Source organism: Steroidobacter sp. (assembly GCF_036402275.1).
In the GTDB taxonomy this organism is placed as follows: domain Bacteria; phylum Pseudomonadota; class Gammaproteobacteria; order Steroidobacterales; family Steroidobacteraceae; genus Steroidobacter.
Window position 1 is genome coordinate 230,686 of record NZ_DASWTF010000053.1, and the last position, 57,671, is coordinate 288,356.

The 57,671-nt window shown below is 62.8% G+C and carries 52 protein-coding genes (2 of these 52 only partly in view); 23 read left to right on the forward strand and 29 right to left on the reverse strand.

Annotated features, from left to right (window positions below; genetic code table 11):
* The 3 genes in view from VGD45_RS32800 to VGD45_RS32810 are tightly spaced (at most 34 nt apart) and all read right to left on the reverse strand, a layout consistent with a single transcriptional unit that may run on beyond the window.
* Positions 1-651: the 5' portion of a quinoprotein dehydrogenase-associated putative ABC transporter substrate-binding protein gene (locus VGD45_RS32800; protein ID WP_331159637.1), read on the reverse strand. It extends 231 nt beyond the left edge of the window; the window shows 651 of its 882 coding nt (coding positions 1-651); the start codon lies at positions 649-651; its stop codon lies off the left edge, out of view.
* 7 nt (positions 652-658) lie between these two features.
* Positions 659-1,078, reverse strand: coding sequence for a c-type cytochrome (locus VGD45_RS32805; RefSeq protein WP_349263409.1), 420 nt, complete (start codon positions 1,076-1,078; stop codon positions 659-661).
* 34 nt (positions 1,079-1,112) lie between these two features.
* Positions 1,113-2,939, reverse strand: coding sequence for a methanol/ethanol family PQQ-dependent dehydrogenase (locus VGD45_RS32810; RefSeq protein WP_331159639.1), 1,827 nt, complete (start codon positions 2,937-2,939; stop codon positions 1,113-1,115).
* 106 nt (positions 2,940-3,045) lie between these two features.
* Here VGD45_RS32810 and VGD45_RS32815 point away from each other — a divergent pair, with 106 nt between their 5' ends.
* Positions 3,046-3,423, forward strand: coding sequence for a hypothetical protein (locus VGD45_RS32815; protein WP_331159640.1), 378 nt, complete (start codon positions 3,046-3,048; stop codon positions 3,421-3,423).
* Between the two features lie 20 nt (positions 3,424-3,443).
* On the opposite strand, the gene VGD45_RS32820 is transcribed toward VGD45_RS32815, so the two are convergent.
* Complete coding sequence (locus VGD45_RS32820) at positions 3,444-4,514, reverse strand: cytochrome D1 domain-containing protein (RefSeq protein ID WP_331159641.1); 1,071 nt, start codon at positions 4,512-4,514, stop codon at positions 3,444-3,446.
* A 211-nt stretch (positions 4,515-4,725) separates the two neighbouring features.
* Here VGD45_RS32820 and VGD45_RS32825 point away from each other — a divergent pair, with 211 nt between their 5' ends.
* Positions 4,726-6,699, forward strand: a complete 1,974-nt coding sequence (locus VGD45_RS32825) for a sigma-54-dependent Fis family transcriptional regulator (RefSeq protein ID WP_331159642.1) — start codon at positions 4,726-4,728, stop codon at positions 6,697-6,699.
* 2 nt (positions 6,700-6,701) lie between these two features.
* Here the strand turns inward: VGD45_RS32825 and pqqE are convergent, their stop codons facing one another.
* From pqqE to pqqA, 5 genes are read right to left on the reverse strand one after another with little or no spacing between them, the layout of a single operon-like run.
* Positions 6,702-7,859: a pyrroloquinoline quinone biosynthesis protein PqqE gene (gene pqqE / locus VGD45_RS32830; RefSeq protein ID WP_331159643.1), complete on the reverse strand. Its 1,158-nt coding sequence runs from the start codon at positions 7,857-7,859 to the stop codon at positions 6,702-6,704.
* Between the two features lie 18 nt (positions 7,860-7,877).
* Positions 7,878-8,150, reverse strand: coding sequence for a pyrroloquinoline quinone biosynthesis peptide chaperone PqqD (gene pqqD / locus VGD45_RS32835; RefSeq protein WP_331159644.1), 273 nt, complete (start codon positions 8,148-8,150; stop codon positions 7,878-7,880).
* Entirely contained in the window at positions 8,147-8,857 is a 711-nt protein-coding gene (gene pqqC / locus VGD45_RS32840) for a pyrroloquinoline-quinone synthase PqqC (RefSeq protein WP_331159645.1), read from the reverse strand. The genes pqqD and pqqC overlap by 4 nt, the downstream gene beginning before the upstream one ends.
* A complete protein-coding gene (pqqB, locus tag VGD45_RS32845; protein WP_331159646.1) occupies positions 8,854-9,759 on the reverse strand; it encodes a pyrroloquinoline quinone biosynthesis protein PqqB in 906 nt (301 codons plus the stop codon). The genes pqqC and pqqB overlap by 4 nt, the downstream gene beginning before the upstream one ends.
* Positions 9,760-9,808: 49 nt before the next feature.
* Positions 9,809-9,961: a pyrroloquinoline quinone precursor peptide PqqA gene (pqqA, locus tag VGD45_RS32850; RefSeq protein ID WP_331159647.1), complete on the reverse strand. Its 153-nt coding sequence runs from the start codon at positions 9,959-9,961 to the stop codon at positions 9,809-9,811.
* Positions 9,962-10,081: 120 nt separating this feature from the next.
* Here pqqA and VGD45_RS32855 point away from each other — a divergent pair, with 120 nt between their 5' ends.
* The 3 genes from VGD45_RS32855 (at position 10,082) to VGD45_RS32865 (ending at position 13,303) form a co-directional block, all read left to right on the forward strand.
* Positions 10,082-11,431, forward strand: a complete 1,350-nt coding sequence (locus VGD45_RS32855; RefSeq protein ID WP_331159648.1) for an ATP-binding protein — start codon at positions 10,082-10,084, stop codon at positions 11,429-11,431.
* Positions 11,428-12,060, forward strand: a complete 633-nt coding sequence (locus VGD45_RS32860) for a response regulator transcription factor (protein ID WP_331159649.1) — start codon at positions 11,428-11,430, stop codon at positions 12,058-12,060. The genes VGD45_RS32855 and VGD45_RS32860 overlap by 4 nt, the downstream gene beginning before the upstream one ends.
* A 106-nt stretch (positions 12,061-12,166) precedes the next feature.
* Positions 12,167-13,303 (forward strand): threonine synthase, encoded by a 1,137-nt coding sequence (locus VGD45_RS32865; RefSeq protein WP_331159650.1) that lies wholly within the window; start codon positions 12,167-12,169, stop codon positions 13,301-13,303.
* Here VGD45_RS32865 and VGD45_RS32870 read toward each other — a convergent pair.
* The 9 genes from VGD45_RS32870 to VGD45_RS32905 all read right to left on the reverse strand — a co-directional run bounded on the left by VGD45_RS32870 (position 13,300) and on the right by VGD45_RS32905 (position 27,136).
* The gene (locus tag VGD45_RS32870; protein WP_331159651.1) at positions 13,300-13,887 is read right to left on the reverse strand and encodes a peroxiredoxin; all 588 of its coding nucleotides are present in this window, start codon (positions 13,885-13,887) and stop codon (positions 13,300-13,302) included. The genes VGD45_RS32865 and VGD45_RS32870 overlap by 4 nt on opposite strands.
* Positions 13,888-13,936: 49 nt before the next feature.
* On the reverse strand, positions 13,937-15,970 hold the full coding sequence (locus VGD45_RS32875) for a glycoside hydrolase family 97 protein (RefSeq protein ID WP_331159652.1): 2,034 nt from the start codon (positions 15,968-15,970) through the stop codon (positions 13,937-13,939).
* A gap of 13 nt (positions 15,971-15,983) precedes the next feature.
* Complete coding sequence (locus tag VGD45_RS32880; protein WP_331159653.1) at positions 15,984-19,199, reverse strand: TonB-dependent receptor; 3,216 nt, start codon at positions 19,197-19,199, stop codon at positions 15,984-15,986.
* A gap of 70 nt (positions 19,200-19,269) precedes the next feature.
* Complete coding sequence (locus VGD45_RS32885) at positions 19,270-20,256, reverse strand: FecR family protein (protein ID WP_331159654.1); 987 nt, start codon at positions 20,254-20,256, stop codon at positions 19,270-19,272.
* A complete protein-coding gene (locus VGD45_RS32890; protein ID WP_331159655.1) occupies positions 20,253-20,744 on the reverse strand; it encodes an RNA polymerase sigma factor in 492 nt (163 codons plus the stop codon). Before VGD45_RS32890 ends, VGD45_RS32885 begins: the two co-directional genes overlap by 4 nt.
* A 12-nt stretch (positions 20,745-20,756) precedes the next feature.
* Positions 20,757-24,095 carry a TonB-dependent receptor gene (locus VGD45_RS32895; RefSeq protein WP_331159656.1) on the reverse strand — a complete coding sequence of 1,113 codons (3,339 nt, stop codon included), beginning with the start codon at positions 24,093-24,095 and terminating at the stop codon, positions 20,757-20,759.
* An 85-nt stretch (positions 24,096-24,180) separates the two neighbouring features.
* Positions 24,181-25,428, reverse strand: a complete 1,248-nt coding sequence (locus VGD45_RS32900) for an alpha/beta fold hydrolase (RefSeq protein ID WP_331159657.1) — start codon at positions 25,426-25,428, stop codon at positions 24,181-24,183.
* A gap of 2 nt (positions 25,429-25,430) precedes the next feature.
* Complete coding sequence (locus tag VGD45_RS34475; RefSeq protein WP_414717619.1) at positions 25,431-25,892, reverse strand: TonB-dependent receptor plug domain-containing protein; 462 nt, start codon at positions 25,890-25,892, stop codon at positions 25,431-25,433.
* Between the two features lie 161 nt (positions 25,893-26,053).
* Positions 26,054-27,136: an ABC transporter substrate-binding protein gene (locus tag VGD45_RS32905; protein WP_331159658.1), complete on the reverse strand. Its 1,083-nt coding sequence runs from the start codon at positions 27,134-27,136 to the stop codon at positions 26,054-26,056.
* Between the two features lie 125 nt (positions 27,137-27,261).
* Between VGD45_RS32905 and VGD45_RS32910 the strand changes: the two genes are divergently transcribed.
* From VGD45_RS32910 to acnA, 5 genes are read left to right on the forward strand one after another with little or no spacing between them, the layout of a single operon-like run.
* The gene (locus tag VGD45_RS32910) at positions 27,262-27,930 is read left to right on the forward strand and encodes a response regulator transcription factor (protein WP_331159659.1); all 669 of its coding nucleotides are present in this window, start codon (positions 27,262-27,264) and stop codon (positions 27,928-27,930) included.
* Between the two features lie 9 nt (positions 27,931-27,939).
* A complete protein-coding gene (locus VGD45_RS32915) occupies positions 27,940-29,352 on the forward strand; it encodes a sensor histidine kinase (RefSeq protein ID WP_331159660.1) in 1,413 nt (470 codons plus the stop codon).
* Positions 29,353-29,412: 60 nt separating this feature from the next.
* Positions 29,413-29,892: a ribonuclease E activity regulator RraA gene (gene rraA, locus VGD45_RS32920; protein WP_331159661.1), complete on the forward strand. Its 480-nt coding sequence runs from the start codon at positions 29,413-29,415 to the stop codon at positions 29,890-29,892.
* A gap of 14 nt (positions 29,893-29,906) precedes the next feature.
* Entirely contained in the window at positions 29,907-30,698 is a 792-nt protein-coding gene (locus tag VGD45_RS32925) for a hypothetical protein (RefSeq protein WP_331159662.1), read from the forward strand.
* A 9-nt stretch (positions 30,699-30,707) separates the two neighbouring features.
* A complete protein-coding gene (gene acnA / locus VGD45_RS32930) occupies positions 30,708-33,314 on the forward strand; it encodes an aconitate hydratase AcnA (protein WP_331159663.1) in 2,607 nt (868 codons plus the stop codon).
* Positions 33,315-33,342: 28 nt separating this feature from the next.
* Here the strand turns inward: acnA and VGD45_RS32935 are convergent, their stop codons facing one another.
* From VGD45_RS32935 to VGD45_RS32950, 4 genes are all read right to left on the reverse strand, one after another.
* Positions 33,343-33,666: a type II toxin-antitoxin system RelE/ParE family toxin gene (locus VGD45_RS32935; RefSeq protein WP_331159664.1), complete on the reverse strand. Its 324-nt coding sequence runs from the start codon at positions 33,664-33,666 to the stop codon at positions 33,343-33,345.
* A complete protein-coding gene (locus tag VGD45_RS32940) occupies positions 33,641-33,907 on the reverse strand; it encodes a type II toxin-antitoxin system ParD family antitoxin (RefSeq protein ID WP_331159665.1) in 267 nt (88 codons plus the stop codon). Before VGD45_RS32940 ends, VGD45_RS32935 begins: the two co-directional genes overlap by 26 nt.
* Before the next feature lie 207 nt (positions 33,908-34,114).
* Complete coding sequence (locus VGD45_RS32945; RefSeq protein ID WP_331159666.1) at positions 34,115-34,561, reverse strand: cupin domain-containing protein; 447 nt, start codon at positions 34,559-34,561, stop codon at positions 34,115-34,117.
* 10 nt (positions 34,562-34,571) lie between these two features.
* A complete protein-coding gene (locus VGD45_RS32950) occupies positions 34,572-35,636 on the reverse strand; it encodes an isocitrate/isopropylmalate dehydrogenase family protein (RefSeq protein ID WP_331159667.1) in 1,065 nt (354 codons plus the stop codon).
* Between the two features lie 143 nt (positions 35,637-35,779).
* Between VGD45_RS32950 and VGD45_RS32955 the strand changes: the two genes are divergently transcribed.
* Positions 35,780-37,048, forward strand: a complete 1,269-nt coding sequence (locus tag VGD45_RS32955; RefSeq protein ID WP_331159668.1) for a GDSL-type esterase/lipase family protein — start codon at positions 35,780-35,782, stop codon at positions 37,046-37,048.
* A gap of 98 nt (positions 37,049-37,146) precedes the next feature.
* Here the strand turns inward: VGD45_RS32955 and VGD45_RS32960 are convergent, their stop codons facing one another.
* Positions 37,147-38,787: a hypothetical protein gene (locus VGD45_RS32960; protein WP_331159669.1), complete on the reverse strand. Its 1,641-nt coding sequence runs from the start codon at positions 38,785-38,787 to the stop codon at positions 37,147-37,149.
* A 77-nt stretch (positions 38,788-38,864) separates the two neighbouring features.
* Positions 38,865-40,463 (reverse strand): serine hydrolase, encoded by a 1,599-nt coding sequence (locus VGD45_RS32965; RefSeq protein ID WP_331159670.1) that lies wholly within the window; start codon positions 40,461-40,463, stop codon positions 38,865-38,867.
* A 216-nt stretch (positions 40,464-40,679) separates the two neighbouring features.
* Between VGD45_RS32965 and VGD45_RS32970 the strand changes: the two genes are divergently transcribed.
* From VGD45_RS32970 to VGD45_RS32980, 3 genes are read left to right on the forward strand one after another with little or no spacing between them, the layout of a single operon-like run.
* Positions 40,680-42,014 (forward strand): CitMHS family transporter, encoded by a 1,335-nt coding sequence (locus VGD45_RS32970; RefSeq protein WP_331159671.1) that lies wholly within the window; start codon positions 40,680-40,682, stop codon positions 42,012-42,014.
* 53 nt (positions 42,015-42,067) lie between these two features.
* Entirely contained in the window at positions 42,068-43,498 is a 1,431-nt protein-coding gene (locus VGD45_RS32975) for a M20/M25/M40 family metallo-hydrolase (protein ID WP_414717623.1), read from the forward strand.
* Positions 43,499-43,511: 13 nt separating this feature from the next.
* A complete protein-coding gene (locus VGD45_RS32980; RefSeq protein ID WP_331159673.1) occupies positions 43,512-44,429 on the forward strand; it encodes a hypothetical protein in 918 nt (305 codons plus the stop codon).
* 10 nt (positions 44,430-44,439) lie between these two features.
* Here the strand turns inward: VGD45_RS32980 and VGD45_RS32985 are convergent, their stop codons facing one another.
* The 3 genes from VGD45_RS32985 to VGD45_RS32995 all read right to left on the reverse strand — a co-directional run bounded on the left by VGD45_RS32985 (position 44,440) and on the right by VGD45_RS32995 (position 47,324).
* Positions 44,440-45,390 carry a threonine/serine dehydratase gene (locus VGD45_RS32985; protein WP_331159674.1) on the reverse strand — a complete coding sequence of 317 codons (951 nt, stop codon included), beginning with the start codon at positions 45,388-45,390 and terminating at the stop codon, positions 44,440-44,442.
* A 21-nt stretch (positions 45,391-45,411) separates the two neighbouring features.
* Positions 45,412-46,512: an aminotransferase class I/II-fold pyridoxal phosphate-dependent enzyme gene (locus VGD45_RS32990; protein ID WP_331159675.1), complete on the reverse strand. Its 1,101-nt coding sequence runs from the start codon at positions 46,510-46,512 to the stop codon at positions 45,412-45,414.
* Between the two features lie 80 nt (positions 46,513-46,592).
* Positions 46,593-47,324: a helix-turn-helix transcriptional regulator gene (locus VGD45_RS32995; protein WP_331159676.1), complete on the reverse strand. Its 732-nt coding sequence runs from the start codon at positions 47,322-47,324 to the stop codon at positions 46,593-46,595.
* Between the two features lie 113 nt (positions 47,325-47,437).
* On the opposite strand from VGD45_RS32995, the gene VGD45_RS33000 reads away from it, so the two are divergent.
* On the forward strand, positions 47,438-48,040 hold the full coding sequence (locus tag VGD45_RS33000; protein WP_331159677.1) for a type 1 glutamine amidotransferase domain-containing protein: 603 nt from the start codon (positions 47,438-47,440) through the stop codon (positions 48,038-48,040).
* A 66-nt stretch (positions 48,041-48,106) separates the two neighbouring features.
* On the opposite strand, the gene VGD45_RS33005 is transcribed toward VGD45_RS33000, so the two are convergent.
* Both VGD45_RS33005 and VGD45_RS33010 read right to left on the reverse strand, forming a co-directional pair.
* Positions 48,107-48,640 (reverse strand): DMP19 family protein, encoded by a 534-nt coding sequence (locus VGD45_RS33005; protein WP_331159678.1) that lies wholly within the window; start codon positions 48,638-48,640, stop codon positions 48,107-48,109.
* Positions 48,641-48,651: 11 nt separating this feature from the next.
* Positions 48,652-49,617, reverse strand: coding sequence for a DUF4382 domain-containing protein (locus VGD45_RS33010; protein ID WP_331159679.1), 966 nt, complete (start codon positions 49,615-49,617; stop codon positions 48,652-48,654).
* A 128-nt stretch (positions 49,618-49,745) separates the two neighbouring features.
* Here VGD45_RS33010 and VGD45_RS33015 point away from each other — a divergent pair, with 128 nt between their 5' ends.
* The 8 genes from VGD45_RS33015 to VGD45_RS33050 all read left to right on the forward strand — a co-directional run.
* On the forward strand, positions 49,746-50,336 hold the full coding sequence (locus VGD45_RS33015) for an RNA polymerase sigma factor (protein WP_331159680.1): 591 nt from the start codon (positions 49,746-49,748) through the stop codon (positions 50,334-50,336).
* A gap of 43 nt (positions 50,337-50,379) precedes the next feature.
* A complete protein-coding gene (locus VGD45_RS33020) occupies positions 50,380-50,931 on the forward strand; it encodes a hypothetical protein (protein ID WP_331159681.1) in 552 nt (183 codons plus the stop codon).
* A complete protein-coding gene (locus VGD45_RS33025; protein ID WP_331159682.1) occupies positions 50,928-51,416 on the forward strand; it encodes a hypothetical protein in 489 nt (162 codons plus the stop codon). The genes VGD45_RS33020 and VGD45_RS33025 overlap by 4 nt, the downstream gene beginning before the upstream one ends.
* Before the next feature lie 31 nt (positions 51,417-51,447).
* On the forward strand, positions 51,448-52,683 hold the full coding sequence (locus VGD45_RS33030; RefSeq protein WP_331159683.1) for a tetratricopeptide repeat protein: 1,236 nt from the start codon (positions 51,448-51,450) through the stop codon (positions 52,681-52,683).
* Positions 52,684-52,889: 206 nt separating this feature from the next.
* The gene (locus VGD45_RS33035) at positions 52,890-54,473 is read left to right on the forward strand and encodes a B12-binding domain-containing radical SAM protein (protein WP_331159695.1); all 1,584 of its coding nucleotides are present in this window, start codon (positions 52,890-52,892) and stop codon (positions 54,471-54,473) included.
* Positions 54,470-55,912 carry a glycosyltransferase family 2 protein gene (locus tag VGD45_RS33040; protein WP_331159684.1) on the forward strand — a complete coding sequence of 481 codons (1,443 nt, stop codon included), beginning with the start codon at positions 54,470-54,472 and terminating at the stop codon, positions 55,910-55,912. The genes VGD45_RS33035 and VGD45_RS33040 overlap by 4 nt, the downstream gene beginning before the upstream one ends.
* Positions 55,909-56,730: a class I SAM-dependent methyltransferase gene (locus tag VGD45_RS33045; RefSeq protein ID WP_331159685.1), complete on the forward strand. Its 822-nt coding sequence runs from the start codon at positions 55,909-55,911 to the stop codon at positions 56,728-56,730. The genes VGD45_RS33040 and VGD45_RS33045 overlap by 4 nt, the downstream gene beginning before the upstream one ends.
* Positions 56,720-57,671, forward strand: the 5' portion of a protein-coding gene (locus VGD45_RS33050; protein WP_331159686.1) for a right-handed parallel beta-helix repeat-containing protein. Its footprint extends 305 nt past the window's final position; 952 of the gene's 1,257 nt are visible here — the first part of the coding sequence; it begins with the start codon at positions 56,720-56,722; its stop codon lies off the right edge, out of view. The genes VGD45_RS33045 and VGD45_RS33050 overlap by 11 nt, the downstream gene beginning before the upstream one ends.

Consider the following 57,671-nt stretch of genomic DNA (forward strand, 5'->3'; position numbering starts at 1 on the left):
CTCGGACCGCGCGGAGTGTCGTTGCACCAGGAACCCTGCGATCGGCCCCCAGACGATGGCGAGGTCGATTTTTTTCGACGCCAGGTCCTGCTCGATGGTGTGCGCCGGATTCTCGGCGGGGTCGCCGCTCTGCTGCGCGTACAACACCGCGCGCTCCATCAACCCGTTCCGTAATAGCCAGTCGGCGCCCGGCGAGCGCGCGAACACGCCGATGCGCAATGCCGATAATTTCTCGCGAGGCAGCTTCAGCAAATCCTCTGCCGTCTGCAGCTCACGAAATTCCGCGCGCTGCGCGAACACCAATCCGTAAGTGGAGTGCATGTACGGCCGCGTGGTCGCCGTCAGCTCATATCCCTTGGGCACCCCTATGATCACGTCACATTTGAATTGCTTGGTCGTTTCGTCACGCTGTCGCAGCGTGTTGCGCACGAAACCCATGCGTTGAGGAAAAAAGGTGTACTCGACACGACGGCCGAGATCGCGCGCCAGCGCCTCGGCAATCTTGTTTTCGTACCCCTCCCCGCTCCGGTTCGACAATGGCAGGTTGTCCGGATCGGCGCAGACGCGCAGGACCGATTCCACATCGTCCGCACGCGCCGCGCCAGTCGACAACAAGATGCAGACCAGCGCGGTGCCCAGGCGCGATCCCATAGCTGAGCTATGGGATCGGCTGCAGGCGGCCAGGCTGGATCTTGCCATCGGAGCGACCTTTCAAATAAGCGTACAGGCCTTCCCAGTTCTCATTCACCATGGCGCTGGTGTTGAACGGCGGCATGCCCTTTTCCGGCCGGCCGTTCATCATGATGTTGTGGAAGTCCTCTTTGCTCAGTTTCTTCAACGACTCCACCAGGGACGGTCCGACCATGCCTTCCTGCTCGGCGCCGTGGCAGCGCTCGCACGCGAGCGCTCGCCACGTCTTCCAACCTTTCAAGGTTTTTTCATCGACCTTGTTGCCTTCCTGCACTTGGTAGAGGGCTTCGCCCGCACGACTGTCGTTCGCACCGGCCGCGGGGGCGTCGCTAGCGCTGACGCACACCGCGGCGATGCTGAGACTTAAAACGACCGTTGACCACTTCATGACCCGCTGAGTGCTGTGCTTCATGAAGTCGGGCTCACTGCAGCGCTGTCGTCGCGGTGGAGGTCGTATCCGGCAGTCCGAAGACGAACAGCGAACCGCCCAGCGTCGTGTACTTGGCCAGATCCTTGTAGCCGCCCACCGCGCCGAGGCCTTCGGTGGCTTCGGTCAACCCGGCCGCCATGCCGATGCCGGCCCAGCCGCCGATGCCCGAATACGTGCCGACGTACTGTTTGCCGCCGTACTCGTAGGTGAACACGTTGCCGATGATTCCGGACGGGGTCTTGAACTTCCACAGCTCCTTGCCGTCCTTGGTCGAGACCGCTTTGATATAACCTTCCAGCGTGCCGTAGAACACGATGTCGCCCGCCGTGGTGAGCGCGCCCGACCAGACCGAGAAGCGCTCCGGTTTCGACCAGGCGATCTTGCCTGTCGCCGCATCCCACGCGATGAAGTTGCCCATGCCGCCATGGCTGCCCGGCGTCGGATACATGGTCAAGGTCGCGCCGACATACGGCTGACCCGCGGTGTACTCGACTTGGAACGGCTCATACGTCATGCAGACGTGGTTGGTCGGCACCATGATCAGACCGCTCTTGCGATCGTAGCTGGCGGGCTGCTGGTCCTTGCTACCGAGCGCGGCCGGACAGATGTCTTTCACATTCACGTCCGGACCGGTAGTCCCTGGCGAATATTTCTTATCGACCACGGGCCGGCCGGTCTTCATGTCGACCTTGGTGGCCCAGTTGACGGTCGGATCGTATTTCTCGGCCACCAGCAGCTCGCCGGTCTCGCGATTCAACGTATAGCCGAAGCCGTTGCGATCGAAGTGCACCACCGCCGGCACCTTCTTGCCCTTGATGGTCAGATCCACCAGCAGGTTCTCGTTGACGCCGTCGTAGTCCCACTCGTCGTGCGGCGTCATCTGGTAGGCCCACTTCGCCATGCCCGTGTTCAAATCGCGGGCGAACAGGGTCATGGACCATTTGTTGTCACCGGGCCGCTGCGCCGGATTCCACGTGCCCGGGTTGCCGGTGCCGTAATACACCAGGTTCAACTTCGGATCGTAGGCATACCAGCCCCAGGTGGTGCCGCCACCCAGTTTCCATTGGTCGCCCTTCCAGCTCTTGATGCCCGTGTCGGCGCCGATCGGCGCCATCTTGCCGTTGGTCCAGGTCATGGTCTTGGCCGGATCCACCAGCATTTCCTTGTCGGGGCCGGTGCTGTACGCCTGCCACAGTTTCTTGCCGCTCTTGATGTCATAGGCGATCAGGCGACCGCGCACGCCGAACTCGCCGCCGGAAATACCGGTGACCACCACGTCCTTGAACACGTGTGGCGCGTTGGTGTTGGTCTCGCCGATCTTCGGATTGCCGTTCTTGGCGCTCCACAACACCTTGCCGCTGTTCATGTCCAGGGCGACCAGCGTGGTGTCCGCCTGTTGCAGCAGGATCTTGCCGTCGCCATAGGCGAGGCCGCGGTTCACAGTGTCACAGCACATGACCGGGACAACTGACGCATCCTGTTTCGGCTCATACTTCCATTTGTAGGATTGGTCCTTCAGATTGATGGCGTACACGTTGTTCGGGAACGGCGTGTGGATATACATCGTGTCGCCGATGACCAGTGGCGACCCTTCGTGGCCGCGCAGGACGCCGGTCGACATGGTCCACGCTACTTGTATCTTGCCGACGTTGCCGGCGTTGATCTGTTTGAGCTCGCTATAGCGGTGATTGGCATAGTCACCGGCTTGGGCGGCCCAATTCGACGACTTGCTCATGGCCATTTCCAAGTCCGTGGCCGACGCCACGGTGACGGTGGACGTGGCAGCCACCAGCAGGACCCAGCAATGCTGACGTTTCATGTTCAATCCCCCGAGACTGACCGAGAAATTTTTTGTTGATGGCCGCTGGCGCGCTGCATGCACAATGATGGTTAGCGCCAACACACTCCACCTCAACGAGGCGAACATGACGATGCAACGCCTGTGCCACCTGAGCTCGATTTGCGCGGCTGTCGGCTTGATGACATTCAGCATTCCAGTGAGCAGCGCACCGCCGGTGAACGACTATCCGACGCAAGCGCGCGTCGAATACGTGAATGAATGCATCGGCAAGCACGACGACAGCCTGGCGAACGTATATCAGTGCTCCTGCACGATCGATCGCATCGCCGACCAGCTGACTTACGACGATTTCGTCGAGGCCATTACGTACGCGCGCTATTCCGGCTTGCCTGGAGAAGGCGGCGGATTGTTTCGCGACTCCGACAAGGCGCGCGCCATCGCCAAACGCTTCCGCCTCCTGGAATCCGAGGCGGAGCGCGAGTGCGGCTTGATCAAGAACTGATGTTTATCGAGGCGCCATCTTTATCGCGGCGCCGGCCCGATCACGATGCCCCACGGCGAACCGCCGACCGGAATGCGCTTTACCGTGGTCAGCGTCGTGGTATCCACGACGCTGACATCGTTCGAGGGTCCGTTGGCGGTATAGAGAAAGCGGCCATCCGCCGAAAGCGCGATGCCCCACGGCCGCGTGCCGACCGGAATTTCCTTGATCAGCTTGAGCGTCTTCGGCGCCTCTTTCATATCGACCACGGCCACCGTGCCACCGCGCCCGGTGCTCAAATACAAGCGATTGCGTGGGGAATCGAGCAGCACCGCCATGGGCTTCGCGGCCTCTCGGAGCTGTAACACCCGCTGCACGGGCTCACCCGCCGGCACAGCGATCCGATAAAGAGAAGCATCGAGCTCGCCTGACACATACGCCGCTGACCCATCCGCCGTAAAAGCCATGTCGCGCGGTCGCTTGCCCACCGGCACGTGCTTCTCGACCTTGAGTGTCTTTGTATCTATTACAGACACCGAACTGTCGGATTCATTGGTCACCAGCACCCAGCGACCGTTGGGGCTCAGCGCCACGCCTTCGGGCTCGAGCCCGACCTTGATGCGCGCGATCACTTTCGCGGCCTCGACATCGACCACCGACAGCAAGCCCACGTCTTCATTGGCGACGTACAAACGTTTGCCGTCGGCGCTCATGGCGAACTGCTCGGGATCGGAGCCCGCCGCCAATACCTTGATAACTTTGCGTAAACTCGTATCGACGATGGCAATGCCGTCGGCTTTCAGATCGCGCTCGCGCTTGGCGCATTCCTCATCCGGCACGTTAGGCGGACATTTCGGCAAACCGCTCACGGCCACGAACAGGCGCGAGCCATCCCGCGACAATTTCATTCCCCGTGGGCGCTTGCCTACTTCGATGGTCGCGATGTTCGTGGCGCTCGCCACGTCCAGCACCGAAACGCTGTGGCCATCTTCGTTGGAAACGTAGACGCGGCCGCTCGATGACTGGGCGTCGGCTGCGGCAACTTCGAATATGTATCCGCATACACCGAAAAAAATCAGCAGCCAGAGTGGTCGCCGCGCTACATAGCTCATAATTTGCCCTCGAAGTGAGCCCCGGATCGAGCAAGCGATATGCCACAGATTAACTAAGACGGTTAAACTCGTGCAGCCGGCGGTAACGATCACTGCAAGGGACGCAGTGGATAATCAATCCGCGGCAAGTGTGTCAGGGGCGATACAGGCCGTGACAGTGTCACGGCACAGTTGACACACTGCCGCATGGGGATGAACCGAAGGAGAACCCATGGACGTAACAGCAGTGCATGCGGGGAATGTGCTGGAGCTCGTGCGCGAGCATAAAGCGCCTGGCCTCGGTCCTCCTCTGACTCTGCATCCCGCGATCGCGGGTTCCTGGCGACGCTGCGCGCTGGATTACTCGATCGATCCGGGCCGACGCACTTATGCGCCCACCGTCATCGATGCAGCCCAGCTCGCCGAGCGCCTGGTCCAGCACGCCGACCTGCTGCAGATCGCCTCCGCCGAAATCGATTGGCTGTACGAGCACATCGCGGGCTCCGGCTACGCGCTGGTGCTCACCGACGCCAGCGGCATCGTTCTATATGAGAAGACCGATGCGACGCTGGTCGACGTGTTCCGCTCTGCCGGGCTCATGATCGGCGCCGATTGGAGCGAGCGTCAGGAAGGCACCAACGGCATCGGCACCTGCATCGCCGAGAACCGGCCGGTGATCGTGTATCGCGAAGAGCACTTCCGTTCCTGCCACATCGGCCTGTCGTGCTCGGGTGCGCCGATTCGCGATCATTCGGGCAAGCTGGTCGCGGTTCTCGACGCGTCGACGCTGAACGCCCGCGACACCCGTGCGAGCCTGGCGCACACCATGGCGCTGGTGAGCCTGTCGGCGCAGCTGATCGAAAAGTGTCTGTTCCTGCACCAGTTCCAGGGCGAGACGGTGTTTCGATTCCACGCGCGTCCCGAGTTCGTCAACTTGCAGCACAGCGGCGCCATCGCGGTGGCCCGCGACGGCCGGGTGGTCGCCGTCGATGAGACCGCGCTCTGGTTACTGCGCGCAAAGAACCGAGCCGCGATCGTGGGGCGTGGCATCGACGAGATTTTCGATGTTCCCGCCGCGGAGCTCACCGAACCTTCGCGCCGTGCCGAAACCTCCTTGCGCCCGGTGCGCGATATCATGTTCGGCCGTCACTTCTTTATTAGCCTGGATCAGGAAGCCGCCTCGCCCCGCAGCCTGGCCGCTCCCTCCTCGGCCCGAGAAATCCTGCAACTTCCGGCGGCGCCTACGCGCAAGGCCGTACTCACGCTGGAAGACTTGGCCGGCGAAGATGCGCAGATGGCCCGCAACATCCGCAGCGCGCGGCGGGTCGCGACTTCACGCGTGCCAGTCATGATTCAAGGACCGACGGGCGCAGGCAAGGAGATGTTTGCGCGCGCCTTGCACGCTGCCAGCGATCGAGCGACGCGCCCGTTCGTCGCCTTGAACTGCGCGGCCATTCCCGAAACGCTCATCGAAAGCGAGCTGTTCGGTTACACCGCCGGCGCGTTCACCGGGGCCCGCAAAGGTGGCATGAAAGGCAAGATCCTGCAGTCCTCCGGAGGCACGCTGTTCCTCGACGAAATCGGCGACATGCAGCTGAGCTTGCAGACGCGCCTGTTACGCGTGCTCGAAGAACAGGAAGTCATGCCGCTCGGAACGGACACGCCGATTCAGGTCGATCTGCGCGTGATGTGCGCTTCACATCAGAACCTGCGGGGCATGATCGCGCGCGGCGCGTTCCGCGAGGATCTGTTCTATCGGCTCAACGGCATCACCATCGAGTTGCCCTCGCTCGCCCAACGCAGCGACAAGGAACGTCTGATCCGCGAATTCTTCGCGACCGAAAGCGGCGACGGACGGCCGGTCGCCATCGAGATGGACGCCTTCCAGCGGCTGCTGGATTACAGCTGGCCCGGCAACATCCGCGAGCTGCGCAACGTGATCCGCACCATCCTCGCGATCTGCGATAGCGATGTGATTCGCCTCGTCGATCTGCCCAGCGAAGTGCGGCTGTGTCAGGCTCGCGCCGAAGAGAACTGCGAAGCGCCGAGCTCCATCGAACGCGATGCGCTCATTCAATGCATTCGCGAGTGCGATGGCAACATGTCACGCGCCGCCGAGCGGCTGGGCGTGAGCCGCAATACGTTATATCGGCGCTGCAAGCGGCTCGACATTCCGCTGCAGCACTCGCGCGGTTCTATCGTGTGAGCTCAAGGTAAGCGCTGACTTTCGATCAGCGACAGCGAGCTGTCCTTCCTGCGGAATATCAGCGGGGCTTCGGGCGCTCGCTGTTGTTGTGCCCGCTCGACCGCCGCGACCACGACATGATGATGTGGGCTCTTGGAGCAGACCGGATCGGCGGCTCCGGCATCATGAGCTAACAAATACGCCTGGCAGCGACAGCCGCCGAGATCTTTATCCCGCTCCTCGCAACTGGCGCAGGGTTCCTTCATCCAGCCCTTGCCACGGAAGCGGTTGAATCCTTCGGACTCGAACCAGATGTCCCGCATGCTGTGCTCGCGCACGTTCGGGAAGCTGAGTCCCGGGAGCATCTTCGCGGTATGACACGGCAGCGCGGTTCCGTCCGGCGCCACTGTCATGAGCGTGGTTCCCCAGCCGTTCGCACAGCGTTTCGGGCGCTGCTCGTAGTAGTCCGGCACCACGAAGAAGATGCGCATCTTCCCTTTCAATCGCTCACGCCATTCGCGCATGGTCTGTTCGGCGCGCTGCAGTTGCTCGCGCGAAGGCAGCAGGTGCTCGCGATTCAAATGCGCCCACGAGTAATATTGCGTGTTCGCAAGCTCCAGATAATCGGCGCCCATGCGCGCGGCCATGTCGATGATGGTGTCGAGGTGATCGATGTTGAGCCGGTGGATCACGCAGTTGAGCACCATCTGATAGCCGTGCGACTTGATCCACTCCGCGCAGCGCCGCTTCAACTCGAAAGTCCGCGTATGCGACAGGAAATCGTTCATCTCGCGCGTGGAGTCCTGAAACGAGAGTTGAATGTGATCCAGCCCTGCCCGCTTCAGCTCGGCCAGGCGCTCGCGGCTCAGACCGACGCCGGAAGTAATCAGATTGGTGTAGTAGCCCAGGCGATGCGCCTCGGCGGTGATCTCTTCCACGTCATCGCGAACCAGCGGCTCGCCGCCGGATAGCCCAAGTTGCACTGATCCGAGCGCACGCGACTCTTGCAGCACGCGCAGCCATTCCTGAGTGGTCAGCTCGTTTTCAACGGCCGCGAAATCGACCGGGTTGTAACAAAACACACACTGCAGGGGACAGCGATAGGTCAGCTCGAGCAGCAGCCACAACGGCGGCCCGACGCTCGTCGATGCATTCGGCAGATAGGGATGGGCCGTGCTCATGTCATGCTCACGCCATGTCTATGACTGGGGCGCGTCGATCCAGCCCTGTGCAGTGGCGAGCTCCAGGAAGCGCAGGACGTCGTCCTGCAATCCACCGCGTTTGAACGTGGCTTCCAGGTCCGCCACGATGTCGTCGACGCTGCGGATTCCGTCGCAACGGCGCAGAATCTCCGCCGCGCTGGTGTTCAACTTCACCATGCCCTCGGGATACAGCAGCACATATCCATTCTGCACGGCCTCCCACTGCAGCCGAACGCCGCTGCGAATGCTGGGTCGCTCGGCGGGCGTCATGTCTGCACTCCGTAATGCTGGGCCATGGCGTCGTTCATCGCCCACAGGATGTCGAGCTTGAACTTCAGCACTTCGAGCGCGCGATGCTGTTGTTCGCGCGTCTTGAAGTAAGCCAGAGTGACCGCCAGCCCGTGGTTCACGTCCCGCTGGGCCAGGGACATGCGGCTGCGGAAGTAATGCAGTCCCTTCTGATCGATCCACGGGTAATGTTCGGGCCAGGAGGACAGTCGCTGCTTATGAATGTCCGGCGCGAACAGTTCGGTGAGCGAAGAACACACCGCTTCCTGCCACGGCTGCTGACGCGCGAAGTTCACATAGGCATCGACGGCGAAGCGCACGCCCGGAATCAATCGGCTCAAGCTTTCGACTTCCGCGCGCTCCAGTCCGACGGCTTCGGCCAAGCGCAGCCACGCCTCGATGCCCCCTGGATCGTCACCATGCCCGTCATGATCGAGAATGCGTTCGATCCACTTCCGCCGCACTTCGCGGTCCGGGCAGTTGGCCAGGATGGCTGCGTCTTTGCGCGGAATGTTGATCTGATAGTAGTAGCGATTGGCGACCCAGCCCCGGATCTGTTCGCGCGTGGCCCCGCCGGAATTCAGCATCACGTTGAACGGATGATAGATGTGATAAGCGCGGCCCTGCTCTCGCAGCTTCTGCTCGAACACCTCAGCATTCCAGGCGGACTCGAGCTCGGCGGTACTCACAGATCGATCTCCATGCCGTCGTACGCCACTTCGATGTTGTGGGCGTTCAGGACTTCGCGCTCCGGCGAGTCCTCGACGAGAATCGGGTTGGTGTTGTTGATGTGGATCAGCACGCGGCGCGTCGTCTGCGGCAGCCGGTCCAGCCAACGGATCATGCCGCCGGTTTGCGTGAGATGGCCCATATCGGCGGCGCGCTTGCGCGACACACCGAGAGCGATCAGCTCGTCATCGGTCCAGAACGTGCCATCCACCAGCACGCAGTGAGAACCGGCCATCAGCTCGAACAGCCATGAATCGATGTTTGCAACGCCGGGCGCGTAACATAGCCGGCGCTTGGCCCGCACATCCTCGACCAACAGCCCGATGACATCGCCGGGTTGCGAGGCGCGCTTCGAATACGGCGGCGGTTTGCCCGGCAGAGCGATCGCCTGCCAGCGCAGGTCTTCGCTGCCCTCCACGCCGAACCACTCGCCGGGCTCGATGCGCTGACGGCTCACGCCGCAATAGTTCTGCAGGACCTGCAGGATGGGATTGACGGTCGTGAGATCGGCGAACACGCCGTCGGTACACCACAGCGGCCAGGGCCGCGGACTTTCGCGAAGCATCAACAGCCCGGTGGTGTGATCGATCTGCGAATCGGTCAGTACGATATTGCGTATGCCGGTGTCACGAGCGGAACGGGCCGGTTGCAGCTGCGGGTTGGCCTGCAACTGGGCCAGGATGTCGGGAGAAGCGTTGACCAGCGTCCAGGCGGTTTCGTCCGCACCGCGGATGGCGATGGAAGACTGCGTCCTCGGCCGGGCATTCAATTCCCGCCGACGCACCCCAAGACAGTTCCGGCAATTGCAGTTCCACTGAGGGAAACCGCCGCCGGCGGCGGAGCCTAGAATTCTTACCTGCATCGGGCAGGCAAGGCCGCCGGCGAACCGGCGGCCCCGCCCTCTTCAGCGATCAGCGATGCTCGGCGTACATGGTGATTTCCATGCCCAGACGCAGATCGATGGCTACGGGTGTTTCCCAGATCATGGATGACTCCTTGTTGGACTGATGGACTCCACTCGCAACATGCACCCGGCGGACGGTGCGCCGCCACGCAAGCATCATGATTCTCGACTCATGATTTTCATGAGCGCACATATCCATGAGTGGTCCATGAGTGAGCCGCGAGTGGGGTTCTCGCCGGCCGCCGGTCATACTTGACCCCCCAGTCTCCCGGGATGGCCTTTGAAACTTCGTACCCACGTCAATCTGATCGTCGCCAGTTTGAGCGCCGCGCTGGTCGGGCTCGCGGCCTGGCTGCAGTTCGATGGCACGCGCCGCTCGGTCGGGGAAGAAATCGCCGGCGCCAACATCGTCGCGACCCAATTGCTGGCCCGGATGATCGTGGGGCTCGACCAGGGGGGTGACGATGCGGTGATCCTCGCCTTCCTCCAGCAGCTCGGCCGAGTGCGCGCCCACGAGATCACCATGCGCGATGCAAATCGTGAGGAGGTCTATCGTTCCCCGCCCTCGCCGTACAAGGCGGGGCGCGAAGCGCCGGCATGGTTTGCGTCCCTGATATTGCCGACGACGCCCGTGCATGTGTTCCCATTGTCGGGGGGCGGTGAGGTGCGTGTCGAAGCCAATGCTTCGCGCGCCATTCTGGACGGCTGGGACAATCTGATCGAGCTCATGATATTCGGCGGCATAGCGTTCACGGTGCTCAACGCGGCAGTGTTCTGGCTGGTGGGCCGGGCCGTGGCGCCCTGGTCCGTGATCGTCGACGGACTCACTCGCATCGAACAGGGCGACTTGGAACATCGCCTGCCCGCGCTCAGGGGGCACGAGGCCAACGTGATCGGCGCGACTTTCAATCGCATGGCGGCCTCGTTGCAGGACAAGCAGCTGAGCGACCGGAAAGCCATCGAGGCGGAGCAACGCCTGCAACAACGGCGCGAGCTCGATCAAATCATCGAGCAACGACTCGATGAAGAACGGCGGCTGATCGCTCGCGAATTGCACGATGAGTTCGCGCAATCGGTAACAGCGATCCGCAGCTTCGCCGTCGTGATCGCCAATCAGCACGAAGCTGACTCGCGCACCGCCGAGGTCGCACGACTCATCTCAACCGAAGCCGCGCGCCTCTACGACGCCATGCACGGCCTGATCCCTCGCCTCGCTCCACTCACGCTCGATACGCTGGGCCTGGCCGAAACCCTGGAAGACTTCATCAAGCAATGGCAAGTTCGCAATCCGTCCATCCAGTTCTCCCTGCGCCATGAGCTGCCCGCGCAACTGGGCGACAGCATCACCATCGCGATCTATCGTGTCGTGCAGGAAGCGGTCATCAACGCCGTCCGGCATGCGCGCCCGACGACAGTGGACGTCGAAGTCGTATGCTCGGATTCGACGGCGCGCGTACGTGTGACCGACAATGGCATCGGTCTCCCGGACGAATGGTCGCAGCCGGGACATTTCGGATTGCGAGGACTGCAAGAAAGAATGGTCATGCTGGGCGGCAAATTGACTCTGACCGAACATGCTCCGCACGGTGTGGAGCTGACCGCGGAGATTCCGCTCGGGGCGCAGCTATGATCAAAGTGCTGCTGGTAGACGATCACACCGTGGTCCGCACCGGCTTTCGGCTGCTGCTGGAAACGGTGAGTGACGTGCGCGTGGTCGCCGAGGCCGATAGCGGCGAAGCCGCGTGTCTGCGTTTCGATGAACTGGCGCCGGACGTGGTGGTGCTGGATCTTTCCATGCCCGGCATGGGCGGACTCGAAACCATCAAACGACTGCGGGCGCGCAACAAGGATGTGAAAACGCTGGCGCTCTCCGCTCACGACGACGCCATGCACGCCCGGCGCGCCTTGAAACAGGGAGCCCTCGGATTTCTATCCAAGCGAACCGCCCCGGAAACGCTGCTCGAAGCGGTCCGCATGGTGGCGGCGGGCCAGCGTTATATCGATCCCAAGCTCGCCCAGGAAATCGCGCTGGCCGAAGTCGGCGGCGCCAGCTCGCTGATCGAAGCGTTGTCCGAGCGGGAATTCGAAGTGTTCCTGCGCCTCGCCAACGGCGCGGCCGTGCCCAAGATCGCCTCGGAGCTGAACTTGTCGACGTCCACGGTCGGCACGCACCTGTACAACATCAAACAAAAGCTGCACGCCGGCAATCAGGCGGAACTGACCCTGATCGCGCTTCGCGCCGGCCTGATCGAACGCTGACCGAAAAGTAACCACGAATAGGGGACAGATTTATTTTCGGCTCGCGGGCGCTGCATTGGCGCCGTGGTAATCTCGAAATAAATCTGTCCCCTCTTCTGGAGACTGCATGACAGTTCGACTCTCGCCGCACCTTGCTGGCATTCGCTGTTTCGCCTGTGAGACTGAGCACGATCCGCGTCAGTTGCTGACTGTCTGTCGCGCGTGCGGCCTGCCGTTGCGGGTCGACTATGACCTGTCTTCGGTGAAACTGTCGTTGCAGGATCTGCGAGGCCGCGCGCCGAGTCTGTGGCGTTATCGCGAAGTCTTGCCGCTACTTCCGGGAGACGAAGTGTCTCTGGTCGAAGGCTTCACCCCACTGCTGCAAGTCGAAGCAAATGTTTGGGTAAAGGACGAGGCACGCAATCCGACGGGTTCGTTCAAAGCGCGCGGCATGGCGCTCGCCGTTTCCATGGCCAAGCATTTGGGTGCGAAGGCGCTGGCTGCGCCGTCTGCCGGCAACGCGGCCGGAGCCCTCGCCGCTTACGGCGCGCGAGCCGGCCTGCCCGTGACGGTGGCGATGCCTGACGACACGCCCAAAGCGTTCTTCGACGAATGTGAGCTCTACGGCGCGACCATTCATCGCGTCGCCGGCACGATCGCCGATGCCGGCAAGTTCCTACGCGAGCACGGCCCGAAAGATGCGTTCGATGTTTCCACGCTGCGCGAGCCGTACCGCATCGAAGGCAAGAAGACCATGGCGTTCGAACTGGTCGAGCAATTCGACGGCGAGATCCCGGATGTCGTGATCTATCCGACGGGCGGCGGGACCGGGCTGGTCGGCATGTGGAAGGCGTTCGATGAAATGGAACGCCTCGGCTGGATTCCTCGCGGCCGACGACCGCGATTCGTCTCCGTGCAGTCCGCGGGTTGCGCTCCGGTCGCCAAGGCATTTTTCGAAGGCAAGGAGCGCACCGAAGCGTGGCCCAATCCGCACACTCACGCCTACGGCTTGCGAGTCCCGAGCCCCATCGGCGGTTTTATTTGCGTGCGAGTGTTACGCGAATCGAACGGCACGGCGGTGATGGTCACGGACGAGGAAGCCGATGCAGCCACGCGCCAACTCGCGAGCCGCACCGGCATCGATGTTTGCCCCGAGGGCGGCGCCGCCTGGTCGGCGTTGCAGACGTTGCGCGCCTCGGGGGTGGTTCGCGATCAAGACCGTGTCGTTGTGTTCAACACCGGCACGGGCTTGAAGTACCGCTAGCCCGCTTTCAGCTTCTGCACGATTTCCAGGGACTTGTTGACGTTCTCGACGGGATTGAGGCCGCCGACCGTGGCGGCGATCTTCCCGTCGGGCGTCACGATGAAAGTGGTGCGCTCGGCGAAGCCATGGTCGATGTCCTTGCCGCGCGAGTCCTTCTGGCCCGCCCTCGCTTCTTTCACCGTCAAATCGAAAGACCGCGCGATCTTGCCGTCGGCATCCGAGGCCGTTGGGAACTTGCCGGCGCAAAACTCCGGATCGGCGGAGAACTCGTTGAGCCGTTCGATGCTGTCCAGCGAAACGCCGATGATGGAAGCGCCGGCCGCGGCAAACTTGTCTTTGTTGACGGCGAACGTGCGCGCTTGAACGTTGCAACCCCCGGTGTAGGCCGAAGGGTAGAAGTACACCACCACCGGTCCCTTCTTGAGCGCTTCCTTCAGCGAAAACGTAAAGGGCTTGCCGCCCAGCGATGCCTGCGCGCTGAAGTCCGGGGCCGTCGCTCCCTCCTTCAATGCCGCGGCGGCCGGCAACGCCGTGCCCAACGCCAGCAGACCCGTCAAGAGCAACCCCTTCAAACTCGTGTTCATGGCGACTCCCGGAATAAGGTGCGGCCCATCGTATCCAATCCCACGAGGGTCAATCCAGCGCCTTGAAGCGAATCGCCGTACCGCCGCCCGGCGCGAGCCAGAGCGTCAGACGGTCCTGGGCAGTCACTGCTTGCGTGGTGATTTCATAAGCCACGGGGCGGACGCGATAGTCCGCATCCTTGGCGTCACGATAGATCTGCGCTTCGTAGCGCGTTCCCGGCGCGAGAAAGTCCAGTGCGACCGGCAGCGATCGCGCTTCCTCATCCGTCACCGCACCCAGATACCAATCCGCATGATTCCGCTGCTGACGGGCGACCACCACATAATCACCGATGCGAGAGCCCGGGGTGCGCGACTGCTCCCAATCCGTCGGCACGTCGCGAATGAACTGGAACGCATCGAGATGGCGAGCGTAGTTCTCCGGTAAGTCGGCGGCCATGTGCAGGGGACTGTAGATGACGACGTACAGCGCCAGCTGATTGGCCAGCGTCGACTGCACACGCTTCGTGACCTCCGTCTTGCCGCCTTCGGTGATATCGAAGATGCCGGGCGTGAAGTCCATGGGTCCCGCGAGCAGACGCGTGAACGGCAGAATCGTCACGTGCTCCGGCGGATTCGTGGGATCGCCCCAAGCATTGAACTCCTGCCCGCGCGCGCCTTCGCGGGTCATGAGGTTCGGATAGGTCCGTCGCAGGCCGGTGTCCTTCACCGGTTCATGCACGTCGATGGCGATGCGATGTCTGGCTGCGGCCTCGACTACGCGCTGATGATGGCGAACCATGTACTGACCTGCGAACCACTCGTTGTGTTTCTTGCTGTCAGGCGTCGTGCGCTCGATGGCGCCGTTGGGCTTCACATAGCCGGTCTTCACCGCGCTGACACCGAGCTTCTGGTATTGCGCGAAGCCCGCCTCCATTTGTGACTCGTAGTTCGCGACCGCCCCTGCCGTTTCGTTGTGTCCGATGAGCTTCACGCCTTTGCTCGCGGAGTACTGCGCGACTCCGGCGAGATCGAAATCCGGATATGGCTGAGTGAAACTGAAACCGCTGCCGTTGGCGACCCAGTCGCCATCCCAGCCAGTGTTCCATCCTTCCACGAGCACGCCATCGAAGCCGTGCTGGGCGGCGAAGTCGATGTAGCGCCTGGCATTCGCGGTGGTCGCGCCATGCTGGGGTCCGCTGGCCCACGTGGCGCGGTTCAAATGCATCTCCCACCAGACACCCACGTACTTGCCCGGCCGCGCATAGGAAACATCGCCCAGCCGGTTCGGTTCGTTGAGATTCAGCAGTAGCCTGGAATCGGCAAGCCCGGCCGGTGTGTCAGCCACGAGAACCGTACGCCACGGCGTCTGAAATGGGCCCGTACGGCGCACCTTCACTCCATCGGACCACGGCATGAGATCGGCTTTGAGCGTTCCGTCGCCGGTACGCTCGATCACCATGCTCGAGTAATCGACCAAAGCTGCCTCATGGATGGATAGATACACGCCGACGGATTCGAGCGTCAGCGGCGTTTCGGCCTTGGTGACAGCATCGAGCTTGGTACGCTTGTATAGATACTCGTCCCGCTCCTTCCGATAAGCCTCGAACCACCAGGCGTCGTAGTCACCCACCGGCCGAAACTCGGTCAGCTCGTCCACGATACTCACCGCCTGGTTGACGGGAATATCATGAAAGTCGTAACGAAAACCGAATCCATCGTCGAACGCGCGAATGACCAGGTCGAATCCCTTGGAGTCGGGTGTATCGCCAACGAACGACACCCGCAGCTCGTTGTGCCGGTCTCGAATGATTCGCTGCTCGCCCCAAGGCTGCTCCCACGTCGAATCGGCCGCTCGCCGACTTGCGGAATCTGACATTGAGACCTGCGCCGCCTTCTCGCCCTCGAAGCGCAGCCCCAGCGCCCCACTTTGCAATAGAACTTTGCCGTGACGGAACACCTCGTAAAACGCCCGGCCGTTCTCGGTGAACGTACACACACGCAGCACTTCCTCGGGTGAGTCGACGCACTCCTGCGGCGCCTCGTTCGATTGCGCGCAAGCCGCCAGCGCCAGACAAGCCGTCACAACAAGCCAGGTCCGCATTGTTCGAAATCCTTCAGAACGTGGCGCGAAAGATCAGCGCGTAGCGCCGGTCATTGATGAAATTGGCTCGCGGCAGCAGCGTGCGTTCGTTGTCGAACTGCTGCTTGAGCACCGTTACTTCGTTGGCCAGATTCACGCCTTCGATGCCGAGCTTGACCGAGGGCGTGATGGAAAAGTACGCCGTCGCATCCAGCTGCCCGGTGTCGTCCTGATAGATGGGCAGCAACGTGATCACGTCGCGCGTCGTGAGCAAATATTGAGATCGCCAGTTGTACGCGAGCCGCACGGAAAACGGGCCGCGCTCGTACATGGCCACTACATTCGCATTGTGTTCGGACAAGCCTTCCAGCGGCACATTGTCGAAGGCGATGGCCCCGCCGCCGGGCGTCGGCAACGTGGTGTCGTAGTTCTTGGCGACCGCGCCCTCTTGGGTGATGTGCGTGTAATTCGCGAGCAGGCCGAAGCCGCTGAACAGGCCCGGCAGAAAATCATAGAACTGCTGATAGCTCAGCTCGTAACCCTGGATCCGGCCGTGGTCGCCGTTGACCACAGTAGAAATATCGACGGTACGCGTCACTCCCGCATTGGTGAAATCGCGCTCGACCACGCCATTGATGAAGAAGTTCTTCAGATCTTTGTAAAACGCCGTCGCAGTCACGGCGCCCGTCGGGGCGAAGTACCACTCCAGCGACAGGTCGAACTGATCCGACTCCATCGGCTTCAGGAACGGATTGCCGGCCCGCGCCGAAAATCCACTGCCCGATCCGTCCAGCTGACCGAAGACAATCCGTACATAGTTTCGTAGCAGTCCAAGCTCGGGCCGGCTGATGGCTCGCGAAGCGCCGAAGCGCAACAACATCGATGGCGTGAGATCGACCTTGAGGTTCAGGCTGGGCAGCAAATCGTCGTAGTCGCTGACCGCATTGCGCGCGACCACGGTCCCGTCACCAAAAGCCAGATCCTCGTCCGACAGCACACAGTGGGGATCCAACGGGGTCCCCGTGGCTCCATCGCTGCAGTCGGCAGGCCGTCGCAGATCCGGAAAACTCTCGAAACCCTGCGCCTCGTCTCGCGTGCGAACCCAACGCACGCCCACGTTACCGCCCATTTTCATGCGGCCGAGCACGGGCCGGTCGCCGCCGAACTTCAGCATGGCGTACAGCGCGGTGGTCTGCTCATCCGTCGTGTGCAGCTCGTCAGGACGGAAATTTCCGATCGCTCCGTCACGTTGATCGACGGGCCGCCAGTCCATCCCTCTGGCATTACTCCGCCAGCTCTCGGCGATCTCGCGCAGCGGCGCTTTCGCGCCTTGATAATCGGCGACCAGACCGCCGCCCGGATAAATGAACACGCCCTGTCCCGGCACGGCGCCTCGAAAGAAATTATCGAACGCATACACTTCAGTGTGGTTCTGCAAGGCCTGATCGAACCACACGGCCGGCGGCGGATCTTCAGCCCAAACTTCGCTCAGCACGCCCCAGTTGTACTGCGCGTAGCGCGTGTTCTGTTCGCGCGTCGCATAGCGAGCGCCGATGCGCAGCGAGTCCAGAAATCGGGAGCCCAGATCCAGATCGAGGTCGAGGCGCGTCGCCAGCTCGTCGCCATCGCTGTCTTCGACGTGATCCTGCGCCGAGCGCCAGAACGTGCTCGCCGGATCGCTGGTGAACGAGGCAGGCAGATCGGGGCTGGGCGGCAACATGACGACGCGCACGGCGTCCCCACGCAGATCGATTTTGGTGTTGGCCCAGGCAGCCCCGAACACTCCCCAATCGAGATTCCGCACCTTCGACGTCGCGTACTGCGCGTCGAAGGTGAGCGAAAAGCGCTCGCTCGGCGCGAAGCGAAAGCTGAAGGTCACATCGTCGATGGTGTTATTGAGCCAGTTGACCCGATTGTCGATGTGATGTTGCGCGCCATACTCGTAGGGCATGGCCAAGGTTCTGGGATCGCCGCCCCGCCAGTCCGTGTGCGCAGTGAGCGTGCCGCGGGTAAACACGCCGGCGTCGTTGTATTCGAACTCCGTGCCGGATACTGGAAAGATCGACGTCGACAGGTGGTCGGCGTCGAATTCCACGGCATGCTCGTTCCAGATCTGCGTCGCCTCCGATCGTATGTACTGCGCGGTCGCTATCATCTTGCGATCGCTGTTCGCCCATTGCGCGGCCAGCGTGACGCCCTCGCGCTCACGCTCGTGCTCATTGCGACGAATCGCCCCACCTCGCGGCACCAAAACCGTCCGACCGGCAACGAGATCGTCACGCGCGAAGAACGGCTCGACTTGCATGCCGTCCGTGCGGGCACGCAGGAGTGAGTACGCATAGTTGAACAGCACCCCGAACTCGCCCCACTGCGTGTCGAAGCGATCGCTGTACAGCCCCGAGTAGCTCGGCGTCCAATGCTCCGCGATATCTCCGTAGCTGCCGTCAGCCGAGATCGAGAAGATTCGCTGCGTGGTGTCGAACGGCAGCCGCGTGCGCAGGTTCACCAAACCGCCGATGCCGCCTTCGATCTGATCCGCCGACTGGTTCTTATAGACATCCACGCCGGCCAGCAGCTCCGGCGACACATCCTGAAAGCTCAGCCCGCGGTGGCTATTGGCAGTGAATACATCGCGACCGTTGAACTCGCCCCGGACCTGTGTGAGGCCACGCACCGACAGCCCCGAGCCTTCGATGGAAAAATGATCGGGATCGGTGCGCGCCGTGAAGCGATCGATGGCCACGCCCGGCACCCGCTGCAACGCCTCAGTGACACTGCGGTCCGGCAGCGCATTGATGTCGCTCGCGGCCACCGAGTCGACGAACGTGTCGGAGCCGCGTTTGCTTTGCTGGGCAACTGCGAGGCTGACCCGCATGCCGGTGACGATCACCTCTTCGAGCGGGTTGACCGCGCTGGTCGGCGGCGCCACTCGCCGGCGCACCACCAGCGCACCCGTTGCATCTTTCACGACCTCGAGCTGCGTGCCGGCGATCAGCGCGTTCGCCGCTTCCTCGGCCGTCATGTTGGCGCTCAGCGCTGGCGCCTGCAGTCCCTGAACGGCGTCGGGAGAAAACAGAATGTTGGTATTGGTCTGGCGGGACAATTCGCGCAGCGCTGCGTCCACCGATTGTGCCTCGATGTGCACGGTGGCGATCACTGCCTGCGCCAGCGAGCCATCCGCAGCGACCAGCGCGGCCACGGCGACCGTGCATGGCAGACCGGCGCGAATGGCGCGACCCCTTTTCGACATGCTCCCCCTGCGGAACGGGCCGCTTATGAATGCGACCTCAGCTCAATGACGAACACGCAGCAACTTTTCCTCAGCCCATGTCCGGTGGAGAAGCTGAACCGGCAGCCTGCGCGGCGCGCAAGGTCACGCGATCTTTCTCAACATCCACCGTCACCGGTAGCAATACCGACAGCGACACCGCGAACGCCTCCGGGTCGCCGACGCTGTAATTTCCCGAGATGCGCAGCTGACCGATCTGCGGATCGAGGATCACGATGGGCCGCCGCGAGTAACGATTCATTTCCGCGACGGCTTCGGCCAGCGAGTCCTCGAAGAAGGCCAGTCGTCCATCGCGCCAGGCAATGGCGCGCGAAATCTCCGGCCGTTCTTCCCGTACGATCTTGTCCGCCGCGAATACCAATCGCTGGCCCGGCGCCAGGAGGCGTGGCTGTGTGTCGTTGCCACCTTCGTCTTCGGGAGTAATCGACACGGGGCCATCCTCGAGCAATACCGCGACCACGACACCATCCAGGCTCACATCGAAGTGCGAGCGCGCCGCCGTCAGCGACTGAGCCCCGGCTATCACTTCGAAAGGTCGCGATGGATCATGCGCCACATCGAAGTGAGCGCGCCCGCGCTTGAGCCGTACACGTCGACGGTCTTCGTTCATCGACACGCGAATTTCTGTATCGGTATCGAGCTGCACGCGCGTGCCATCCTCCAGCACGACTTTGCGTTGCTCGCCCACGTCCGTCGCGTACGTCGAACCCGAGCGCAGATACACCACGAGACCTGCGACCGAGGCCGCTGCGAGACCGACGCCGGTTCGGAGGAAATGTCGACGACTGACGTTGGTGGCCGGCCGCGCTTCGAGCATGCTCCGATCGGCGGCGCCCGCCATATCGAACACGGAATTGGTCAGCTCGAACGCTTCACGATGCAGCGGACTCTCGGCCAACCAGGCACGAAAACCTTGCTCGTCCTCCGCGGTCCGCTCCTCCGAGCGCAGGCGAGCCAGCCATGCAGCTGCCTCGGCGCGCGCCGTCATCACTTCCTGCTTGCCGGGCGGATGCGTCATTCGCCTTCCACCCAGTTCACCAGGAACAGGCTCGCCTTGGCGATGTGCTTCTCGACCGCGCTGACCGTGATTCCGAGCTGCGAGGCGATCTCGCGATACTTCAAGCCGTCGAGCCGATGTAACAGAAAAATCTCCCGCGTCCTGGGCCCCAGCGACTCCAGCGCAGCCAGCACCTTCTGAAGACGTTCTCGTGCCGCCAAAACCTCAGGATGCAGCGGCTGGCCGTCGGAAACTTGCAGAAAGCCGTCCACATCGAGCGCAGTTTCGCGCCGCACGCGCGTGCGGCGCTGCTCGTCCACCGCAATGTTGGCCGCCGTCCGCACCAGAAAGGCAGCCGGATTGTCGACGGCGTCGCGACCGCTGTATTCGGCCAGGCGCACGAACGCCGAGTGCAACAAGTCTTCGGCACTCTCGTTCCCTCGAACCGCGCGCCTCACGGCGCGCAGTATTCCTTGCCAACCTTCCCGGGTCTTGGGCAGCTCTGCCATCCGCCAATCGTCTCAATATTTGAACCGAAAGCCCAGCTGATACCGTCGATCGCTCCTGATCCACGCCGAGTCACGCTTCACCGCCGCCGCGCCTGGCGTCAGCGCCGAATCGCCGAACAGCTGCTGCTGATTGACCGTGGTGGTATTGAGCAGATTGGATGCGTCCAGCGACACCTCGAAGTTGTTGCCGACCTGATATCGCAACGAGCCGTCGAGGTAACCGCTCGCCTTCTGCCACATCGGCAGGCCGATGCAACAGTCGAGATTGTTGGTCAGGAACTCCGAGCGCCAGCTATATGCGAGACGCGCACCGATCGGGCCATACTCATACAACGCGACGACGTTGTAGGAGTCATCCGAGATGCCCGCCAAGCGATGCGAATCGATGACTGCGCCGTTGACCTGCAGACCGCCGCCGAACCCAATGGTGCCGCCCGCGGCATAACCGGGTTGCACGGCCAGGTTGGAGTTGTTGATGCCAGATTGCTTCACGTGCGTGTAATTGAGCTGCGCGCCCAAACCGGCCCACGGCCCTGGCAAAAAGTCGAAGAACGTCTGGAACGCCACTTCGACGCCCTTCAACGTGCCGCCACCCTTGCCATTGCGAGGACCGCGCACCGTCACCGTCTGTACGGCGCCGTTGTTCTCGAACTCACGTTCGAACTCGCCATACGCGATGCTGCCGTTCAACTTCTTGTAGAACACACCCAGCGTGAACGAGCTGCTCTTGCCCCAGTAGTTCTCATAGGACAGATCGAAGTTGTCCGAAGTGATGGGCTCGAGCGCGCCGAAGCCCGAATCGGCGTTGAACACGAAGTTGTACCCGGTCACCTCGCCCGCGGCGTTCCTTATCAGGTAAGGCGAGTCGATCGACTCGTCGATCACAGGCGCCTGGATGCCTACGAAATTACGCAGCAGGCCGAAGTCCGGACGCGACATGGCTCGCGATGCGCCGAATCGCACGAACTGATGGTCGCCTATGCCAAAGCGGACGTTGAAGCTCGGCAACCAGTTGTCATAGGTCTTTTCCAGATCGTTATCCGCGCCGCCGCCGTTGCTGAAGGCCAGCAGGTCGGGCGTCAGCCAGCACGAAGCCCGCGTGACTTGATTCGGCCCGAGCGGCGCGCCGCAGGGCACGGCTGACGCGGCCTGATACCAGGTCGCCACGGGGAAAGACACACCGCCGTTGCTCGTCACATCGGTCGTGACATAGCGAACGCCCACATTGCCGCGAACGTTCATGCCGAACAGGCTCGTGTCCGAGCCACCGAACCGCAACATGAAATACGCGGCCTCGCTCACCTCGTTCACATCCAGCATCTCTGGCGAAATGAAACATCCGTCGACGTTGGTCGCCCGCTGACACAGCGGCGTCCAGGCGAGGGGCGAATTGGTGGTCCCGCCGCTCAAGGCCTCGATGTGCCGATCGCGATCGCGCAGCGTGGCTCGATTCAGATAAACCATGGGACCGTTGGGAAAAACACTGCCGTCGTAGAAATCTCCCAGGCTGGTCGATTCCCAGATACCCGAACCGTATCCCTGGAATACCCGTCCACCACACGCGTCCGGATACGCGGCCGAACCGGTGTTATCGGCATTGAAGCCCGGCCCGTTGCAGCTCCATGGCTGCACCACCGGCGACCAGTTGTACGTCGAATATCGAACCTCCTGCTCGCGATCGGCATGCCGCACGCCGACTTTCAACGAATCGAGCCAGCCGCTGTCGGCGATGTCGTATTCGAAGTCCACGCGAAACGCCATCTCCTCCGCGTCGTTGTCCTCGTAATGGTCCTGGATGAAAGGCACCCAGTAGTTGTGCGGGTTGGCCAGGAAGCCGTCGGCGTAGTTGATGTTCGAACCGGGCTGCAGCTCGATGCGTGGCGTGCCGTCGCTGTTCACGGAGTACGCGGCGTTGGCCATGGTGCGGCTCGACACGAGGATGTCGTAGTTGTTGGTCTTGGCCTTCACATACTGCGCATCGAAGTTCGAGCGCCACTTGTCGCTGATCTGCCATTGCAGGTTCAGAGACAGATCGCGCGTGCCTTCGGAGTGATCGAAATTGCGCGCCTCGTTACCGACGTTGATGCCCTGTCGATCCGACGTGCAGCCGCCGTCGCCGCAGGCTTCGACGAACGGACGACCCGGCACGGCCGAGCCGATGAGCATGTTGGCGGCGTCGGTCGCCCCACTCCAGTCGGTGCCCGCCGGATGCGTTATCACACCCGACTCCAGCATGCCGTCCGCGCCGAAGCGGAACGCCGGCGTGCCGGTCGCGGGGGCCAGAAACGCCGAGGTCTGGGGCGAGTAAGCAGGCGCTGCCCACATACCGAAGAAAGAAACGTTCGAGCTGCGCTCGAGCCACGCATTGTCGTACTGCGAGTCCATGAACTGCAGCGTGACCAGCACGTCCTGGTCGTTGCTTTCGAACTGCAGCGCCGCTGACGCGCCGTTGCGCTCTCGGTCGTACTCGACCTGCGAGAAGTTCACCTGATTGGGAATGTACTGCCAGCCCGTGCCGCCATACGGCGTTGATGTACACGGGATATGGCCATTCTCATCGATGATGATGTTGCCGCTGGCATCCGTGTTGCCGCCATTACAGAAGGCGCCGATCCGCTGCATGATGACGCCTTCGGTCTGGGTCTTCACGTGGGAGTAAGCCGCGTTGATCATCGCGCCGAAGCGGCCCACGTCGGTCTGCCATACGTTGCTGTAGATGCCAGACCCTTCATACGTGGTGTCCTCGACACGGTCACCGTAGTTGGCGCGGCCCGTGAGTGACATCACCTGTCCTTCGGAGTCGAACGGCAGGCGCGTGCGCAGATTGACAGTGCCGGCGATGCCGCCTTCGATCATTTCGGCCGTCTGATTCTTGTAGGCATCGACACCGGCCATCAGCTCCGGCGAGATGTCGTTGAAGTTCAGACCGCGATAGCCGTCGGCCGAGAAACTGTCGCGACCGTTGAACTCGGTGCGCACGAACGTCAAGCCGCGGATCAACGCAGCCGCGGGCTCCGCTGAAAAGTGCGTGCTGTCGTCGCTGGACTGTAAGCGCGACACGGTGATGCCGGGCACTCGTTGCAACGCCTCGGCGACGGATTTATCGGGAAACGCGCCGATATCGGTGGCGGTGATCGAATCGACGAATGTGTCCGCGTCGCGCTTGATCTGCTGCGAGGTCTCCAGAGATTGGCGTACGCCAACCACTACCACTTCCTCGACATTCTGAGCGCTGGCGACATTCACCCACGCCGGACCGATCATGCCGGCCGCGGCGAGACCCATGCCACTGCGAACGATGGCCCTGCGCAAAATCAGGCTGCGGCGCGCAGCCGCACTGACGTGCTCCATGTGCTTCCCCCTGTGTGAGCATGACTTCAGTTTTGGACGCCGGGCCCAGCGTTCCTAGTCATGACGAACTCACCCAGGGTTTTCCTCAGCTCCCTCCTCGAGTCTTGAATGGACGACGGGGTTCCGGCTTGCAGACCGAAGTGTCCAGCTTCGCCGCCGAGCCCGCGCTCACAAACTTTTGGTAAATGTCGCCGATGCACGGACGCCACTCGGTGTGGCCACGATTCGTGAGCACGACTTCCGCACGGTTCGCAAATCCCTTGGCGGCATGCTCCGTGAACCATAGCGGGCTGGCGGGATCGGTGTCGCCCGATACGAACAATGCAGGCACCGTCGATCGAACCGGGTTGCGATAACCCGCCGGCAACGAACCTTTCGGCCATTTCGAGCAAGCGGCCTGTTGCTGGCGGATGCGGTACTCGCCCAGATACGTTCCTTGCGTGGCCGGAGCTATGTCGTCTTCGCGAATGAACGGCACGTCCTCATTGCAGCCAATCGAGAAGAACAGTCCGAAGCTGATTGCAGTCGAAGCGCCTCTCGCATTCTCCAGAATATTTTCGACCATGGGGCGATAGTCGCCTTCGAACATTTGATGGATGACGAGGGGAACGCTGTCCGCACCCTCCTCCCGGTACATCATCGAACGCAGCCGCTCGGCGACGCGGCCGCGATGGAGCCGCACCTGCTCTGCCTGCCCCGGAACCGTGACTTTCACGTCTTGAGTTTCGAGCCGTCGCAAAACTTCCGTGAGTTCGTTGCGCACGTCCGGGAACGCCGCGCGACATTCGGGTTGCGCTTCGCAGTCTTTGAGCACGCGATCCATGGCGGTCTGGGCCGCCTTGCTCATCGGGAGCGGGATGGCTACATCGATGGGAACCATGCTGTGGAAAAAGACCGTTCGCACGCTGTCCGGATACGTTCTGATCATCAACTGCGCGGGACGCGTGCCGTACGAGCCCGCTGACAGATTCATCGGGCCGTAGCCGAGTTGCTTACGAATGTGCTCGAGGTCGCGCACAAAGTGCGTGTAGCTGTACTGCGTGAGATCGGCGATCTTGCTCAACTCGTGAGCGCAGCGTTCGATGGGAGCCAAGGGAAAGACGTCGCGAAACAGGACGTTCATATCCACGCCCGCATAGATATCGCACGTCAATCGATGCGACTTGCCAGTGCCACGCTGATCTATAAACACCAGATCGCGATCGCGCCGCGCCGCTGCATACCATTCCGCGAACACAGTCGCCGCGCTGATGGCGTCCTCCGCCGGCCCACCCATCAATATGACAATGGGATCAGGTAGCGCCCGCCCTTCCGTGGCGGGAAGAACCGCCACCGCTATTCCGAGCCGCCGTCCGCCGGGCAGTTCCCAATTTTCAGGCACCTCGATAACGCCGCATTTCGCGGGCCCTGCAACGTCGGGCAACCGACAAGGCGAAAGCACCTCGGCCTGCGCCAGAGATCCACCACACGCTCCCAGCAAAGCGAGCAACGAGGCAACTCGAACCCAGCGGCGTCGTTCAACCATGGCGGAGCCCATTCCCTTGACGACGAAGCGGCTGACTCTAGCGCCACACGCCTTGGAAGGTCCACCAAGAACTCAAAACGAGGGCTCCGTCCCGATCGGAACGGAGCCCTGCCGTTCAATTTGAAGTTGCTGCGCGTATCCACCGGGATGCCGCGGATGGTGAGATTGTTATAGACGACCGGGCCGTTGGAATTGCTGGACACGCCGGCCGTGTTACGCAAGGCGTCGATCATGTCCACGGCCTGCTGCGACTTCAGCAGCTGCGAGGTCACCGTTGATAGTCAGCGGCACGTCGAGCTTTCGCAAGAGGTCTGTTCACGATCAGCATGTCGAGTCTCCCCACTGATCATCCGCTGTGAAATACAGTGCAGAGTCAATCTGTCACCGACCTGTCACATGCAGTTTCCGCAGAGGGGTTGGCGGCGCCGGCCGCTCAGTTCTGTTTCAAAGCGGCGCGCCAGTCTTTCAGAAACCGCAGCCGTTTGATCTGATCGAGATTGGCCAGCAGTTCCGGTCCCACCCGGATGGCCCGCATGCTCGGGCTATCGATATGAGTGCCTTCCGGCGCTTCGACATCGCTGCGAACTGGCGTCATGTGTTTTCTGGACAGCAGCGTCTGGCCGCGTTTGGACAGCAAGTAGTCCAGGAACAATTTGGCGGAAGCGGGATGGCGCGCATCGGCGGGAATCAAGGCGATGCGCGAGGCCACCAGCGTGTAGTCGCTAGGCAATATCACGCCGATCGACGGATCGCGCGCTTCCCGCTCCAGCGCGTACGGACCGATCATGTTGTAAGCGAGTAGATGTTCTCCGGAGGACACACGTTCGAGCATCGCACCCGACGACGAATACAGCTGCACGCGAGCACGCCCCATCGCGCGCACCAGACGCCAGGTATCACGTGTCACCTGAAGATCTTGCGTGATGTATAGAAAGCCGGCGCCCGAGCGCTCGGGATTCATCATGGCGATCTTGCCGACGTACGCGGGATTGTTGGCGAGCAAGCGTTCGAGATCGGCGCGAGTGCGCGGCACGTCTTCGGCGGGCATCAACCGTTTGTTATAAACCATCACCACCGGCTCGGCGGTGATGCCATAAGCTTCGTTCTTCCAGATGGCCCACGACGGCAGGTTGGGCTTCTCGGGCGATGCGTAGGCTTGCGCATAACCGTCGTTGACCAGCTTGATCTGCAAGTCCATCGCCGAGCTCCACAGCAGATCCGCGGTGCCCTCCTTCGCCGCCACTTCGGCGATGAAGCGGCTGTAGAGCTCGGTGGAATTGATGTCCAAGTATTCGACGCGGATCTGGGGATACAACGAGCGGAAATCCTGCAGCAGCTGAGCCACTTCACGCGCGTCGGTGGTCGAATAGATGCTGAGCCGCCCTTCCTTGTTGGCCTCCTCCACTCGGTTCGCATAAGAGCGCGGATAACTGGACGGCACGGCGGCCGATGTCGTCGACAGCGCTGGCGCGAACAATAGCAACGCCACAGCCAGCAGGCGCGCCAGCCGTGTCATGAATTCTCTGAATGGATCCGCTGAGGTCCTTACCACGCAGCTCCTCCCCCTTGGCTGTACACGTTAGGCATTGATACTGTCGCTAACCTTTCACGAAACCCGATCGACATTCTGGGGGCAATCGCTTGGCTCGCATCCTTCTGGTCGAGGACGATCCTGCGCTGCGACGCGGCCTGCTGGCAACGCTGCGCGCGGCCGGCTATGCCGTGGACGAAGCCAGCGACGGCACGTCCGGCGTCGAGATCGCGCGCAAGGAACCGTATGCGCTGATCATCCTGGATGTCGGGCTGCCCGACATCTCGGGGTTCGAAGTGCTCAAGCGGCTGCGCCAGCGCGGCGTCAAGACGCCCATTCTGATCCTGACCGCCCGCGACACCGTGCAGGATCGGGTCACCGGCCTGGATCTCGGCGCGGACGATTATCTGCTCAAACCGTTCGAGCCCAGCGAGCTGGAAGCGCGCATTCGCGCCCTGCTCAGGCGTTCGCAAGGGGATCCGTCGCCGGTGGTGACCATCGGCAACCTGGTCATCGATTACTCGCTCGGCACCGCCACGGTGAACGGCCGCTCGCTCGACTTGCGCCGGCGCGAATGGGCGGTGTTGGAGCGACTGGTAGCGCGTCCCGGCAAGCTCGTGTCGAAGGAACGGTTGACCAGCGAGGTGTTCGGCTTCGACGATCCGGTCGCCCCCAACGCCATCGAAGTCTATGTGGCCCGGCTGCGTAAAAAGCTCGAGCCTGACGGACCTCACATCCGCACCCTGCGCGGTCTCGGCTACATGCTCGATCCTTCCTGAGTCGCGATCATGGCAGTCGTCGGCATCACCGCGCCGTTGTCGCTCACCGGCCGGCTGTTTCGCGGCCTGGTCGGGCCGATGATTGGACTCGCCCTGGTGCTGGGCGCCGGCGGCGCCTGGGCCATTCACAGCATCGTTGAAGCGGTCAACGATCGCCTGCTCGGCGCCTCCGCGCGCGCCGTCGCCGAAACCCTCGAAGTTCAGGATGGCGCGATCACGCTGGACCTGCCGCCCTGGGCGCTCGGCATGCTCGAGAACACTTCGCGCGACAACATTTACTACAACGTTTACGAAGGCAATCGGCTCATTACCGGCTACCCGCATCTGCCGCCGCCCGATCCCAAAGAGTTCAACACGCGCGAGACTCATTTCCGCTACGGCGAATATCGCGGGCAGCGCGTGCGCATCGCCGCCGAAGCTCGTCGGTTGCCACGCACGGAGCATCTCGTCGTCGTCCAGGTCGCCGAAACATTGGAAGCGCGCTGGGCCCTGTCGACGCGAATGCTCCTTCAGCTGGTCATTCTCGAAGTCGCGCTGATCGCGCTGGCGTCGTTTCTGATTCCCATCGGCGTGCGCTGGGGCATGGCGCCGTTGACTCATCTTCGGCGCGGCATGGATGCGCGGAGCGCCTCGGACTTCACACCGCTGCCGCTGGAAGATGTGCCGCGCGAACTGCGCGATCTCGTGAACGCGTTCAACGACCTGCTCGCACGACTCGACAGCGCGGTCGAAGGCATGCGCCGTTTCACGGCGGATGCCTCGCACCAGATGCGCACGCCGCTTTCTATCCTGCGCACTCACATCGGCGTGCTGAAGACGCAGATGCAAGAGCGTGCGCGATCCGAATCGATCGCCGACATCGAAGCGGCCACCGATCGGCTGCAACGCTTGCTGATACAGCTGCTCACGCTCGCTCGAGCCGAGGGCGCGGAGCCTTCGGGTCTCACGTTGACTGACATCGATGTCGAAGCAACCGCACGCAGCGTGGCCGAGGAATATGCGCCACAGGCCTTGCGTGCCGGTGTGGAGCTGCACCTGGCCGTCGAAGGACGTGAGCCGTTCGTGGCCAAGGGCGACAAGGTGTTGCTCACCGAACTGCTCTCGAATCTCGTGGACAACGCCGTGCGTTACAACGGGCACAACGGCAATGTGATCGTTCGCGTGGTCGGCGAGGAGAATCGCGTCGTCGTCGAGGTGGAAGACGATGGGCCCGGCATTCCGGAGGACGAGCGCGACAAGGTATTCACCCGCTTCTACCGCTTGAACCGCGATCAGAGCCGCCCCGGCAGCGGGCTCGGCTTGTCCATCGTGCAAGTGTTGACTCAGATTCTCGACACGCGCATCGAACTGCTCAGCGGCCAGAACAATCAGGGCCTGCGTGTGCGAGTCATTTTCCAGCGCCCGGACGCCGCCGCGGCCTGATCTGACGACAGCTTGTTGACAGCATTCCGCACCTACTTTGCGCATAGCAAGAGGTGTTGAATGAGCCCCCTGACTGCAGACCTGGTCGACGCGCACGCCGAAATCCTTCGCGGCTGTCATGCGCAGTTTCATTCCTACGGCGGGCGCGCCCGCTTCCATGGTCCGGTACGGACGATCCGCTGCTTCGAGGACAACGTCCTCGTCAAGCAAACACTTTCCACGCCGGGCAACGGCGCGGTGCTCGTCGTCGATGGGGGCGCGTCGCTGCGCTGTTGTCTGCTCGGTGACTATCTCGCGGAGCTCGGCAGAAAGAACGGTTGGGTCGGCATGATCGTCTGGGGCGCGGTGCGCGACACCGTCGCGCTCGGCAATCTCGACTTCGGCCTCAAGGCGCTCGGAACCAGCCCGTTTCGCCCCCGCAAGACCGGCGCGGGCGTGGTCGATGCACCCGTGGAATTCGGGGACGCGACGTTCCGTCCTGGCGACTGGGTGTACGCAGATGAAGACGGCATCGTCCTCGCCGATCGCAGTCTGTCGTAAGAGGTCTCATAACGATGCATGCCGTTTCGATCGCGATCCCGCGCGCTCTGCTCATTGCCCTGCTCTCGCTCGTCGCGCTGAGCGTGACTTCCCGCGCTAGCGCGGACAGCGCCAGTGGCGGCCCGTTGAGCCTGCTGATTTCCTATCGCAACACTCCCGCCGACCGTCCGGCCTTTCGCGCCTATTTGCTGGCTGAAGGCCGCGCGCAGTTGGCGAAGTTACAACGCGACGGCGTGATCAAGGACTACCAGATCCTGTTCAATCCGTTTGCGAACAGCGGCACCTGGGACGCCATGACGGTCGTCAACTTCGCGAAGTACGGCGATACACAGCGCTGGATGACGCTGGAACAGACGACCCCGGGTGGGCTCACCGCCGCCGGTCTGAAACTCGTTCAGAGCATCGATACGTATTCCGCCGATCTGAGCTGGACTGCTGTCGCCGAGAATGCAGGCAAGGAAACGGACAGCATCTACTACGTCATTCCCTACGAGTTCGGCTCGGCCGGCGAGTATGCGAAGTACGTCGAAGGCTACGTGCTGCCGCAGGTCAAAGGCTGGATGCGCGAAGGCGTGCTCAGCGGCTATCGCATCTTCATGAACCGCTATCCGGTCGGCCGTCCCTGGGATGCGCTGTTCATCTACCAGTACCGCGATCTCGAGAACTTCGGCCAGCGTGCCGACACCGTCGAAAAGGTTCGCAAGACGCTGGAGAACGATCCGGTGTGGAAGCAGTACCACGCCATCAAGCAGACCTTGCGCTCGGAGACCGAGAACACCATTGCGGTCTCGTTGGGACAGCACTGAGCTCACGCTATGTCCGACGCGGTTCCTGTTTCGCTGGGCAGCGAGTCCTATCGAATTGCCGACCTGCGCGGGTTTGCAGGCGCCGAGCTAGACAGGCTGCCGTGGGTGTTGCGTGTATTGCTGGAGAACGTGCTGCGCCGAGGCTCCACTCAGTCGGCGAGGGCCATTTTGGGCTGGCTCGCGCAGGGCACGAGCAACGCTGAGATCGCGTTTCATCCCGGTCGGCTGCTGATGCACGACACGACGTGCGTACCCGCGCTCGTCGACATCGCCGCCCTCCGCTCCACCTTGGCCGAAGCCGGACACGATCCTGCGCAGTTGAATCCGGTGTTGCCGGTCGATGTGTCGGTCGATCATTCGATTGCGGTCGATTACTACGCAACGCCCGATGCGCTCCAACGCAACATGCAGCGGGAGATCGAACGCAATGCCGAGCGCTATCGCCTGATGAAGTGGGCGACTCGCGCGCTGCGAGGCGTGAAGGTTCATCCGCCGGGCACGGGCATCATGCATACGGTGAACCTGGAGCGTCTCGCGACGGTTGTCACCAGTGAAGTGCGTGATGGCGCTGAGTGGGCTGTGCCGGATACGTTGATCGGCACGGACAGTCACACGCCCATGATCAATGGCATCGGCGTGCTCGCGTGGGGCGTCGGCGGCCTTGAAGCCGAAAGCGTGATGTTTGGAATGCCGGTGATGCTTCGCATTCCCGAGGTCGTCGGCGTGCGCCTCACCGGCGCGCTGCCTGAGGGCACGCTCGCGACTGATCTCGCTTTGCTCGTGACCGAGCGATTGCGTCGTCTGCGGCTGGCTGGGAAGTTCGTCGAGTTCCATGGGCCTGGTGTGTCGACGTTGTCTGGCGGCGAACGCGCCGTGATTGCGAATATGGCGCCGGAGTATGGAGCGTCCACGGGGTTCTTTCCTATCGATCAGCGAACGATCGATTATTTGCTCGCGACCGGTCGCTCGCGTGAGCACACGCAGTTCGTCGAGAGTTATGCGCGGCAGCAAGCGTTGTGGTTCGACCCTGAGTCTGCGCCTCGGTACACGGAAACGTTGGAGATCGATCTCAGCACCGTTCAAGTCTCCCTCGCCGGCCCTCGTCGGCCACAAGACCGGCTATCGCCCCACGACGCGCCCGCCACGCTCGCTCAATTGCTTCGCGACCGCGAACACTCCCCTGCTTCGGCACAGTCGCCTGCAGATGGAGCGGTCGCCATCGCGGCGATCACGAGCTGCACCAATACTTCCGACGCGCGGCTCACCATCGCGGCGGGGCTACTTGCCAAGAAGGCGCGCGCGCTTGGCTTGAAGCCGGCGGCGTGGGTCAAGACATCGTTTGCTCCGGGCTCGCCCACCGCTGAACGTTACTTGCGCCGGGCCGGATTGCTGGAAGACATGGAAGCGCTCGGCTTCGGCATCGTGGGCTTCGGCTGCACGACGTGCATCGGCAACTCCGGCCCGCTCAGCGAACCCATGCAGGAAGCCGTGACCCGCGGCGTGCTACCCGTCGCCGTGCTCTCCGGCAATCGAAACTTCCCCGGCCGCGTTCATCCACAGATCGACGCGAACTTCCTCGCCTCTCCGCCGCTGGTCATCGCTTACGCGCTCGCGGGCGATATCAATCGCGACATCCTCGAAGATTCGATTGGAAACGCATCCAACGGCCGGCCCGTATACCTGCGCGACCTGTGGCCGACTGGCGCGGAGATCGACGCAGCCTACGCAGCCGCGCTTGATCCGGCCGATGTGAGCAAGTCTTATGAGCGTGCCGAACAGAACGAAATCTGGCGCGCCCTCGACGCGCCTGCGACGCCGCTGTTTCCCTGGGACGAAAAGTCCACCTACATCAGGCGCCCCCCGTTCGCCGCCCAAGCAAAGTCCTCCGCGCTCGGCCAATACCGCGCTCGCCCGCTGCTCGTGCTCGGCGACGACATCACGACGGACCACATCTCCCCCGCGGGACAAGTTCCTGCGAAGAGCGATGCTGCTGCATACCTCATCGCCCGTGGCGAGAACCCGAAGGACTTGAACGTCTTCGCCTCGAGACGCGGCAACTGGGAAGCCATGCTCCGCGGCCTGTACACGAATCGCACGGTCCGCAATTTGCTCGATCCTTCTCTACCACCTGGCACGACTCGCCACGCCGGTAGCAATGAAGTGCTCTCACTGTGGCAAGCAGCCGCTCGCTATCAAGCAGAGAACGTTCCTGTGGTCGTGGTGGCCGGCGAACGCTACGGCACCGGCTCGTCACGCGATTGGGCGGCGAAAGGACTTTGGTTGTTGGGCGTGCGCGCCGTGCTCGCTCTGAGCTTCGAGCGCATCCACCGCTCCAATCTCATCGGCATGGGAATACTGCCGCTACTCCTCCCGCCTCAACATTCACCCGCCGAGCTCTCACTGTCCATCGAAGACGCACTCGAAATCAAAGCCCCACCGGCGCAACTCGTCCCCGGCGGCGGGGTGTCCGTATCTATTCGTCGCGGCGACGGCACTCAAACAACCTTCATCACCCGCGCAGCGGTCGAAACCGCCCTCGAAATCGAACTGCTCCGCTCAGGCGGCATCCTGCCCTACATCCTCGAACGAACCTTGCGCACGCGCTTGCGTTGTTGAGGGTGCCTTTTGATGCGCGGCGTCCTGCCTAGAACAGTGAGGCGTCGATGTCACGGGCGCCGTGCAGCACGCGTGTGAGCTCGATGCCACCGAGCTCTGGCCGATAGAACAAGATGTAGCTACCCACTGGGACGCTGCGCAGACCCTCGTGGATTTCGGGGCGAGCGCGGCCGAGTTCGGGATTAGAAGCAAGCAAAGCGCTTTTTGCCACGAGTTTGTCGAGAAGCGCATCGGCGGCCAGAATATTGTCAGCCGCGATGTAGAGCCAGATTTCCTCTAAGTCCTCCTCGGCGAGGGCGGTTTTTCGGACGCGGGGCAAATTCTTCTCACCGTGGTCGAGGTGGTTTTCCAAGACGCGCGCGGCCGCGCCGCTTGATCTCCTCGGCATCGAGTGTGCCGGCGTCGCCGCTCGCGATACCGGCCTGAATATCTGCTCGCAACTGGTCGAGCTTCATCTTGTTGAAGCGGTCTTTTTCTTCCATCAGGCGCAATGCCTCTCGCACAACTTCGCTTGCCGAGGAATATAGACCGGTCGCCACCTTGTCGCGGACCATGGCTTCGAGCTCAGGCGTGAGATTGACGTTCAAGGTCATGTGGGCAGCCCTCCTGGGAATGCTCCCCTCTATATGGCTACTGTCCATTATTGTCAATGATGGACAATGGCCGGCAGCCTGGCAGGACGCAGTCAGTAAACTCTGACCCCGCAAGTAACGCCAATTTTCTCCGGCGGGTGCAGCGGTGTCGGGAGGACATACCTGACCCTGCGCTGCCCAGCCACCAACGCCTTCTTGGATTTGGATTTATTGCTGAGAGGCCGGCGACACGTGCTCGTCGTCAATGGTACGCGTCTGACCCGTCTCAATAATCGTGCGAGTAGCGTCGATAGACGCGTAGATCCACAGTATCCGCATGCCCTCTGTTTGCGAAGCGTTCCTGAAGTAATGAGGAATGTTCGCCGGCAGAAACGTCGTGTCGTCAGGGCCGAGCTGTTGTTCGACGCCGTCGATGACGACGATGGCGCGGCCCGACAGCACCACGACACTTTCCTCGACATTGTGACTGTGCATGGGCACAGCGGCGCCGGGCTCGAAAATGGTGATGCCGTTGATGATGCTGGTGGAGCCAACCTTGCGGGTCACGAGCGGAATCGTTTGGACGCCGCCGCCGCGCGACCTTGGCGCAATCTCCGCGGGTCGTAACACGGCGGGCTTGGCAGCGCGTTCGCGGCCGGTACTCCCCTGGCTCATCGGTGGTTCCTCACAGTTCGCTAATGGCAGCGCAGACGGCCGCGGTGTATTCAGTCGTGCTCAGCGTGCCGCCGATGTCTCGCGTGCGAGTGCGTGGACTCTCCAGAACCCGGTCGATCGCAGCGGCGATCTGCTCGCCAGCGGCGATCAAAGATTGATGCCCATCGCGGCGGCCGCGCCAGTCGAGCAGCATGCCAGCGGACAGGATCAACGACGTCGGATTCGCGATGTTTCGCCCCGCAATATCCGGCGCCGAACCGTGCTGCGCTTGAGCGACGCAGATCTCATCGCCCGCATTGATGGAGCCAGCCAACCCCAGGCTGCCAGACAGCTCCGCCGCCTCATCCGACAAGATGTCACCGAACATGTTGGTGGTGACGATCACATCGAACCGCTCGGGCGAGCGAATCAGCAGCGCGGCCGTGGCGTCGACGATCAGCTCTTCCAACTCCACATCCGGATACTCCTGCGCCACCTTGCGCACTTCGCGCAGGAACAAGCCGTCCGAAAGCTTCAACACGTTCGCCTTGTGGACCGCAGTCACTTTCTTCCGGCGGCCACGCGCAATCTCGAACGCAGCTCGCGCCACTCGCGACGAAGCGCGCGCCGTGATCTTGCGAACGGACAGCGCCATGTTTTCATCGGGCATGAACTCACCGCTGCCCGCGTGCATGTTGCGATCGGAATAAAATCCTTCCGTGTTCTCGCGCACGATGATCACATCCATCGGCTTGGGCAGCACGCTCACGCCCGGACGCGAACGGCTCGGGCGAATGTTGGCGTACAGATCGAACACCACGCGCAGCTCGGCCGACTGATTGATGCCGCCCTGCTGCCGGCTCGGATATTCGTAATGCGACACCGGCCCGAGGATGACGCCGTCCACTTCGGGGATACGCTTCATCACCGCCGGCGGCAGCGTGGTTCCTTCCGACTTGAGCGTCGCGAGGCCGATGTCCCGCACGTCGATATCGAGGCGCAGCGAAAGCTTCTTGTCCAGTACCGCGAGCACGTCGAGCGTTGCGTGAGTGATCTCGGGGCCGATGCCATCGCCAGGAAGGATGAGGATCTTCATGTGCTCAGAAAAGGGTTGCGCCGTTGTTCACTATGAGCGGTCAAGCTGTCATGGACCTGTCGTCAGAGGCGCCACCGAAAGGCTAGGCGCACAGCGTGACAATCGCTTACATTCGCCGCGAATTCTCCATCTGGACAGCAACGATGAATCGACGACGCCGTGCCACCGCCGTGATTTGTTTCCTGAGCATCGGCATGGCCGGTTGCGCGATCTCACCGGAACGCGCCTCACCTGCTCCCGAAGGATTTTTCTCCGCGTGGGCCGCGCCTCAGGGAAGACTCGCGGAGCAAGCGCCGAATCTCAACGACTCGACCGTCCGAGTCGTTGTGCGCCCGACCATAGATGGCACGGCGCTGCGGATCAAGCTGGAAAACACGATTGCCAAGACGCCCGTGACGTTTGCGGCCGTGTACGTTGGCAAGCTCGACCGCGACGCCACTCTCGCCAACGGAACAAACAAACCGCTCACATTCGGCGGACAATCGAAAGTCACACTCGCTCCAGGCGCCGGCATCTACAGCGACGTCATCGATTTCCCCGTCAAGGCATTTCAACGCCTGGCCGTGAGCATGGATGTGATATCCGCCACCGAGGTCAGCACGCACGCCCTCGGCCTCGCATCGAACTACTACGCCGCCGGCCACAGGGCCCAATCCGAATCGGGCGACGGCTTCACTCTCCTGCCGACTCGCGCGCAAAACGCAGTGTCCTTCCCTGTGTACTGGGTCGCCGCACTGGATGTGAAATCGAACGCCACCGCCGGCACCATCGTGGCGCTCGGTGACTCGATCACCGACGGTCGTTGCAGCACCACCGATGCCGACGGCAACGTCGTGCCCGACCTCTATCAGCGCTGGACGGACATACTCGCCGAACGCCTGGCTTCCATGCCCAAGAGCTATGCGAAGGCCGTGGTCAATTCCGGCATCGCCGGCAATCGCGTGCTCGAGGAGGCAGTCACCGGCCCACCCGCGCTGGCGCGCTTCGACCGTGACGTGCTCGACCGCGCGGGCATCACGCACATCATTCTGTTCGAAGGCACCAACGACATTCACCGGGGCTCCACCGCGGCGGAGCTGATCGAAGGAACCCGACAGCTCATCGATCGTGCCCACGCGCGCGGCGTGAAGATCATCGGCGCCACGATGATCCCGCGTGGCCAGCCCGAAGTCACCGCGCGCGAAGGTTTCGACGAGACCAAAGAACGTTATCGCCTGGAGTTCAACGAGTGGGTCCGCAAGCAGGCGAAGTTCGACAGCATCATCGATTTCGAAGCCGAGATGCTGGGCGGCGGCACGTCTGCCCAAGGCGCGCAGATCATGAAGCGCGAATACAGTTGCGACTTCGTGCATCCGAATGGCGCAGGCCATCGGGCGCTGGGCGAGTCGATCGACTTGCAGCTATTCCAGTAACTCCGGCCCAAAAAAGGCGGCGCTGAATCCATCAGCGCCGCGGCCTCAAACGAGCAATCCCTCACTGTCTTCGCAGCGACAGCAAGTCGTACCGACTGTCATTTCACGACGGTCGGCTGAGTCGAGGGTTCCCAGATATCCGATGAAGTCGCGACCAGCTCCTTCATGTTGCTCCAGGGTCGCGCGCCGCTGACGCTGCTCTTACCCTGCATCACCGTGTGGGCGAACGCGATCATGCGCTCGCGCACGCGCTTCTGTTCTGGCTCGGGCCACACTTCGTAAGGATGAGGAGCGCGAACGACGACCAGCTCCTTCGGTCCCTGCACGCGACGATAACTTTCCATCGTTCCCTGCAGCGACGCGGCGTAATCCCACAAGCCGCGCGCAAAGAACGCCGCCGGCCACTTGTGAATGCCCGCGAGGATGGCGGAGCTCGGAAAGAACACCACGTTCTGCTCGACCGCGGTGCCGCCGATGAACAACGTGCGATCCTCGCCCAGGCCGCGTGCTTCATCTTCGGCGCTCGGCCGGTCCATCACATAGCCCGGACCGCTGGTGAACTCCGCCATCAGGATCGCGCCCTTGATGCTCTTGTCACCCACCGGCGGCTTGCAGCTGATGGTGGGCATGTCGTAGGTACAGTCCTTGTCGAAATTCATGGTCATGGCCCAGCCGCTGGCCATGGTGCCGCGAGAATTGCCGAACAGCAGCACCGGTACGCCAGCCTCGGAACTCGCCCCATGAACGAGATCGGCAGCGGCACGGCCCTTGCGCGTTTCTCCCGAAGGAGCCATGGCTCGCAATCCCTCGCCAGTGCGCAAGCTCGCGACGATCGCAAGCAAGTCACGCCCCTGCTGCAACGTGTTGGTGTCGCTGAAACCGCTGGAGAGGCCGACGCCGCGCCGATCGTGGAGCAGCACATCGAAGCCGGCCGCGTTGAAGTCACTGGCGATCTCTCGCCACATCTGCTGTCCCGTGCCGCCGCTCTTCTCGCTCGGGAAACTGTTGATGGTGGTCTTGCCGTCCGGCTCGATGCGATACAGACGATCTTCCGGATGAGTGATGGCGGCGATGCGACCGCCACCGCCCGGCGTCATCACGATCAACGCACGACGCTTGCCGCCTTTGCCATCGTCGACGCCGTCGCCGCGGATGTACCAGCCGCGTAGCTTGACCGGGTCGGTCATGTTTTTATGAATCTGTTCGTGCGGATCCGGCGGCGCGGTGAACTCGACCGTGTAGGTCCGCGAATCCAGCTTCGCGATGGGCTCGTGGTAGGGCGGCGAGCCGAAAAACGCCGGACGCCGGATCGTCTTCAGATCGATCTCGCCCGTTCCGGTCAGCTTGCCCAGCAAGTGACGGTGTTTGGGATCCTTGGTGTGATGTTCCTTGTTGGGCGGGCGGCGCGCGTTGATCTGTTTGGAGACGCGCTCGTAACAAACCTTGTCGCGCTTACACTCGGCCCAGCGTTCGCGCAGCTTGGCGTCGCTGAATTCGTCGACGTAGAAATCGCCCTTGTAGCCCGGCGGCGGATATACCCCCACCGTCGAAAAGGGAATGCAGGTCTTCTCGCCCGCCGAGGTCGGCAGCAAATAGCCGAGCATCATTCGATCGCGGTCATACCCGACCCGCGCTTCGCAATCCGGAGGTGGCGTGCCCGGCTTCTGGTCCGCCGAAGCGTACGCTGGCAGAGCCACGAGTGCGGCGATCGACCATGCCAGATGAAAGTGTCGTGGCATTCAATGCTCCCCTGTTGCAATGTTATATGGCGCCGGCCCCGCCGAGGCGAGGCCGGCGCAGGATCAGCGGTCGCGAATCACGACCATGTTCCCGTCAGCGTCGGCAGGCGCTGCTCCGCTGAATTCAGATTGACGCTGCGATCGATCGCGACGCTGCTGCCGGAGAACGTGCACAGCACCGTGTCCCGGAACGCGGTCTCGACGAACTGCCAGGTCATTTCCAATCGATTCGGCGCGAGCCAGCGCGCTCCGGCGATCACGCTCTGTCGCTTCGGACGATACTCATGATGCAGGCGATGGCCCGTCATGCTCGTATGCTGCTCCAGATACTCCGCGAACCCGGCGGTGATCTCGTGCTCGCCGTCGGCATCGCTCATGCGATACGTGCACGCCCCTTCCATGAAGTCGAACGAGATCCAGCGCACGCCTTGATCGTTGGCTTGCACAGTAAGGCGCTTGCCGTCGAGCTTCGACGCCAGCGGCGAATCGGTGCTGTTGAGCGTCGGCAGCAGATGCAACTGCGCGGTGTGCTGAGTCAGCTGCTTGGTCGCAGCGCTCGGCGGCAGCTTGGCCTTGCCCAGCGCCGCGGGGAAATGTTTCCAGATGAGCGGCTTGAGCTTCTTGCTGCCGTCGATGGCCGAGAACACGGCCAGCGTCGTATCGTGCTCGGGGAACACCACGGTCATCTGCGTGAACAAGCCCAGCGCGTAATACGCGTTGCCCGGTCCCATCCACCATTGGTAACCGTAAGCGCCGTCGGAATCGCCTTCGGTTTGTTTGGTGGTGGCGGCTCGCACCCACTTCTCCGACAGCACGCGCTTGCCGTTCCATTCACCCATGCGCGAATGCACGGCGCCCAGCTTCACTGAAGCAGCAGTGTTCCAGCTCAGGCCGTTGCCGCCCGGGCTGATGCCGCCGGGGCTCGTGTCCCAGGTCCAGCGATCGATGCCCATGGGCTCGAAGAAGCGCGGCCTCAGATACTCCGCCATGGACTGGCCCGTGGTCTTGCTGACGATGGCGGACAGCATGTAACTCGCCGCGCTGGTGTACTGAAAATGCGTGCCGGGCGCATGGACCACCGGAATCTTCAAGAACTCGGCCACCCAGCTGGTCTTGATCGGCCGCCACACCGAACCCGAGGTCTCCTGATCGTGGCCGCAGCGCATGGTCAGCAGGTCGCCCACCGTCATGGCGCGCAGATTGGCGCTCGCATCGGCCGGCACGAGCTGCGGATAGAACGACACCACCTTGTCCTGCAGACCGAAACGGCCTTCGTCGATGGCCAGGCCCACGGCCACGGCGGTGACGCTCTTGGTGAGCGAGTGCGTCATGTGGATCCGGTCCGGACGATACGGCCACCACCAGCCTTCGGCGACGACGTGCCGATTGCGCATCAGCATGAAGCTGTGCAACTCCAGCCCGGCGCCTGCGACTTCTTCGAGAAACGCGAGAATCGCGGCGGAAGATACGCCCTGCTCCTCGGGCGTGCTGCGAACCAGGCCGTCGCGATACGTGCCGTCAGAGAGCACCGGCGCGACGCCTTGGGGCAGGTCGCGTGAAGCGCTGACTCGCGCGATCGCGCCGTTTGCGATCAGGTAAGCGCCCCCTCCCATCACCAAGGTCCCGAACTGCCGACGGGACAACTGCACGCGCTCCGCTTTGCCAGCTCGGGTCATCGCTTTCACCGAAGATCTATAGGGAATTTGCCGTGCACCGGATCTTGAGAGCGCAAGCTTTCACGAGCCTGTCGCCCGATCTGTCCTCAGGGCACATCCGATGGTTGCACGCGCAACCATCGGATGTCCTTCAGCTTTGACAGCCTGATGACAGCCGGCCGCCACTAGCATCCTCCTGCCGGGGGGAACTGCCGGCGCAACCGAGAACGTTACTAAATGCTGGCAATCTTGGCATTCACGATGGTCGCCACGTTCATGACGCTGATCATGACCAAGCGACTGTCCGCGCTGGTGGCCTTGATCCTGGTCCCGACGCTGTTCGCCGTCGGCATGGGGTACACCGCGGGCCTGGGCGACATGATGCTCGAAGGCGTGCGCGACCTCGCGCCCACCGGCGTGATGCTGATTTTCGGCATTCTGTACTTCGGGCTGATGATCGACGCCGGCCTGTTCGATCCGCTGATCAAACTCATCGTGCGTCTCGCGCACGGCGACGCGATGCGCATCACCATCGGCACGGTCGTGCTCGCCCTGCTCGTGTCCCTCGATGGCGATGGCACGACCACTTACATGATCACCACCGCCGCCCTGCTGCCGCTGTATCGGCACATGAAGATGGATGTGCGGATCATGGCCTGCCTGATCATCATGTCGAGCGCGGTGATGAACCTGCTGCCTTGGGGCGGACCGACGGCCCGCGCCGCGACCGCACTTCAGCTCGATCCGCGCGACGTGTTCGTCGGGCTCATTCCTGCCATGGTGGTCACGGCGATCTGGGTGCTGATCGTCGCCTGGATGTTCGGCGTTCGCGAGCGCAAGCGCCTCGCCGCGCTGAGTCAGCAGCTCACCGAGGAAGAAATGAGCGGCGAAGCAGTCGTGGCTCACGACGCCGGCGACGTGAAGGCGCGGCGACCGCAGTTGATGTGGCTCAACCTGTTGCTGACCGGCGCGCTGATGGTGTGCCTGATCACGGGCGTACTGCCGCTCGCCATTCTGTTCATGCTCGGTTTCGCGATTGCATTGATGATCAACTATCCATCGCTGCAACAGCAGCGCGAGCGCATCTCGGCGCACGCCGGCAACGCGCTCGCCGTGGCGGGATTGGTGTTCGCCGCCGGCATCTTCACCGGCATTTTGTCAGGCACCAAAATGATCGACGCCATGGCGGACTGGATCATCGCCTGCGTTCCGCCCACGCTCGGCCCGTACATGGCGCCCATCACCGCGTTGCTGAGCATGCCGTTCACGTTCCTCATCTCCAACGACGCGTTTTATTTCGGCATGCTGCCGATCCTGGCGAAGACCGGGGCGGAGTACGGCATCAGCGCCATGGACATGGCGCAGGCCTCGCTGGTGGGCCAGCAGATCCACCTGCTCAGCCCGCTGGTGCCCTCGACTTATCTGCTCGCCACCATGGCGGGCATCGAGTTCGGCGAGCATCAGCGCTTCACGCTGAAGTGGGCGCTCGGCAGCTGTATCGTGTTCTTGCCAGCGTGCCTGGTGCTTGGGATCTTCCCGCTATGCGCGTCAGCGCCAGCCGGGCCAAGCTGATGACCGCCAGGCAACGCTAACTTTCACCGACGACCTTCAGGAGCAGCGCCTTGATCACAGGATCGCGACGTAGGAAATCATTGTCCCTGTCCGTGCTCGGCGCGGTGCTGATAGGCGGCGCGCCCCTAGCGCAAGCCTCGACAGCGGCCGATTGCCCCACCTGCTTTCGCGAGCTGTACAAGGAACTGGTCGAGACCAATACCACGCTGTCGGCCGGCGATTGCACGCTGGCCTCCGAACGCATGGCGGCGCGTTTGAAGCAGGCGGGCTACTCCGACAGTGACGTGCGCGTCGTCGTCCCGGAAAAATTTCCCAAGCAAGGCAACCTGATCGGGCGCGTCTCCGGCAGCGACAAGTCCTTGCCCCCCGTGCTGCTGCTCGCTCACATCGATACGGTCGAGGCCAAGCGCTCCGATTGGGCGCGCGATCCGTTCGTGCTGGTAGAAGAGAATGGTTATCTCTATGCGCGCGGCGCCATCGACGACAAGGCCATGGCCGCATCGTTCGTCGATGCGTTCATCCGGCTGCGCAAGGAAGGCTTTCGACCCAAGCGCACCATCAAGATGGCGCTCACCTGCGGCGAAGAGACGGATAACTTTTTCAATGGCGTGCGGTACCTGCTCGCCACCGAGCCGGAAGCCATGCAAGCCGGCTGGGTGGTGAACGAAGGCGGCAAAGGCCAGCTCGACGAACAGGGCAAGCCCGTGTCGTTCGGCATTCAAACCGGCGAGAAGGTCTATCAGGACTTCACCCTGGTCGCGACCTCTCCCGGCGGCCACAGTGCGCGCCCCACCGACGACAACGCAATCAATCGGCTGGGCGAGGCGCTCGTGCGCGTCGGCTCTTATAAGTTTCCGATCAACCTGACGCCCGTCAGCAAGGAATTCTTCCGTCGCTCGGCCGAGCTGTACTCGGGACAGACGCGCATCGACATGGCCGCGATCGGCGCCGGCAAAGCCGATGACGCCACTTACGAGCGCGTCGCCACGAATCGTCTCTGGAATGCCTTCATGCGCACGACCTGTATCTCCACGACAATCAACGGCGGTCATGCCAAGAACGCGCAACCCCAGCGCGCGGAATCCAACATCAATTGCCGGATCATGCCGGGGGAAAAGGTGACTGACGTGCACCGCCAGCTCCAGGATCTGATCGCGGATCCGAAAATCACCGTGACGCTGGCCGACGCGCCGGGACCGCAGTCGCCCGCGCCGGAGCTCACCTCGAAAGTTTTACAGCCAGTCGAAAAGATCGCTGCCGATCTGTGGCCGGGCGTGCCGGTGATTCCGACCATCAGCACGGGCGCCACCGACGGACGCTTCTTGAATGCGGCAGGCATTCCCACGTACGGTATCTCCGGCGTGTTCGTCGATCCCGATGGAAACGGCGTGCACGGCTTGGATGAGCGCGTGCGCGTTCGCTCGCTCATGGATGCGCGTGAGTTCTTGTATCGATTGGTGAAGGCCTACGGCAACGCTCGCTGAGCAGGAGACCGCCATGAGACTCGTCGAATTGCCGCAAATTCTCAGCGCCCTCGACGAAGACGCCGCGCTGACGGCGGTCGAGTCCGGGTTTCGACGATTCAGCGCGGGCGAGGCGCAGGTGGCCGAGGTCGGTCACCTCGCCTTCACCGAGCCGCCTGGCGATTGTCACGTGAAATCCGCGCACATTGCGGGCGACTGTGTGTTTGTCGTGAAGGTCGCGACCGGCTTTTATCGCAATGTGACGGTCGGTCTGCCCTCCAGCAACGGCTTCATGGCCGTCATCAGCGCCAAGACCGGAGAAGTGTTGGGACTGCTGCACGATCAGGGTTATCTCACGGATCAGCGCACGGCGATGGCTGGCGTGATCGCCGCTCGCGCCATCGCGAGACCGGGCTCGACGACGCTGGGTGTCGTTGGCGCAGGCACGCAAGCGCGTCTGCAAGCGCGAATGATCGCTCGCCGACTGGGGTTGAGCTCGGTGCTGGTGTGGGCACGAAACGATCGTGCCGCCGGTGCCTTGGCTGCCGAAGTGCATGGTTCGGCGGTGAGCCTGCCGCAGCTATGTGAGCAATCCGATCTGATCGTGACCACGACGCCTTCGACCGCACCGCTGCTGATGAATGAAATGATCCGCCCTGGCACACGCATCGTCGCCGTCGGCGCCGACAGCCCGGGCAAGCAAGAGCTGGATCCTAAAATTCTCGCGCGTGCCCGTGTCGTGGTGGATTCGCACGTGCAATGCGTGGGGCACGGCGAAGCTGGCTGGGCCGTTCGTGCCGGTCTGATCGATGCGAGCTCGCTGATCGAGCTGGGCTCGCTGCTCACCTCGCCCATCGACTTCGGCCGCGACGAAATCGTCGTAGCCGACCTGACCGGCGTAGCGATTCAGGACGTGGAAATCGCCAAGAGCGTCTGGTTCCGGCTCGTGTGAGCGAGCCGTGCTAGCTCACGGCGGCGATGAAAGTGTCCAGGCCGATGTTTCGTCCGCAGAGCACGACTGCGACGGTCTGGCCCGCATAGGCGATGGCCTGCTGCGCCAGCCCCGCGAGCGCGACGCCGGCCGCGCCTTCCACCATCAGATGTTCCTTCTCGGCGAGCATCCGCATGGCGCCGGCGATCTCTTTCTCGCTCACCAGAACGCGTCGGTCGATGACGGACTGACAGATCGGAAAGGTCACCGAGCCCGGCTCGATCGCGCCGGCAGTCGCATCCGACAACGTGTCGTACTCCTCGCAAGGAACGATTCTTCCCGCCTCGAGAGCCCGCAGCATGCAAGGCGACGCTTCGGGCCAGACACCGACGACTTTCACACGGGGATTGACGGCCTTGATCGCAGTGCCCGTGCCGCCAATCAGCCCGCCCGCGCCCACAGCGATGAACACGGCATCGAGACCAGGCTCCTGATCGAGCAACTCCACGCCAAGCGTGCCCTGCCCCGCCACCACGTCGAGATCGTTGTAAGGCGAGATGTATGGCAGCCCCGTTTCTTCGGCGCGACGACGGGCCGCGAGCTCCGCATCGAGCGGCTGACCGTCGATCACCACCAGCTCCGCGCCGAGCGCACGAATGCCCGCCAGCTTCGATGGCACCGTGGAGTTGGCGACGTAAACAGTGACTGCCACGCCCGCGAGCGCGCCAGCCCGAGCGACGGCCAATCCATGATTGCCCGTGGAAGCCGCGATCACTTTCGTCACGCCGCGCTGAGCCAAGCGGCGCACTTTGTTGGTCGCGCCGCGGATCTTGAACGAGCCCGTCGGCTGCATCGACTCGTGTTTCAACAACACGTTGCAGCCGAAAGCCGCCGACACAATGCTGCTGTGTTGAAGCGGCGTGACGGCGACCTGCGGACGAATCGCGCCGTGGGCTTCGACGATGTTTCGATACAGCTCCATCACCCGCTCCTGCAGTTCCTGTCAGCCACGCAACGCGCGGGAAATCGCTTCCAACCCGGCCTTCAGCTCGTCACGGCTGCTCCAGCCGTAACCGAGACGGAAGAAGCGATCCGACATTTCGAACCAGTGCCCGGGTCCGACGTACGTGCCGTACTCTTCCAGGAGCCGCTGGTAGAAAGCAGCGGTGCCGCCCGCGGGCTCTTCGCGCATGCGAGGGAAACATACCACGCCACCCCGCGGCCGGATCCATTCGAGCAGCGGTTCGCCCTCGATCCATTGCGTCACCAGCTGCAGGCGCTCGCGCATCTCCTTCAGCGTCGGCTGCAACAACTCCTGGCGACGCGAGAGCACCTGCTCCGCGATCCATTCGTCGATCACGCTGCCGCTGATGCTGATCTGCTCCTTGGCGGCGAGAAACAAGTGCTGCAGTTCGGGATCGCGCGTGATGAGCCAGCCAATGCGGATGCCCGGCACGCCGTAGGCCTTGGACAGCGACGAGACGCTGATGACTTTCTGGCCGAGCGAGGCCGCCTGCGGCAAGGCGCCGTCATAAGAGAGATCGCGATAGGTTTCGTCGACCAGCAGATAACAGCCTTTCGACTCCGCCAGCGCCACCAGACGACGCAATTCCTGTTCGGTGAGCATGACGCCGGTGGGATTGTGCGGACAGGTGACGCTGATGAGCTTGGTTCGCGGCGTGACGGCGGCGGCCAGCTGATCGAAGTCCAGATGAAAGCCGTTCTCGAAAGTCACATCGACGAAGCTGACCGCACAACCGATGGCCCGCGGCGTTTCCAGATTCGTCGCGTAGTTCGGCCGGACCACGACCAGATGATCCGACGAACCGAGCAGCGCGGTCGCCACGATGAACAAAGCGCTCGCGGCCCCGGTCGTGATCAACACGTCCGCCGCGCTCAACCCAGCACTGCCGGCCACCACCAGCGAACGCAGCTTCTCGCTGCCACGATGTTCGTTATAGAGCAGCGTCAGGTTGGGAACCGTGAGCCCCAGGCTGTCCAGGGTTTGATCGGTGATGGAGCTTTCCGAGAGATTGTTCTTGATCCGGGCGTACCCGTATTCCTCGGGAGCCTCGATCTCGATCGGCATCCGAACGTAACGCATGGCGGGACCTCGACGCTTCAGAAGCGCGCAGGATCTCGCACACGTCACGAGGCTGCCATCCCCCCAGGGAGGGAGGACCGTCAGGCGGCGCGCGCCTGGGCGAACAATTCGGCTAGCGAGCTCACGTTGAGTTTGCGGAAGATCGCCTTGCGATGATCCTTCACCGTGTGCCGGCTGATGTCGAGCCGCAAGGCGATGGCCTGCGATGAACAGCCCTTCAGCAACAGTGCGCATATTTCCTGTTCGCGTGGCGACAACACCGAGGCGACAATGGGCGCGGCTTTCAGGGCCGCGTGTTTGTCGAATGCCGCCGCGAGCGGCGCGGTCAAGTCGTTCAGCGCACGCAGCTTGCCGGTCGATATGGAGCAGCGAGCGCGCTCGCGATAAAAGCCCAGCTCCACTACACCGCCCCAAGCATCGATATACAAACCCACTTCTTCCATGCGCTGCGGCCAACCGACGGTGCGAAAGCCCAGCTCCTCCTCGGCCTCCATGACGATGTGAGTATTCACATCCTTCGCGTTCGTGAGCGCGCCGCCGGCGAAGTCACGAGCGCGACAGGCTCCTGCCGTCGGCACACGCGCCAGCATTGGATTGATCTTGTGCGTGAAGCCGACGTAGTTACGAATGCCTTCGCGGCAACCGATGCGGTCGAAGTTATCGAACAACACCGCAGGCGGCTCCGCGCGCCGATGCACGACGATGGCGGACAGATCGAATCCCAAAAATCGGCTCAACTCGCCCGCCGTCACCGACGCAAAGTCAGGTTCGCCGAGCGCGCCGATGAGCCGAGGAAGAATGGAATGTGTCATAGCAGGACTGCCAGTGGACTGCCCACAATCATCAGCTGATTCGAATCGCGGAGCAAGGCCGGAACTCGATGCGCACTCGCACGCTTACCTGTACTCGACAAAGGAGGTGCGTCATGCCCGAGATCAGCAAAGCGAAAGTCCTCATTCTTGCCACACATGGCTTCGAGCAGGATGAGTTGTTGGTGCCGCAGCGGAAGTTGAAAGAAGCTGGCGCGCAGGTCGACGTGGTGTCGCCCGAGAAAGGCCAGATCCGCGGCTGGAAGTTGAAAGACTGGGGCGAAAGCGTCGCGGTGGACAAGACGCTCGATCAAGTCAAGGCGGACGACTACGACGCGATCGTCCTACCGGGCGGCCAGATCAATCCCGACCTGCTGCGCGTGAATCAGCAGGCGTTGCAATTGATTCAATCGTTCCTGGATAGCGGCAAGGTGGTGGCCGCGATCTGTCATGCGCCCTGGCTGCTGGTGCAGCTGGACGCGGTGCGTGACAGACAAGTGACTTCGTACCACTCCATCAAGACCGACGTGATCAACGCCGGCGGCAAATGGGTGGATCGCGAAGTGGTGTCCGACCAGGGCATCGTCACCAGCCGCAAGCCGGACGATCTCGACGCCTTCTCGGCCAAGATCATCGAAGAGATCGAAGAAGGCAGTCACTCACGCCAGCGTCAGAGTTCGCGCGCGAAGCGCGGCGAGCAACGCCCCGGCGTTCATTGATCGGCGAATGATGTAGCCGGGGCGACTCTTCGCCCCGGCTACATCGCGCCCCCACGGCAACCACCCTCACCCGCCGCAAAACGCTTCGGGATGTTCCCGAATCTTGTCGATGCGTAATGCACTCAGACTTTCGTCGAGCTGATAGAAACAGTCTTCCAGCAATTGCAACCGCCACGACTCGTACGCATCGATCAGCTCACGCCCGTCCGACACGAAACTCGTCCCGCACTCCTCCGCATACACCCGGTTCGCTTCGCGCATGAGCTGCGAGTGCTCGCGAGCCGAGAAGAACTCGAAGGCAGCGACGGCGTCGTCGGCGAACTGGCCCGCCCAGTTCCAGAAGTAACGCACGAAACCGCCGTTGATCACTTCCGACTCGACCGTCCAGGTGAGATACAACGCCCGCATCCCCGGCGGCAGCTCGTTGACCACGCCTACTTCATCCTCGTCTTCCCTGCGATTCGCCAGCCGGGCATCCACGTAGTCGATGATGAGACGTTCGATCTGATCGTCGGCGGCGGTCGCCAACGCAAACTCGTCAAGCCCGCCAGTCGCCTGACGCTGGGGTCCGCGCTCCGGGGGCTTGACGCCTCTACTCATAGAATCCCATCTCAGGGCGCCGGCGGCGCGAAGTCGGCGGTGGCGATCAGATTGTTCTGCACCGTCACGGGCTGAGCAGGCGCGAACGTCAACACGTCGTCCAGGGTCGGATCGTCATCGCTGCAAGAGAATGCGACGGTGTACGGTCCCGGCGGCAGAAAGGCCGCGTGATACCGATAGCTGGTGGCGCCGTTCTCGATGCCGACGCTGGCGACCAGCAACGGATCCACATCGGCCGCGACCACCGCTTCTTCCAGGTCATCGGGCGTAATGCCGCTGCCGGAGAAGATGTAGACGTTGGGCAAGCAAGCTTCGGTGACCAGCGCGCTGTCGATCGCGCCCGCGATGGCGCCGACGTTCGCATCGTCCACTACCCGCAGCGTCGGGCGCATCAGATACGCCTGGGAGCAATCGGGCGCCCCGCCCTCCTGGCCCGGCGGCGCGTGGATGGACTTACGCAGGTCGAAATCGATGGTCAGCGCGACGCTGCCGTCGGCCGGCAAAGTAAAGCCGCGATTGAGCTTCAAACCGGATTCCGCGCCGCTCGGCACGCGCAGCTCGCATTCCTCGCCCGTGTTGAGAACGAGATAAGAGTCGCGAACGTTGGTTTGGTTATCGACGATCAGGCGCAGCCACTCGTAGCGCCCGGCCGGCAAAGTCACGTTATCCAGCAGCAGCGCCGCACGGCCTTCCTGATATTCCAGCAGGTCCAGCTGCCGGGGCGAAGGCGACAGGGTCTGCACGGTTTCGGCCGCTTCCCCTTCGCGCTTGAAGGCCACGCCGCTGAACTGCACGACCACGCTGCTGGCGTCGTCGATCGGGGCGTCGGTCACGGACACGCGGACTCGTCCTTCGCCCGGTGGGTCGTCCCCGCCACCGCATCCGGTCAAGGCGAACAGCACCGTGCTCACCAGCATCGTCCAGATCAAGCTGTAGATGATCGAGCCGGTCATCCGCAGCTGATTGTCATTGATCATTCGCAGTCTCGCTCCCAAACACGGCGCGGCACATTGCGCCCTCGAAGAGCTGACACGGACTTCCCGGCTAAACGGTTCCACTCACACTGTGATGGAACCATTCGACAGAACGATTCGTGTGAGGCTTAATGGAGCTCATGGTTCTGCAGAAGCGCGCCCGTCCGTCGCATGCCAACGCGGCAGCCGAGTTCGACCATCTGCTGCGGGATCACGTCCCGGCCTTGTATCGCGCCGCTTATAGATGGACCGGCGCGGTGGACCGCGCCGAAGACCTGGTGCAGGAGCTGCTGGTCCGGCTCTACCCCAAACTCGACGAGCTGCGCGAGCTGGACCGCATCCGGCCCTGGGCGTTACGCGTGATGTATCGGATCTTCGTGGATCAGGTCCGGCGCGAACGCAGCTCGCCCGTGCAGTTCGGCACCGACCCCGTCGAGGGCGCGGAGGACGAAGGTCAGGAGCTGATCGATCCGGCGGCCGGGCCCGCCGAGCTGGTGGAGCAGGAGTTCACACAGGAGCGGGTGATGGCGGCCTGGGAGCGCTTGGGCGAAGAGCACCGCGTGGTATTGTCGATGCACGATATCGAGGACTACAGCCTGCCGGAGCTGGCGCAGATCATGGACGTGCCGCTGGGAACGCTGAAGTCACGCTTGCACCGGGCCCGCGCCCGCCTGAGGGAATTGCTGGCGACGGAACGAAATCCGCCGCTGGCTCGTGTATGAAGCGTCGGCCCCCCGTCGTCACGATCTGACATTCAGGCACACCGTGGATAGAGACTCCGAAATTCTGCGCCGGGCGCTCAAGCGCATCCCTGCGCCGGAGCCGCGCCCGGAATTCATCGACCGGGCGTTCGCCAAGGCCACCGGTCAGGCGCAGGCGGCGGCGCAGCCGCGTCGTGGCGCCCTGTCGCACCTGGTCAGCCGCTGGGAAACCTGGACCGGCGCGCTGGTCGGCGCCGCCGTCGCCGTCGTTCTCACATTATTTCTGTTACGTCCGGCGGACCTGAACCCGGCGGACATCACTCTCGCCCTGAACGAAACCCGCGCCATCGACGTGCTGATCGATTCGGAGCGCGCGCTCGATGACGCGACCATCCGCATCGTGGCCACCGGCAGCGTGGCTCTGGACGGGTTCGAGAGCGACCGCGAAATCGACTGGCAGACGCATCTCGCCCCAGGCAACAACGTGTTGTCGCTGCCAGTGGTGGCTCGGTCGACGGGAACGGGTCAGCTGGTCGCGGTCATCGAGCATGGCGGCCGGACCCGGCGCGTGACGGTCACCCTCAACGTCCTGGAGAGCGAGTCTTCACGAACATGACGCCGGTCACAATCCAACCCTTGCCACCCTGGCGGCGGACGACGATCATTCAGGAACGAGTGAGGTACGTATCCATCATCGCCCTGTGCTTGCTGGCGCACGGCGCTCTGGCGCAACAGCAGACCGATTCGAAGCCCGAGCGGAAGGCCGACGACCTCGACGTGACCATGCAGATCATCGTGGACCCTGATGCCAAGCTGCCCGACGAAGTCGTTCGCCGAATCTCGCTGCCTGAGCGCAAGTCCGCTGCCCCGTCCGCTGCCGCCGAGCCCGCCAACGAGCCAGCCCAGCCGGACAACGAGCGCGCTCGCGAAGCTAAGGAGCTGGGCCGCGAAGTTGGGCAATCCGCCAAGGAGCGCGCCAAAGAAGCGGCCGAACAGCGCGAGCAGGCGCGGCGCGCCGAGGCCGAAGACCGGCGCCGTGACAATCCCGACCGTCCCGATCGACCGGACCGTCCGGATCCTCCGCGCCCGCCTCGCAACTGATAGCTTTCGCCTGCGGCCCTCCTGCGCCGCATTGCTGACCCTCGCCTTGTTTCTAGCCGGCCCCGAGTCGCGGGCCGCCACCGACGAAGCCAACCGACAGTTCCGAACCGGCAGCACTGCATTCCAGGCTGGCGACTACGCCCGGGCGCTCGATGCGTTCGAAGTGGCCCTGGCCTCGGGCATGTCCGGCCCCGCGGTTCATTTCAACATCGGCGTCGCCGCCTATCGCCTGGGCGATTACTTGCGCGCGGAGGCTGCTTTTCAGGAAGTGGCCCGCACTTCGAGCATGGCCGCGCTCGCTTATTACAATCTCGGCCTCGTCGCCAACGCCCGCGGCGATTCCACTGCAGCGACGGAGTGGTTTGCCAAAGTGGAGCCGGCCACCACGGATGAGCGCCTGCGCGCCCTGGCAGCGTCCAGGCTCGCCGAGCTTCAACCACAGTCGCAGCCTCCGCTGCCGCCGCGCCCCTGGGTCGGCTTTGCCGCGTTCGGCTTGGGCCATGATGACAATGTCGCGCTGGTCTCCGACGCCAACGTGCTCGGCATCACCGATAGCGAGGACAACTTCGCCGACCTGCAGCTCGCATTGAGCACTCCACTGAGCGACGCCTGGCGCGTCGATGGCGGATTGCTGTACACGGACTATCAGGACCTGGATACGTTCGATCAGTTGAGCACGTATGCGGGTGCGCGCTATCGCTGGACGCGCGGCGACTGGCGAAACGATGCCGGCCTGCGTCTCGGTTATTCGCTACTCGACGGTTCGGGCTTCGAGAGCCGGCAAACGCTTTCCGTGCAGACACGCCGCGGCCTGATGCCGGATGTCGAATTGCGGGGGCGCTATCGCTTTCATCACATCGACGGCCTCAACGAATTCAGCGGGCTGAGCGGCCTGCGTCACGAAGCTGGCGCCGCTATCAATTGGACGCGCGCCAGATGGAACATCGATGTCGGCTATCGATTCGAAATCGCCGATTACGACGATGCAGCATTATCGGCGACACGTCACGAGGTGCGAGCCGATGTCGAGCGCGCCATCGACAATGACTGGACGGTGCTGCTGGAAGCTTCGCTTCGTCACAGTGACTATGACGCCGACGTAAACGGCGCCGAAGATCGCACCGAGCTCGCCCTGTCCGTGACCAGAGCGTTATCTGCTCGCTGGCGCCTGGCGGTCCGACACGCATATTCCGAAAACCAGGCCGACCTTCCCGATTTCGACTACCGCGGCAATCGCTTCTCCGCCGGCGTCGAAGCCACCTTCTGACCCGTCCGTATTCTGCCGGCTTGCGGATCAGGCGCGACCGGGCACAATTTTCAGCATGGGGTTGCGCGTCGCGACACTTCGCCTGAATCGTCGCGCACGCAAATCAAATATTACCTACGCGGAACGGAGCGCCTTTCTGGCGCGTTTGATGTCCGCACAATTTACAAGTCAGAAGTTCGGGTGCCATCTTGCCCAAATTTCTCTTAGTGGGTCCCTATGATCCACACTGCGGGGAGTACACCTTTCTAGCGCCGCCTCTGGGCGTGTGGCGATTGGCCGGAGTCCTGGCCGAGCGAGGGGTGGATGTAAAAGTTTTCGATCCCAACTGTTGCGTGGGGCCGCCCGAGCGCGCGCTCGAAAAAGAAATATTGCGCGATACGTGGGACGTGATCGGCGTTTCCACGACCGGCATGACTTTGAAGTTCGATCTGGAGCTGGCGCACCTCGCCCGCCGGCTCGCGCCCAAGGCGTTCATGGTCGCAGGTGGGATGGAAGCGACGTTCCGCCCCGAGCTGATGTTCGATCTCGGGCCGTTCGATCGCGTGATTCTCGGCGAAGGCGAACGTCCGCTGCTCGAGATCGCCGAGCGACTTCGATCGCAACAGCCACTCGGCGGAATCGTCGGAACCGTCGAGCGCCGCGCCGATGGCACGCTGCTTCGACTGCCGCAAATGGCGATGACTCATGACGAGCTGCGCGCCGCCATCTTTTGCACGCCGTACGAAAGCATGCCGTACGAGGCTTATTGGGATCGCCTCGAAGCAGCCTATCGCGTCGGCGGCCTGCCCACCAAAGCGGCGCGCGAAGCGGCGCTCGCCGAGATTCGCTCCGTACGTTTGATCACATTGAACTACTGCCCCATGGGCTGCACGTTCTGTTCCTCGACCAATTTCCTGCACGAGGCACAGGGGACGGTAGCCTCGATCGCGCGACTGGACGCCGAAGAATGTCTCACGATGATCAAGCGCATCGTCGCGACGCATCCGCGCGTGCGGACCATCATCTTTCAGGACGACATTTTCGTCTTCTCCAAAGACCGTCGGGTCCTGCCGTTGTGCGAAGGCATCGTCGCCGCCAAGGAGGCCGGGGAGCTGCCGAAGCATCTGCAGTTCATCAGCACCAATCGCATCGACGCGATGACCGAAGAACGCCTGAGCGCGATGCGCCGAGCGGGGTTCCGCGTGCTTGGCTTCGGCATCGAAAACTTCTCGCGCAACGTGCTCAATGAGTTCAACAAGGGACAGATCCACCGTCACATCGAGCCGATGCTGAGCGCGACGCTGCAGCTAGGCATCACGCCGTTTCTCGATCTGATCCTCAGCTCGCCGCGCGCCACGCTGGAAGATGTGGCCGAGACGCTGAGCGAAGCCTATCGATGGCTGCGGCAAGGTTGTGAGATCGGCATGTATCCCTATGTGATTCCGTTCTCTGGCGCCGCATTCGCGCGCGATCCGACGCTTCGACCGCACACTGAATACGCCCACCGGCACGTAGAGGGCACCGACATCGAATGGCAGCAGGCCGCCAAGATCCTGCCGATCGATCCGGTGGTTCGCGAAGTGATATTGCAGATCGAGCGGAACTTCGAAGCGATGCTGGCGGAGCTGCAGCCACGCGCCGCTCACCTGCCCTCGCGTCTGCGTTCGCTGGTGTGGATTCTGGCTGGCGTGCCGGTGCTCGCCCAGCACGGAATCATTGTCGCCTCCGAGCAGGAAGTGCGGGCCGAGCTGGAATCCCGCTTACCCCAAGTTCGGAGGGCGACGGCCGCACGCGCCGTCGCGATGGCGTGAAATTCAACACTCCCTGGAGCCTGCTGGCGCCGCTGGGGGTCTGCGCGCTGCTGGCAGGGTGGATTGCTCTGTCCGCGGCGAATCTGCAGACCGCGAGCTTCTCGCTGCTGGTCTATGGGCTGGCGAATCTGATCGTCTACACCGACGCTCTGGATTTCATCCTGCGTCTGCACGTGCGACGCAGGCACATCGCCACGGCTCCCACCGAAGAGAATCGGCACCTCTCCATCGACTTGTCCGCCGCGCTGCCGACGGGAGCACGCCAGCTCGTGCCGGTGCGGCCGTACGCCATCATCGCCTCCATTCACAATCTGGAGCCGCTGCTCGATGAGTTCATGGACGCTTTCGCGCCCTATCGCGACAAAGTCTGGCTCATCAGTGACGGCTCGACGGACGCGACCGTGCTTCGCCTGCGTCACGCCGGCTGGCGTTGCTTCGATGACGGCGTGAATCGCCGCAAGCCAGGCGCCATCAAACGTTTGTTGGAACGGCTGCCGCCGCACATCGAGACCGTCATGGTCGTGGATCCTGACATCCGGATCCGCGACAAGAACGGCGGCAGCCGCATCGACTTCGAACGATTCGTTCGCGACTTCCAGCAATCCGGCGCCGCCGCGGTCTGCCCGCGAGTCATGATCGAGCCGGACGGTTTCCTCGCGCGCTTCCAGGCGTTCGAATACGCGCTGGCCTTTCGTATCGGTCGCGAAAGCCTCGCGGATTACAGCATCACCTCGGGTGTCTCCTGTTATCGTCGCAACGCCCTGGAACGCGCGCTCTCCGAACACAGTCAGTCGGTCTACGCCGAGGATCTGCAGAACGCGCTGATCCTGCTGAGCCATGGCGAACGCATTTATTACGATGGCCGGCTGGTGGTCAGCACCGAAGGTCCCGGCAACGTGCGGCGCTGGTTCTCGCAGCGCGTGGGCTGGTATTACGGGCTGTTGAAGGTCTACATCGAGCGCTTCAGCGAGATCTGGCGCATCAGCAAACGCACGCCGTTCGCCATGTATCACTTCGTGGTCTATCTGGGGGGGCTGTCACTGATCGTACATCCCCTGAAGATCATCAGCGCGCTGCTGCTGGTCCTTAGCTTCATCAGTGGCTTCGACAATCTGTTCCTGGCCAACGTGTTTCCACGCAACGCGCTGATCAATCCTACTTACTTCATCGCGGCCATCGGCAGCTATCTCGCTCTCGGTGTGTTCGCGTTGTTCACGGTGGTGCCCAAACAGGAGCGAGCCTACATCGCGCCCATCGTGCCGCTGTATTTGTTCTACGCCATTACTCACATCGCGCCGATGACGGTCGGCTACGTCAACTGGGTGGCGGTGAGGCTGTGGGGCCGTCGGCTCTATCGCGATCACTACGAACCGCTGCCAAGCGCCAGCACCACCCTGCCGCTGGAGGAGAAAACGAGTCTCATGCGGAGGGCTTCATGAACGCTCGTGGGGCGCCAGCGCCCGATCACTACCTGCCCCACCATTACTGGGAAGATCGCGCCCGTCGTTTCGCGGTCGAGGGCTCGGGCCTCGCTGCCGTGTGCTCGTATGGCATGCCGGAGTTCTACAACCGCATGATCCATTACAGCCAGTACCTGGCGCTGCGCCCGTGGCTCGGCATCACGCCAGGCACTCGGGTGCTCGATGTCGGTTGCGGCGTGGGACGATGGAGCACACTTCTGGCCGGACGCGGTGGCATCGTCACAGGCATGGACTTGAGTCCCACCATGATCGCGGAAGCCAGAAGGCGCGCGGAGCTGAAAAACGTTTCCAGCCGATGTCGTTTCCTGGTGCAGGACCTCGCGCATCTCGATGCCGGTGAAACATTCGACCTGATTCTCGGGGTCACGGTGCTCCAGCACATTCTGGATCCCGAGGCGCTCAAGTCAGCGGTGCAGCGAATGACCGAGCATCTGGCGCCCGGCGGACGGATGGTGTTGCTGGAGGCAGCGCCCGTGAGCATCGCCGACCATTGCGACACCACTGTGTTCCGGGCCCGTCAGCGGCACGTTTACCTGGATCTCTTCGCCCAGGCCGGAGTCGAGCTGCGTGCGATCAGCGGCGTCGATCCGGCGCCTTTCAAGACATGGTTGTTGCCACACTTGCGGCGATTGCCACGACCGCTCGCCGTGTCGGCGGTCGCGGCCGTGACGCTGCTGTCGACGCCCATCGATGTGATTTTCGGCAGGGTCGCCGTGCAACAGTCCTGGCATGCGGTGTTTGTCTTGCAGCGTACCGGAGGCGCCAATGCCGCTTAGCCGTCGCTCCACCATTTCCATCGCCGTCTTCGTGCTGCTCGTCGTGTTCGTCGGGCTGGGTTACTGGTATGAGTCGCGCCAGAAAACACCGGGCACGGCCACCAACACGGCGTCGATCGATGTCACCAGCGGCAACGATCGGGGGCCGGGCACGCTGCGCGAAGCACTGTTCAAGGCGTCAGCGGCCGATACCCCGGTCGTCATCGCGCTCAAGGTGCCGAAGATTACACTGGCTTCGACCTTGCCCCCGCTCGCCAACGCGCGCGGCATCCGTCTCGTGGGCGGCGAGCGAGCCACCGAGATCGACGGTAGTTCGTTGCCCACCGGCCCAGTACTCGATGTCGGCGGCGCGAATGTCTCCATCGAGAGCGTGAGGATTCGTAACTGCAGGGCGACCGCCATCGTATTGCGCGCCGAGCGCTTCAAGTTACAAACGACCACGATCGAGTCCTGCGACGTCGGCGTCGACGTCGCCGAGAATTCCAAACAGATCCTGCTGGAGCGCAATCGCTTCGCGGGCAACCGCGTCGGCGTGCGCTTTGCCGCTTCCAATCGCAATGCCCTGGTCGTGAAAAACGAATTCGCGGGGCACCGCGACGCCGGTCTCTGGGCGGTGCGCAGCGAGCCCGATAACGCCGGTGGCGCGATCGGCATTCGCGACAATCGCTTCACCAAGGAGCGCATCGGCATCATCACCGCCAATGTATCCGTGCTGATCGAACGTAACGAGCTGCTCGACTCGCAGGAGGCGGCCATGCAGTTGATGGGCACAGGCGCAGTGGCGCGCGGCAATCGCATCAGCCGCGGCGCCGCCATGGGCATCGTCGCCGAAAACGCGCGCGGCGCGGTCATCGAAGAGAACGAGTTCGACGGCCTCGCCGCCTACGGCATCATGCTCAAAGGCTCGGCCGACACGCTGGTCCGCGGCAATCGGATTCATA

What these genes read in the sequence shown, in the direction of transcription:
- VGD45_RS32895 (WP_331159656.1), bottom strand. Translation starts at nt 24,095, where the DNA reads ATGGAGCACGTCAGTGCGGCTGCGCGCCGCAGCCTGATTTTGCGCAGG.
- VGD45_RS32970 (WP_331159671.1), top strand. Translation starts at nt 40,680, where the DNA reads ATGCTGGCAATCTTGGCATTCACGATGGTCGCCACGTTCATGACGCTG.
- VGD45_RS32865 (WP_331159650.1), top strand. Translation starts at nt 12,167, where the DNA reads ATGACAGTTCGACTCTCGCCGCACCTTGCTGGCATTCGCTGTTTCGCC.
- VGD45_RS32925 (WP_331159662.1), top strand. Translation starts at nt 29,907, where the DNA reads ATGCATGCCGTTTCGATCGCGATCCCGCGCGCTCTGCTCATTGCCCTG.
- pqqA (WP_331159647.1), bottom strand. Translation starts at nt 9,961, where the DNA reads ATGATGCTTGCGTGGCGGCGCACCGTCCGCCGGGTGCATGTTGCGAGT.
- pqqD (WP_331159644.1), bottom strand. Translation starts at nt 8,150, where the DNA reads ATGACGCCCGCCGAGCGACCCAGCATTCGCAGCGGCGTTCGGCTGCAG.
- rraA (WP_331159661.1), top strand. Translation starts at nt 29,413, where the DNA reads ATGAGCCCCCTGACTGCAGACCTGGTCGACGCGCACGCCGAAATCCTT.
- VGD45_RS32980 (WP_331159673.1), top strand. Translation starts at nt 43,512, where the DNA reads ATGAGACTCGTCGAATTGCCGCAAATTCTCAGCGCCCTCGACGAAGAC.
- acnA (WP_331159663.1), top strand. Translation starts at nt 30,708, where the DNA reads ATGTCCGACGCGGTTCCTGTTTCGCTGGGCAGCGAGTCCTATCGAATT.
- VGD45_RS32985 (WP_331159674.1), bottom strand. Translation starts at nt 45,390, where the DNA reads ATGGAGCTGTATCGAAACATCGTCGAAGCCCACGGCGCGATTCGTCCG.
- VGD45_RS32890 (WP_331159655.1), bottom strand. Translation starts at nt 20,744, where the DNA reads ATGGCAGAGCTGCCCAAGACCCGGGAAGGTTGGCAAGGAATACTGCGC.
- VGD45_RS32860 (WP_331159649.1), top strand. Translation starts at nt 11,428, where the DNA reads ATGATCAAAGTGCTGCTGGTAGACGATCACACCGTGGTCCGCACCGGC.
- VGD45_RS32915 (WP_331159660.1), top strand. Translation starts at nt 27,940, where the DNA reads ATGGCAGTCGTCGGCATCACCGCGCCGTTGTCGCTCACCGGCCGGCTG.
- VGD45_RS32965 (WP_331159670.1), bottom strand. Translation starts at nt 40,463, where the DNA reads ATGACCCGAGCTGGCAAAGCGGAGCGCGTGCAGTTGTCCCGTCGGCAG.
- VGD45_RS32880 (WP_331159653.1), bottom strand. Translation starts at nt 19,199, where the DNA reads ATGTCGAAAAGGGGTCGCGCCATTCGCGCCGGTCTGCCATGCACGGTC.
- VGD45_RS33015 (WP_331159680.1), top strand. Translation starts at nt 49,746, where the DNA reads ATGGAGCTCATGGTTCTGCAGAAGCGCGCCCGTCCGTCGCATGCCAAC.
- VGD45_RS32940 (WP_331159665.1), bottom strand. Translation starts at nt 33,907, where the DNA reads ATGACCTTGAACGTCAATCTCACGCCTGAGCTCGAAGCCATGGTCCGC.
- VGD45_RS32885 (WP_331159654.1), bottom strand. Translation starts at nt 20,256, where the DNA reads ATGACGCATCCGCCCGGCAAGCAGGAAGTGATGACGGCGCGCGCCGAG.
- VGD45_RS32990 (WP_331159675.1), bottom strand. Translation starts at nt 46,512, where the DNA reads ATGCGTTACGTTCGGATGCCGATCGAGATCGAGGCTCCCGAGGAATAC.
- VGD45_RS32950 (WP_331159667.1), bottom strand. Translation starts at nt 35,636, where the DNA reads ATGAAGATCCTCATCCTTCCTGGCGATGGCATCGGCCCCGAGATCACT.
- VGD45_RS32810 (WP_331159639.1), bottom strand. Translation starts at nt 2,939, where the DNA reads ATGAAACGTCAGCATTGCTGGGTCCTGCTGGTGGCTGCCACGTCCACC.
- VGD45_RS33000 (WP_331159677.1), top strand. Translation starts at nt 47,438, where the DNA reads ATGCCCGAGATCAGCAAAGCGAAAGTCCTCATTCTTGCCACACATGGC.
- VGD45_RS32825 (WP_331159642.1), top strand. Translation starts at nt 4,726, where the DNA reads ATGGACGTAACAGCAGTGCATGCGGGGAATGTGCTGGAGCTCGTGCGC.
- VGD45_RS32945 (WP_331159666.1), bottom strand. Translation starts at nt 34,561, where the DNA reads ATGAGCCAGGGGAGTACCGGCCGCGAACGCGCTGCCAAGCCCGCCGTG.
- VGD45_RS32995 (WP_331159676.1), bottom strand. Translation starts at nt 47,324, where the DNA reads ATGACACATTCCATTCTTCCTCGGCTCATCGGCGCGCTCGGCGAACCT.
- VGD45_RS32815 (WP_331159640.1), top strand. Translation starts at nt 3,046, where the DNA reads ATGACGATGCAACGCCTGTGCCACCTGAGCTCGATTTGCGCGGCTGTC.
- VGD45_RS32955 (WP_331159668.1), top strand. Translation starts at nt 35,780, where the DNA reads ATGAATCGACGACGCCGTGCCACCGCCGTGATTTGTTTCCTGAGCATC.
- pqqE (WP_331159643.1), bottom strand. Translation starts at nt 7,859, where the DNA reads ATGAGCACGGCCCATCCCTATCTGCCGAATGCATCGACGAGCGTCGGG.
- VGD45_RS33010 (WP_331159679.1), bottom strand. Translation starts at nt 49,617, where the DNA reads ATGATCAATGACAATCAGCTGCGGATGACCGGCTCGATCATCTACAGC.
- VGD45_RS32805 (WP_349263409.1), bottom strand. Translation starts at nt 1,078, where the DNA reads ATGAAGTGGTCAACGGTCGTTTTAAGTCTCAGCATCGCCGCGGTGTGC.
- VGD45_RS32875 (WP_331159652.1), bottom strand. Translation starts at nt 15,970, where the DNA reads ATGCGGACCTGGCTTGTTGTGACGGCTTGTCTGGCGCTGGCGGCTTGC.
- VGD45_RS32870 (WP_331159651.1), bottom strand. Translation starts at nt 13,887, where the DNA reads ATGAACACGAGTTTGAAGGGGTTGCTCTTGACGGGTCTGCTGGCGTTG.
- VGD45_RS33005 (WP_331159678.1), bottom strand. Translation starts at nt 48,640, where the DNA reads ATGAGTAGAGGCGTCAAGCCCCCGGAGCGCGGACCCCAGCGTCAGGCG.
- VGD45_RS32960 (WP_331159669.1), bottom strand. Translation starts at nt 38,787, where the DNA reads ATGCCACGACACTTTCATCTGGCATGGTCGATCGCCGCACTCGTGGCT.
- pqqB (WP_331159646.1), bottom strand. Translation starts at nt 9,759, where the DNA reads ATGCAGGTAAGAATTCTAGGCTCCGCCGCCGGCGGCGGTTTCCCTCAG.
- VGD45_RS32820 (WP_331159641.1), bottom strand. Translation starts at nt 4,514, where the DNA reads ATGAGCTATGTAGCGCGGCGACCACTCTGGCTGCTGATTTTTTTCGGT.
- VGD45_RS33045 (WP_331159685.1), top strand. Translation starts at nt 55,909, where the DNA reads ATGAACGCTCGTGGGGCGCCAGCGCCCGATCACTACCTGCCCCACCAT.
- VGD45_RS32905 (WP_331159658.1), bottom strand. Translation starts at nt 27,136, where the DNA reads ATGACACGGCTGGCGCGCCTGCTGGCTGTGGCGTTGCTATTGTTCGCG.
- VGD45_RS33025 (WP_331159682.1), top strand. Translation starts at nt 50,928, where the DNA reads ATGACGCCGGTCACAATCCAACCCTTGCCACCCTGGCGGCGGACGACG.